Here is a 57671-nt window from a genome sequence, read left to right on the forward strand (position 1 = left end):
ATTGCCATACTAGTGTATTACTTAATTTAAAATATAACTCTATTTAAGTTTTATATTATTTTATTTATATGAAAGCATGGTTGTTTTTATAAGTTAATTATTTAAAATATATGCTTAAGGATTTTATATGACAGTAGAGTCTGTTAATAAAGAAAAGGAATTAAATTCCCGTTTAGGGTTTAAATTTCCTTCTGCCTATACCATTCTATTTATACTTATCGCAATAGTTGCCGTTATGTCCTGGGTAATTCCAGCGGGTAAATATGACAGAGCTATTAGTGAGGAACTTGGAAAGGAAGTACCAGTTTCGGGTACTTATCAGACTGTTCAAAATAACCCTCAGGGAGTTGTGGATGTTTTTTTAGCACCTATCGATGGGTTCTATGACCATAATACCTATGAAGCAGCGGCAATTGATGTGTCCCTGTTTATTCTAGTTATCGGGGGATTTCTTGGCCTCGTAACTAAAACTGGCGCGATTGATAAGGGTATAGAAAGAGTCACTTTCAAACTTAAAGGTCGGGAAGAACTAATGATACCGATCCTCATGGCTTTGTTTGCTGCTGGAGGAACGATATATGGTATGGCGGAAGAGTCTCTACCTTTTTACTCTCTACTTGTACCAGTAATGATGGCTGCACGCTTCGATCCGCTTGTTGCTGCTGCAACCATTTTACTTGGAGCGGGGATCGGAACGTTAGGGTCTACCATTAATCCGTTTGCCACCGTGATAGCATCGAATGCAGCGGGTATCCCATTTACCGATGGCGTATTTTTACGTATTGCGATGTTAGTTCTTGGCTGGATAATCTGTGTAGGCTACGTTATGCGCTACGCTAAAATGGTCCGCTCCGATCAAAGTAAGTCTCTCGTATATGACAAATTTCAAGAAAATAAACACCACTTCTTAGGAAATAACACTCTAGATAATCAAGCTTTTACTACTACACATAAAATGATTCTACTGGTTTTCGCTGCTTCATTTGGCATTATGATTTATGGCGTTTCAGTTGCTGGCTGGTGGATGGCTGAGATATCTGCCATGTTTTTGGCAGCGAGTATTGTCGTTGGCTTGATAGCAAGAGTTAATGAAGACGAGTTCATCGCCAATTTTATTGAAGGCTCGCGAGAACTGCTAGGCGTGGCGTTAATTATTGGTATTGCTCGAGGCATTGTGGTTGTTATGGATAGAGGTATGATCACAGACACTATTTTGTTTTCAGCAGAACAGGCAGTTTCAGGGTTGTCATCCATAACTTTTGTCAACGGTATGTTCTGCCTTGAAGTCCTCCTATCATTTTTGGTGCCATCATCATCTGGTCTAGCTGTTCTGACTATGCCAATTATGGCGCCATTAGCCGACTTTTCTGGGGTTGGCCGCGAACTGGTAGTCACCGCCTATCAGTCAGCATCAGGCTTGGTGAACTTAATCACTCCTACTTCGGCAGTAGTGATGGGAGGGCTAGCGATTGCACGAGTGCCTTATGTGCGTTGGATTAAGTGGGTAGCCCCTTTGATCGGACTGTTGACTTTGCTGATAGTGGTTCTACTAAGTATTGGGTCGATTCTATAGAGACTAATTAAGCGTGGCTTTGTTGCAGAAATCGAATGAACTAAATCAGAATCTTACGATCAGATCAGGGACATTCATTCACTTACTTTAAATTCATGCCGAAGCCTCGCTACAAAACCACTAACTGAAGCAAATATAGTCTATTAAATGATATACGTTTGTATTTCCCATATTGCACTAATTACACGATTGAGCTAAACCGATAATTCGGAAATGCTCTCAAAATTCTTAGCTTAAGATTTAGTACAACTTTCTCTCATCACAAATTGCCTTATTTTTCTGATAATCAGAAGGGGTTGTTATAACAAGCCACCTCATGATTGAAGTGGCTTACGATATTTTTTGTTTTTTGGTTACTGGACGCTATCTACCCATTTATCTGATTTGAACCATTTGCCATGAATACGCTGATAGGTTCCATCACCTTTAATTTGGCGCAGATAATTGTTTAGGAAGTTGAGAAAATCCGGGTCTCCCTGGCGAACAGCCCAACCAAGAGGTTCAAATGTAAAACTTTCGTTGAGATGAACCACTTTATCCTGGTGTTGCGCTTCATACATGGCGTTATAAGGAAAATCATAAACAAAAGCATCAGCCTGACCATTTGCTATTTGTAGTACGGCGTCCGCAGAGGTGTCGTAAAGATCGATTTTTGCTCCTGACAAATACTTTTTAGCCGCTTCCGCACCTGTTGTTCCCATTTGTGTTGAGATGACGTATTGGTCATTGTTCAGGTCACGGAAAGAATGAATTTTATCAGCAAGTTTAGGTGAAAGAAGAATTGTCTGTCCAACTTCTATGTATGGATCGGCGAAACTTACACTTAAATTACGCTCAGGCGTAATTGTCATGCCGCCGATAAAATCGCATTTACCTGTCTTTAGAGCAGGAACAATTCCGTCCCACGCTGTATTAACCGGCACAAATTTAACATTGATAGCACGTGCCATCTGTTTCGCCAGGTCAATATCAAATCCTACATAGTTCCCACTTTTATCCGTCATTTCGAACGGAATATAACCTGATTCAAAACAGAACTTGAGTTCTCCTGAACTTAATATGCCATTCAGTGCCGATTCCGCGGCGGTTGTATTAGCTGACGAAAAGAGGGTGAAAATAGCGATAGAGGAGGTTAACACCCCACGAGCTTGTTGTTTTAACGGCTTTAACTTCATTTTATACATCCACGTATTTTTATTTTTGTGTTTCTCTGCCCAGTCTGACAATGTGAGACATAAAGCTTATGGATGATGAAGAATTTGGGACAATAATCAATACATTATTCTTTATAAGATATACCAGTTTTATCCCTAGCCTGAAATTTCATGTTGACGGAAATTCTATGATACTAATGGCCAAATATTACTATGCATGATTGGCGAAAATTTAATGTTCTTTCGGTAAATTTTCTAAGAATCAGATAGATACTTCGCCCCTGAAACCAATTTTTGTGGATTGCATCATTCACGGGGGAGACCATACCTGCGTATACACCAGAGAGAAATGTCAGGAGCGAAGTGTGTTTATTTAAAGCGGTTATCCAACGTTAGAAAAGATCTGTTTTATTTCAGTCGGCGTTGTACCGCAGCATCCTCCGATAATTCGAGCCCCAAGGGTTTTCCATTGTTGAGCGTAAGATAGATAGCTTGTAGACCCGTTTTTATCATGCTCACACCAAGCCTTGCTATTTGGATCGTAACTATTACCCAGATTCCCGTAGACAACGATTGGCTTATCGGTTTCCGTGCTGATTTTCTCAATAAGTCCACCAACATATTGAGGTGCAGTACAGTTGATACCGACAGCAACAACGCAATCAAATGGTTCTAAAGCACGGATACACTCAGAGACCTTTTGCCCATTAGATATCTGAGATTCATTTTGAGCACTGAATGTAATCCAGCATTTTGCATTGAGGTCTTGAACAATCTCTGCAATGACCATCGCTTCATCTAAACGTGGTATGGTCTCCGCTGCGATGAGATCAACGCCTTGGTTCCAAAGAATCTCGATTCGTTCCTGGTGAAATTGGCGTAGCTCTTCCTTGGATAGATTATAATCACCGCGGTACTCAGAGCCGTCAGCGAGAAACGCACCGTAAGGACCAATAGATGCAGCGGCAATCGGGTAGCGTCTATTTTCTGCTTTTCCTTCTGATTCCCACCATGCGTCTCTTGCTTCTAATAGTAAAGTGGCGGATGTCTTGATCAGATCCACGGCTTCAGCTTTAGTAAGCCCTTTCTTGGTGTAGCCTTCAATTGTGGCTTGATAACTTACCGTGACACCAAAATCGGCTCCGGCCTGAAAATAATCGCGGTGCAATTGCCTGATTAGTTCCGGACTGTCTTTTAGGATTTTTGCAGTCCAAAGATCGTCGTTAAGGTCACAACCCATAGACTCGAGGTGTGTACCTGCAGCACCATCAGTAATAAGTAACGGAGACTCAGTAAGAATTGTATCGAGATCTTGTCTCATTGTATTTCCTTATGTGAATGACTCACAGAGTGTTTTAGCTATTGTTCTATAAGTATTGAACTGCACCATGAGAACTAGACGGTAGTTTTAGCGATTTTTCAATACTCTAAAGTTACTCATAAGCTGTTAAGCAAGTAAAGCATGTAATTACTGTCAGCCCCTTTTTTGCTGACTCATGTAAGCGGAGAAGAGCCCATCAAGTTTCAATTTTTCAATTGTAGACATTACTAATCCGTACTTTGACTTAAATTTTCTAATGTATTCACTTAAAACTATGCCGAGTTTGGATTGGATGAATTGGGCGAGGTAACCAGCTATTATTCTTCTGGCTCAAACCAAGTCGAGCGAAAATCAAACCAACCTAAGTTATTGAGGTGTAAACCCTGAGCGTTTGCTGGGCCTTTCAGGCGCATCCAATGGTGAAATAGTGGCTGCAGCCAACCTGAATGCACTACTTGCCAAATAAGATGCTCAGAACTCATATCACCACGGCGCCATTGATTATGGCAGTGATGCAACAGATCGTTATCTCTGCCATAAATGGATCTTCGCATCAACGGTGAGCCTAGCAGCCAAGCTCCAACATTCCAGGTTTCTGGTTTAGGAAAATTGATGGTACCCAACCAGATATCAATCTTCTCAGCTGCACCTTGTGCCCACTGTTCATAAGGTAACTCAATTAGCTCGAGATCAATATTATTACGTTTAAGTAAGGTGGCCATCGCACTGGCGAGAGCTGGAAACTCAGGGTGATGATCATGATAGGCCAAGCGAAGCTCGAGGTTTGATGCTGTACCTTTGAAAGGGGAAGTGGAATGCATTGGTGCGATCCGGTGGCACCAATTGGGCAGTAAACTGGTCGCGGGTACCCACAAATGACGAATACCGGGACTCAATTCTTGTGCTATGGAGTAAGGATTCAGAATTTGCTGCAACCAAGCCCGGTTTTCAGGCTGTTGCCACTTGTCAGAGTGACTATCGCAGAGTAGGAAATATCCTCCTTGTTCTAAAAACATTTCCTCAAAACGGTCAGAAGGCCCTCCAGTCAGATCAGATGCAACACCTGCGATATATTCTTTGTCACTCAAACTTGAACTCAACCACGTTGCATTTACTTCGCTTGATAGTGATTGCTTTGTCTCTTCGGCGGCTTCATCGGATTTATGGGTTAAATTCGGCCACATCAGGATATCGACCTGATCAAGCAGAGCGCGTAAACCAAAATAACTATCAAATGCTTTAAGACATAAACGGCGCTCATCATTTTGTATCACCTGATAAGGACCGGTACCAATTGGTGTGCTCGCAAAATGCTCTATCTCGTCATGGTCAGTGGGTAGTATAAGTGCAGAGGCTGTTGTCAGTAGTAGAGGAAAGTTTTCATCCTTTGCACTAAGTTCAAATTCCACACAATGCGGTCCGATGATTTTTATCTGCTCAATATGTGAAAAAAGAGCGTGCTTGCGAGCTCGATCAAGAGAGGTGGCAACATCGCCGGAAGTTAACGGACGACCATCGTGAAATTGAACCGCAGGCCTTATATAGAAGCGCCAGATAGATGGGGTAATTTGACGCCAATGATGAGCTAAATCTCCTTCGACTTCACCTATTTCCTCTTTTACACGGGTTAAACCACTGAAGATCTGACGGATAAGGTGGCGCTCAGAACGGCGTAAAGGTGTTCCCGGGTACAAATTGTACATAGTTCGATAGTAAGGAACACGCAGAACCTGGTTGTCTGGGTTAATACTAAAGCCCAGTTTTGAGCGCAATAATGGCGCAACTAAGTGTTTGTTTGTGCCGAGAAGATCAATAGCCTCATTGAAACGACCTTTATCAATCAAAGTTTCGGCCTTTTTACTAAGTAATTGGTGTTTATTGCTTAACAGCGTCAGTGTTGAGCGTTTCCCACGCCCGAATTCCCCTTGCCAATCAATCCATCCGCACTCTTGCATTTGAAGCAAAAGATTTCGCATGTGCCGTTTGGTACAGAAAAGGCAGTCAGAAAGTTCTTGTAATGTTACCGACACACTGCTTTCGCCAAAGTGGTTAAGCAGCTTGAGATATTGTTGTTCGAGTCTGTTGCTAGCCATAAAAGAGGAACTTATTTTATTTGAATTCATCAATTTTTAATCACCTCAATTTAGACCATTCTATTTCCATCAACAAGGCATACCTCACTATGAGCAAGAGAGTATTCCGAGATCTCGAGACATTTTTGCCGTGGTTCTACCTATTCGTGAATAAAGAAATGGAGAGTTTTGATGAACACAAAAATTAATAAAGATACGACGATTTGTATGTCTTTGGCTGCAAGACCTACCAATTTCGGCACGCGATTCCATAACTACCTCTACGATGCGTTGGATCTGAATTACCTCTATAAGGCATTTACCAGTAAAGATCTTGCTGGCGTGATAGCGGGGGTGAGAGCTCTCAATTTTCGCGGTTGCGCTATTTCCATGCCATTTAAGGAGGAAGTCATAGCATTGGTGGATGAGCTCGATCCCTCTGCGGCAGCGATTAATTCCGTTAACACTATCGTGAACACCGATGGCCATCTTAAGGCGTATAACACTGACTACATCGCTATTTCTACGTTACTGACTCAATACGCGATCCCAACGGATTTTTCATTTGCTTTAAAAGGAAGCGGTGGGATGGCGAAGGCGGTGGCATGTGCGTTAAGAGACCTGGGATTCACCAACGGTGTTATTGTAGGGAGAAATGAGGCAAGCGGTAGGGCGCTAGCCGATTTGTGTGGATTCAAATGGCAAACCGATATGAGTGGCATCGAGGCTGATTTACTCATTAATGCAACGCCACTCGGCATGAGTGGAGGCTCAGAGGAGGGCCGCCTGTGCTTTTCTCAGCAAGAAATTGAACATGCGCAAGTACTGTTTGATGTTGTTGCCATCCCGGCTGTTACGCCAGCGGTTGAGTTTGCAAAATCCATAGATAAAACCGTGATCACTGGCAGTGAAGTATTTGCTATTCAAGCCGTTGAGCAGTTTCAGTTATACACCGGAATTAAACCGAGTCAGGCACTTTTTGAACAGGCAGCAGCTTATTCGAGAAGTGAATGTTAAATCGAATAAAACATAAATAAGGTACCCTACATGACACTTAAAATTGTTGCTATTACTGACTGTCCTACGGGCGTAGCTCATACATTTATGGCGCTGAAGCGTTAGAACTATCCGCCAAAAATAGTGGTTATGAACTTAAAGTGGAAACGCGTGGATCGGTTGGCGCAAAAAATACACTTTCTCAGGAGGATATTGATCAAGCTATCGATCACATTGATGGTGCACTTATGAGGTATGGATTTACCTGTATTGACAATATTCAATTGACAGTTTGTATTTTTTTGCAAAATTGACAACATTTTGTGGATATCGGTGCAATCGAGGAAATTGTTGATACAAATGCGGCCTGGATGTCTAGTCTGTTTTATCAGCAAGGATTTGGCTTAACTAAACGCTCAACAGTCGGTGATAAGCAATCGAGCTTGATTGAAGAGTTTTTAATGCTGAGTTTTAATAATGACGTTGTTATCGTTAATGGCGGTTTAGGTCCAACGACTGACGACTTGAGTGCCGCGGCAGCAGCAAAAGCGGCTGATTGTAAGTTGGTGCTGTTTAAGGAATGGCTTGAGCAGCTAGAGAGCATGTATGCTCGACGTGGCAAACCTATGCCAGATAGTAATTTAAAACAAGCCATGCTCCCTGAAACCGCTCAAATACTCGATAACCCAATCGGTACTGCCTGTGGTTTTAAAATGTTGATTAACGATGCGGTTTTCTATTTTACGCCAGGCGTACCCAGCGAATTTAAACTGATGGCAGAAACGCAGATTTTGCCTGATTTGAAGCGCACTTTCCCTGATGTTCAAGGCTCTTCATGTAGTCGCATTTATACATTTGGACTCTCAGAGTCGGGCATCTCAGATAAGTTGGATCCGATAAAGTTACCTGAGGGGTATGAGCTTGGTTATCGCTCTTACTTACCTTTCATTGAAGTGAAACTGTTTGGCTCTAACGATCAGTTTGATCAGCGTTTAAAGTTATTGCAGATAATTAATCAACACCTGGAGGCTAATACAGTCAGCATCGACCAGCCTATGATCGAGCATGTAGGCCAGTTGTTAGTAGAGAAAGCGTTAACGCTATCAGTTTCTGAAAAGAGCAGTGCAGGGTATTTAACCTATTGGCTCAACGGTGATGAAAATGCCGAAAAGCAACTTGGCCACAGCTGGGTTTTATCAGGCAGTAATCAAGCTATCAAAGACGAAGGTGACCCATTAGCCGCAACGTTTGCACTGTCCGGTGCGACTCGTGAAAAATGCCGAACTGATTTGTCGTTAGTTACAGGCGAACTCGATGATGGTCTGTTTTCTGTCGCGCTATCGACGCCTAAAGGGGAATGGGGAGCTGTCTACAAGCTGTCCAGAAAATATCAGCGCGATGATCAAGTAAAAGTCATCAGTACGGCTGCTCTCGATCTACTGCGCCGTTATCTGGAAGGTAAGCCGATGTTTGCCCACTATGCATTTTTAGAAAAAGTGAAAGAGATGCACATTCCATCCAGTGCAATTTAGTGCCGGTTTTTACACGACTTTTGGATAAAAAAGCCAACTCTGTTGGCTTTTTCAATATGCCTATTCTTCACGTTGGGATTTTTGATAACGAGCAAGGAAAAGTCGTGTCGTTTCTTCGACCAGACGTTGCTTCTCTTTTTCCGTTAGTGGTGCTTTGATACGCATCAGCTGAGGCCACAGCGCGCTTCCTTTGATCAAACTATGCAGCTGTTCTTTAGCAAACTCGGCATCAAGATCGATTAGTTTGCCGTCATCACTCGCAGCAAGGATCCAGCGATAAACTGCGGTTTCTTTTTCTGCCAGCTTCTTCAATTCTTCCTGCAACATATCCGGATTACTGAACAGATAGTCAAATGCTACTCGAGCCAAGTCTTGATATTGTGGCGAAGATAGAAATTCCAACTCTTCGGTCAGTAGTGACGCAAGTTGAGTACTCAATGGCTGCTTGCCACTGTATGTGACGTTGCTTTGCATTATCGCTCTTTGCCATAGTTCAGAAAGCAAATGCAGAACCAGCGCTTCCTTACTTTCAAAGTGATTGTAGATCGTGCGCTTTGACACATTGGCTAACGCGGCTAATTTATCCATGCTCGTCGCTTTCACGCCTTCTTCACGAAAAGCTTCAATGGCTGCCTCAACTATCGCTTCCCGTTTTAACTCACTTCGAGTCAGCTTTTTTTCCATCATAAAGATCATTGCTCGTAATTCTTTGATCCAATTTTACACTGCATAGTTTACTTTTCAATCTAGTTAAGTAAACTACACCGTATAGTTTACTTTTGGTGACAAAGAATGAAGTCAGTTACTTTTATCTTCTTAGGAATATTGGTGGTCGGTATGCTAGCGAGCTTAGCTTCTAATAAACAAAAGTTTTACAACAGCGAAATGCGATATTCATCGACTCTGGGCGACACGGTGAAGATCGTTCATGCATTCTTAACAGCAAAACGTGTTGATGCCGTCCCAAAAACACCGCTTCTCAATTATGAAATCAATCCTAACGATCTTCGTCAGCCGAAGAACGACTTCTTATATCGTCTCGGCCATTCAAGCGTGTTAATGCACATCGATAGCACTTGGATCCTTACGGATCCTGTATTCAGTGAACGTGCTTCTCCAATACAGTGGGCTGGACCGAAGCGCTTTCATCCGGCTCCAATCACAGCAAGTTCTTTGCCGTACATCGACATTGTGATTATCAGTCACGATCACTATGACCACCTGGATAAAGCGACGATAAAAGCGATCGATGAAAAAGTTGGTGTGTTTGTTACGCCACTTAAAGTGGGTGACCGATTGCAAAGTTGGGGCATCTCTAGAGAAAAGATCATCCAACTAGATTGGTGGCAATCGTTGTCGCTGAACAACATTGAATTCGTTTCAACGCCTTCTCAGCACTTTTCAGGTCGTGGCTTGTTGGATCGTAATCAAACCCTCTGGTCGAGCTGGGTTATTCTAGGCAGCAAACATCGTATTTTCTTTAGTGGAGACAGCGGGTACTTCTCTGGTTTCAAATCTATCGGCGAGCGTTATGGCCCATTTGATTTCACTCTAATGGAAGCGGGGGCTTACAACTCGCTTTGGAGCGATATTCACATGATGCCGGAAGAAAGCGTGCAGGCACATATCGACCTGCAAGGGAAATTTATGATCCCAATCCATAACGGTACATTCGATTTATCCATGCACCCATGGTACGAGCCTCTTGAACGTATATCCGCAATAACTGCGAATCGTGACGTTCAACTCGTCACTCCTGCTTTCGGTGAACAAGTCGTACTTGATGCGCCATCACTTAAGAATCGTTGGTGGCTGGAGCAATCAGCAAACAGCAACCTCGAAATCGCTCAGTTTTGAACAAATAGTCGATGAAAACTTTAAGGAGAAGATTATGAATAGATGTTTAGTCACAGGCGCAAGTGGTCACGTTGGTAATAACCTTGTCAGGGCTCTCTCTCGACAAGGAGACTACGTGCGTGCAGGCATCCGTAACTTGAAGAAGTCTGATTCATTGCAGGGAATCGATTGTGATGTTGTTTACTGCGATTTATTAGATAAAGCGTCACTGCGAGAAGCGCTTAATGGCATTGATACCCTCTATCAGGTTGCAGCAGTCTTTAAACATTGGGCAGAAGATGAGGAGGCTGAAATTGTAAACCCGAACCTGATCGGAACGAGAAACATACTGGAAGCCGCAAAAGAAGCAGGGGTAAAACGAGTCGTTTATGTAAGCTCCATCGCTTCTTTAGAACAAACACATCGCAACGAAAACGGCGAAATTATTGTTGAAGGATACAATGTTTCTGACCAGGTCAACCCATACTGCCGCGCGAAAACCCTTGCAGAACAAGAGGCATGGAAAGTTTCGGAAGAGTTAGATTTGGATATGGTGACGGTACTACCTTCCACTATTCTAGGCGGGGAATACAAACCGAATACTGAATCGCTCGACGCTTTCTCTGCAATCGTGAATGGTAAAATGCCATTCTTATACGAGTTATACTTAAGCCCTATTGATGTTGATGATGTCGTTAAAGGAATGATTAGCGCAGCAAAAACAGGCGTTCGTGGGCATCGCTATGTTTTAGCCAACACTTCCACCATTTCCACTAAACAAATCATTGATATTGCCCGCGAGATCAACCCGTCTCTCGTTGCTCCGAAGATACTGGATGAAAATGAGATTTACGCACTTGTTGATCAAGCTGAAGCGGAAGCGCTTAACACGAATACTCGGCCTAAGATCATTCGCAGCAATGTGGCACGTACCCTCAAACATAAGTTTGTGTTTGATTTGAACAACTCATTGATGCATCTCGGCCATTCACCTAAAGCGGCAGAGACGGTTGTTAGAGAGACCATGCAATCTTTGTATGTCCGCTGATCAATGTGTAGTCTCACAAAAAACGAACCCCACCTGTATGAGGTGGGGTTCTGAAAACAAACAAAGGTGTTTACTTTGTCTTGTTACGTTCGATGCTACTCAGTTGACGTCAGGCACGCTGTTTTTCTTTCATCGTGTAGTTAACGCCACTGAGTGAAACATTGGACTTCGCTTTACAGATACAAGGCAAGATTTCTTCGCCTTGGGTGTAAGCCATAGCAAAACCAACATACTCAACTTCACCAGACTCTAACGTACAGCGACATGCACCACAGTGGCCGTCACGGCAGTTATATTCTGGTAATAAGCCAGACTGTTCCATTGTCTCCAAAATAGTATTGGAAGGGTTAGATTCAATGCTGATAAGTTTGTTGATTTTGATTGTCGGCATTACAGCTCAAATCCTTCAAAGTCGTCCGCGCTTACTTCGTTGTCAATCTGACCAACAAGGTAAGATGAAATCTCTGCTTCTTGAGGCGCAACTTGAACGTTATCAGAAGACAACCAAGCATTAATCCATGGAATAGGGTTGCTTGTCGCTTCAGGGTACGCAGCTGGTAGACCTACCGCTTGCATACGAATATTGGTGATGTACTCAACGTACTGGCTCAGAATGTCTTTGTTTAGGCCGATCATTGAACCATCTTTGAACAGGTATTCTGCCCACTCTTTCTCTTGCTCTGCCGCTTCTTTGAAGAGATCAAAACATTCTTGTTTTGCTTCTTCTGCGATTTGCATGAACGTGAAATCATCCTGACCGTTACGTAGCAGGTTGATCATGTGCTGAGTACCGTTCAGGTGAAGCGCTTCATCACGTGCGATCAGCTTGATGATTTTCGCGTTACCTTCCATCAGTTCGCGCTCTGCGAAAGCGAAAGAACATGCGAAACTTACGTAGAAACGAATCGCTTCTAGAGCGTTCACAGACATCAGACAGATGTACAGTTTCTTCTTAAGGTCGTACAGACTTACCTTAACTGTTTCACCGTTAAGGACATGCTCACCTTCACCGTAGCGATGGTAGTCATTCGTCGCTTGAATCAAATCGTCGTAGTAGTGTGCGATGTCTTTCGCACGCTTTAGAATGTGTTCATTCTCAACGATGTCATCAAATACCACAGCAGGGTCGTTCACGATGTTACGAATGATGTGCGTGTACGAACGAGAGTGAATCGTTTCAGAGAAAGACCAAGTCTCAATCCATGTTTCTAGCTCAGGCAGAGAAACAAGAGGAAGCAGCGCAACGTTCGGGCTACGGCCTTGGATTGAATCGAGAAGCGTTTGGTACTTCAGGTTAGAAATGAAGATGTGCTTCTCGTGATCTGGCAACTTGTTGTAGTCGATACGGTCGCTAGATACGTCAACTTCTTCTGGACGCCAGAAGAAAGAAAGTTGCTTTTCGATCAGCTTTTCGAAAATTTCGAATTTTTGTTGGTCATAGCGAGCAACGTTTACTGATTGACCCAAGAACATTGGTTCTTTTAGTTGGTCATTTTTTTTCTGGTTAAAAGTACTGTAAGCCATAATGCCTCAATTCCTTTTAAACCTCCCGCGTAGGGGAGGTTTTCGATATTCTGTTACTATTCAGTTACTGCGGATTGCTAGGGTCGTGTAGATTAAATCTTACAACCGCCACCTGCACAATCTTCTTCTTCAGGTTGAACTGCGTCTTTCTGTTCATCCTTAGCGCCATCACGAGTGTTATGGTAGTAAAGCGTCTTCACACCAAACTTGTACGCAGTCAGCAGGTCTTGAAGAAGTTTCTTCATTGGAACCTTACCCGTCTCGTAGCGTGATGGGTCGTAGTTAGTATTCGCAGAGATCGCCTGGTCAACGAATTTCTGCATGATACCGACAAGGTGCAAGTAACCATCGTTAGAACCAATGTTCCAAAGCAGCTCGTAATTGTCTTTTAGCTCAGTAAATTCTGGCACAACTTGCTTCAGGATACCGTCTTTCGACGCTTTTACTGACACAAAACCACGAGGTGGCTCAATGCCGTTTGTTGCGTTCGAAATCTGAGAAGAGGTCTCAGAAGGCATCAGCGCAGTCAGCGTTGAGTTACGTAGACCGTGTTCCATGATTTCTGCACGTAGGCTATCCCAATCGTAGTGAAGCTCTTCGTTACAAATCAGGTCGATATCTTTCTTGTAAGTATCGATTGGCAGCAAGCCTTTCGCGTAGTTTGTTTCGTTGAACGAAGGACACTTACCTTGCTCTTTTGCCAGCGCTACTGAAGCTTTCAATAAGTAGTACTGCATCGCTTCAAATGTACGGTGAGTCAGGCCGTTTGCACTGCCGTCAGAGTATTTCACACCGTTCTTCGCTAGGTAGTAAGCAAAGTTGATCACGCCAACACCCAGAGTACGACGGTTCATTGTCGACTTGTATGCTGCTGGTAGTGGGTAATCTTGGTAGTCCAACAGTGCATCAAGAGCACGAACAACCAGATCAGATAGCTCTTCAAAATCATCCAGAGACTTGATAGCACCTAAGTTGAACGCAGACAGCGTACATAGTGCGATCTCACCTGAATCATCTTCTACGTTAGTCAGTGGTTTGGTTGGAAGTGCGATTTCCAAACACAGGTTAGACTGACGAACTGGCGCTACTTCAGAATCAAATGGGCTGTGAGTGTTACAGTGGTCCACGTTCTGAATGTAGATACGACCTGTAGATGCGCGCTCTTGCATTAGCAAAGTGAACATCTCAATCGCTTTTACGGTTTCCTTCTTAACTGAAGGATCGTTCTCGTACTTAACGTACAGACGCTCGAACTCTTCTTGGTTTTCGAAGAATGCGTCGTATAGACCTGGTACGTCTGAAGGTGAGAATAGCGTGATGTTACCACCTTCAACCAAACGCTGGTACATCAGCTTGTTTAGCTGTACGCCGTAGTCCATGTGACGAACACGGTTTTCTTCAACACCACGGTTGTTCTTAAGCACCAATAGTGAACGTGCTTCACCATGCCACATTGGGTAGAAAACAGTTGCTGCACCGCCACGTACACCGCCCTGTGAACAACATTTCACAGCGGTTTGGAAGTACTTGTAGAAAGGAATACAACCAGTGTGGAATGCTTCACCACCACGGATCTCTGAACCTAGAGCACGGATACGACCTGCGTTGATACCGATACCAGCACGTTGAGAAACGTAACGAACAATAGAGCTTGCTGTTGCGTTGATAGAATCCAGGCTGTCACCACACTCGATCAGTACACATGAGCTAAACTGACGGGTAGGCGTGCGCACACCTGACATAATCGGTGTAGGCAGAGAAATCTTGAATGTTGACGTCGCATCGTAGAAACGTTTGATGTAATCAAGACGTGTTTCTTTCGGATACTTAGCAAACAGACATGCAGCCACAAGAATGTACAAGAACTGGGCACTTTCGTAGATTTGGCCCGATACACGGTTCTGTACAAAGTACTTACCTTCCAGCTGTTTTACTGCAGCGTAAGAGAAGTTCAGGTCGCGCTTGTGGTCAATGTACGAATCCAGTACGTCTAGCTCTGCTTTTGTGTAATCTTCTAGCAGATGTCCGTCGTACTTACCCATATCAACGAGTCTAGCTACGTGATCGTAAAGCTTAGGTGGCTCATATTGGCCATACGCTTTTTTACGTAGATGGAATACAGCTAGACGAGCTGCCAAGTACTGGTAATCCGGTGTCTCTTCTGAGATAAGGTCGGCCGCAGATTTAATGATAGTCTCGTGTATGTCTGACGTTGTAATACCATCATAAAACTGGATGTGAGCTCGTAACTCTACTTGAGAGACAGAAACGTTGTGCAGACCTTCTGCAGCCCAAGTAATAACGCGGTGGATTTTATCCAGATCGATAATTTCTTTACGGCCATCACGCTTGGTGACGGTAAGTTGTTGGTTCATTCTGCTTTATTTCCCTAAGAAAACTGATAAAAGCCGTGTTTTTGTCTATTTATATGCAAAGCTTTCTAGTCTTGCGGTGGCTTTGTGATCAAAGTCTATCTATATATTGTAGCTTAAACACAATATATAGGGGTTAATTTGTTTGCGGGTTACAAGATAGTGCTATTGCTCAGATTGATCAAGGTACATGTTTGGGATGACTTGTGGATAACTACCCAAATGAAAAAAAACAGTAAGTGAACACTAACCGATGAGAAAAGGGCAGACTTGAATAGGTAAAATCACAGTTTTGAGATCGGTTTAGAAATAACCGCTCGGAAAAATATTTTCCTTGATCTTTGGACATTTTTATTTGCGAAAAATAGGTTGGTTAAAATGCTATCTACAGCACAAATCTTATACACAAAAGCGGTAACTTTGTGCTACCGCTTCTGACGATTTTCTTAACTGAATGGTCAACTAGAACAAGGTTTTTTTAACGTTACGGCGTTCAGTATTTTTTAGTATGAACGATGTAGTTTACATCCACATTACGACCAAGTTTATAAGTGTCGTTAAGTGGGTTGTAATGCAAACCTGTGATACCTAAATCAGTCAGATCGGTTTGGTCAATCATCTTCAGCATTTCTGCTGGTTTGATGAACTTCTCATGGTCGTGAGTGCCTTCCGGAACAATCTTGAGTAACTTCTCTGCGCCAACGATGGCAAACAAGTAAGATTTTACGTTGCGGTTCAAGGTTGAAAAGAACACGTGACCACCAGGTTTCACCAGTGCCGCGCAAGAACGGATAACAGAAAGAGGGTCCGGTACGTGTTCAAGCATTTCCATACACGTGACGACATCGTAAGTCGCGGCATTTTCTGCAGCGTGATCTTCGATGGTGCTTTGGATATAGGTTAGCTTTGTGCCCGTTTCCAGAGCATGCAAGCGCGCCACTTCTAGTGGCTCTTTACCCATATCTAGCCCGGTTACGATCGCGCCTTCTTTTGCCATGCTCTCTGCGAGAATGCCACCACCACAACCAACATCGAGTGCGCGTTTGCCAAACAAACCATCTGCTTTTTCGAGTACATAGTTCAAACGAAGTGGGTTAATTTGGTGAAGTGGTTTGAATTCACCCTCTAAATCCCACCAACGAGAAGCCATGTCCTCGAATTTCTTAATTTCACTAGGGTCGACGTTTTGTGCTTTAGTCATAATGGTTGTACTGCATTCAATCTGAGTCCGTTAGAGGGCGTCAGTATACTCTAACGTTTTATCAGTATTAAACTGATTAATCCCCGTTTTGTTCACCAGAATTCTATTTTTGCTTAATATTGAACGAAATATAGTCACTTTTCATAAGGATATCGGATGAGTGTGCAAATTCTCGACATTTGAATCTCAACAAAGCTCACAACCTGATAAAAGGAGAGGGAAAGGGATGCCGAAGTGATGAAATGTGTGTTATATTTTTCGCCTTACACGTATCGTAATTACGATCAGATAATAGAGGGATAATGGCTCCATGAGCGATTTAGCTAAAGAGATCACGCCCGTAAACATTGAAGACGAGCTTAGAGGTTCATATCTAGACTACGCGATGTCAGTAATCGTGGGTCGTGCTCTTCCAGATGTGCGTGATGGTCTAAAACCAGTGCACCGTCGCGTTTTATTCGCGATGAACGTACTAGGCAACGATTGGAACAAACCATATAAAAAATCAGCCCGTGTTGTCGGCGACGTAATCGGTAAATATCACCCTCACGGTGATAGTGCTGTGTACGACACAATCGTACGTATGGCTCAGCCGTTCTCACTTCGTTATATGCTGGTCGATGGCCAAGGTAACTTTGGCTCAATCGATGGCGATTCTGCTGCGGCAATGCGTTATACCGAAGTACGTATGGCAAAAATTGCCCACGAGCTTCTGGCTGACCTAGATAAAGAAACCGTAGACTACGTACCTAACTATGATGGTACTGAGCAGATTCCAGCGGTTCTTCCAACAAAAATTCCAAACCTATTGGTAAACGGTGCCTCTGGTATCGCAGTAGGTATGGCGACCAACATCCCGCCACATAACCTTGGCGAAGTGATCGATGGCTGCCTTGCATACATCAATAATGAAGCCATCACTATTGATGAACTAATGGATTACATCCCTGGTCCAGATTTCCCGACGGCAGCACTTATCAGTGGTCGTAAAGGCATTGTAGACGCGTACAAAACAGGTCGCGGTAAGATCTACATGCGTTCAAAAGCGGACATCGAAACAGAGAAAAACGGTAAAGAAACCATCATCGTTACCGAAATTCCTTACCAAGTGAACAAAGCTCGTTTGATCGAGAAGATTGCTGAACTGGTTAAAGATAAGAAAGTAGAAGGCATCAGTGCGCTACGTGACGAATCTGACAAAGATGGTATGCGTATCGTTATTGAATGTAAGCGTGATGCAGTAGGCGAAGTGGTTCTGAACAACCTTTACGCTCAAACTCAGCTGCAAACGACTTTCGGTATCAACATGGTAGCGCTGAACAACGGTCAGCCACAGCTATTCAACCTGAAAGACATGTTGAAGTGCTTCGTGGATCACCGTCGTGAAGTGGTCACTCGCCGTACTATTTTCGAATTGCGTAAAGCTCGTGAACGTGCCCACATCCTAGAAGGTTTGGCGCTTGCACTAGCAAATATCGATGAAATCATCGACCTAATTCGTAAAGCACCAACGCCAGCAGAAGCGAAAGCAGGCCTTATCGCACGTGGTTGGGATCTTGGCAACGTAGCAGCAATGCTAGAGCGTGCTGGTACTGATGCTGCACGTCCTGAGTGGCTAGAGCCTCAATATGGTATCCGTGACGGTCAGTACTTCCTGACTGAGCAACAAGCGCAAGCAATCCTAGATCTACGTCTACACAAATTGACTGGTCTGGAACACGAAAAGATTCTGGCGGAATACAAAGAGCTTCTCGATGAAATCGCTGAGCTAATGCACATTCTTGCAAGCACTGAGCGTTTGATGGAAGTGATTCGTGAAGAGCTAGAAGCCGTTCGTGACGGTTTTGCTGATGAACGCCGTACTGAAATTACTGCAGCGAGCCATGACATTGACATGGAAGAGCTGATTGCTCGTGAAGACGTAGTAGTCACTCTGTCTCACGGCGGGTACGTTAAGTACCAAGTACTGAGCGACTACGAGTCACAGCGCCGTGGTGGTAAAGGTAAGAGCGCAACTAAGATGAAAGACGAAGACCATATTGAGCGTCTTCTAGTGGCGAATACCCACGACAACATCCTGTGTTTCTCTACGCGTGGTAAAACTTACCGTTTGAAAGTTTACCAATTACCGCTTGCGAGCCGCACTGCTCGTGGTAAGCCTATCGTTAACATTCTTCCTCTGGAAGATGGAGAGCGTATCACGGCTATCCTGCGTGTAGATGAGTTCTCTGAAGATAAGTTCATCTTCATGGCGACAGGTGACGGTACAGTTAAGAAGACGCCACTGAACCAATTTGCCAACGTTCGTTCAAACGGCCTTATCGCTGTTAACCTGCGTGATGATGATTCACTGATTGGTGTTGATATCACCAATGGTGACAGCGACATCATGCTGTTCTCTAAAGCAGGTAAAGTTGTTCGCTTCAGCGAAGATAAAGTACGTGCTATGGGTCGTACTGCTGCTGGTGTTCGCGGTATGAAGTTGGGTGAAGATGACCAAGTTGTGTCTCTGATTGTTCCTTCAAACGAAGGTGACATCCTGACTGTGACCGAAAATGGCTATGGTAAACGTACCGAGCTTGCCGAGTACCCAACTAAGGGTCGTGCAACGCAAGGTGTAGTATCTATCAAAGTTTCTGAACGTAACGGACCTGTGGTTGGTGCGGTACAAGTAGAAGAAGGCGACGAGATGATGATGATCACCGACGCTGGTACTCTAGTTCGTACTCGTGTAGCAGAAGTTAGCCAGGTTGGTCGTAACACTCAAGGTGTCACACTGATCAGAACCGCTGAAGATGAAACAGTAGTAGGCCTGCAACGCATTGATGAAATTGAAGACGCTGATTTACCAGAAGGTGAAGAAGGCGAGTCAACGGAACCAAGTGCAGAGCAACAAGCTCCTGAAGCTCCTGAGTCTCCTGCTGCGGAAGATAGCGAAGATTAATCTTTAATTCTGCACCTCTTCTAACTAAAAGCCGAGTATTTTACTCGGCTTTTTAGTGCCGACCCTAAAATCCACCAAATATATTGTTCTTGTTGGTATTAACACACACGAATATAACGAGTGTCTTTGACTTTAATAAATGAGAGATATAGTTACTGCTTATATTCTGTTGCTACTTATATGTTTCTCATTATCTGAGGTTTTAATATAAATCCTCGTGCGTATTCGAAACCGATTAACTCGGAGCTCGTCTAATGTATAACGGCGTTTGTATAGAGTCGGTGTATATAGTGTTAAAGTTATTGCATATTGCATATTGCATATTGCATGGTCGTCTTTATAGCCAAATAACTTCTAAGTGTTTGGTTCGGTGAGAATGAACCGATCCTCAGGTGTGGTAAGGCCCCATTAAGGCAATTGGAAGCTTCATATATATGGGAGTGGATGAGTTAGAGGGGAATTAGCCTACGTCGAACAACATAATATGTCCGTGATTGATTTCAGCTTTTAATCATTGGCTAGAATAAAGACAAGTCAAATTAGTGTTAGTTGTGTGACTGTAATTCCATAATTTGAAACAATCTGTGAAAATAACAAGCAGAGTGTTATTCTTTCTTAAGATTTCGAAGGCTCCAGCATATATAAAATGAAAACGTTAAGCTGGGTACGTAATAAAAGATCTCAATAGGTAAACGAGTGGATTCAGTTATATCGCAGTTAAGAAAGGACTTTCATGCGCATATTCGCGCTATGCAGGCACTAAGATTGCCACAAGTTACTTCAACTCTCGCCGTTTTGACCGACGAAGAAATTCAAGAACTCGAAACCGTATGGGTAGAGTTTGCTGTCTGGAAGCGTCGTCAAACACATTAATCCTCTTTTTTACACTCGCATCTATCAACCCCGGGCAAAATTTGTCTGGGGTTTTTTATTGTAGTTTGACGGAAATGTTATATTATAACACTTCGTCAACGTGACGGAGGTCATCCATCGTCATGTATCGTTGAGAGGAAAAGATCTAAGATATAGTGATCTATGCATTGAAAAATGTGGTATCAATCCCCATAGTTGAAGAGCATGAGTTCATCCCATGAATGTAATAACGAAAGTGCATCAAGAAATAAATCGAGTGAGTGTAGATATGGCTGAAGTACGTGCCAGAGTAGATTTTAAAGTCGGGGCTAAGAGTAATATTGATGCTGAAATCCTGTCTTTCCGTGGTTTGAAGACGGATAAAGAGCATGTAGCAGTTATCTTTAAACAAGCAGACCAAGTTCAAGAAACGCCACTGGTGCGTATGCATTCTGAGTGTCTGACCGGCGATGTTTTTCACTCCTCTCGTTGTGACTGTGGTGAGCAATTAGAAGAAACGATTCAACGTATGGGAGAATCGGGCGGTATTATTCTGTACTTACGTCAGGAAGGTCGAGGTATTGGCCTGTACAACAAGATTGATGCTTACCGACTACAAAGTCAGGGTATGAACACTTATGAGGCGAATAACCACTTAGGGTTTGATGATGATCTGCGTGACTTCACTGAAGCAGCTCAAATGTTGCAAGCTTTAGGTGTTAGCAAGATCCGCCTTGTGACGAATAATCCTAAAAAAATCCGCGAGCTCGCCGAGTACGGGGTCGAAATTGTTGAAGTTGTAAACACTTCTGCTCACGTCAAAGATGGTAACGAGAATTACCTCAAAGCAAAAGTCTCTCACGGCAAACACAATCTCAAGGTTTAGCCTTAAAAACAGAACTGTTAACAAGTCATGTTAAAAGCCTCACATTGATGAGGCTTTTTTTTCATCTTAAGTTGCAAAAAAATTGTAAATTTGTATTATCTCGTGACTAAAAGTGCAAATAAGAATAATTAGCACTTCGAATACAAAAAACAATTTGCTCAACAAGGATGCTTCTAATGAATGCAAAAACAGTATTAGTTCAAGCTATTGCTGCTTCACTTCTTATTTCCAGTGGTACTGCGGTTGCTGCTCAAGTAACCAAACAAGGCGTTGTCGAACATTATGCAGACGTCGCACATGCTGTATTCGCAGATTCATTAAACACGGCTAAAGCGCTAGACGTGAAAATTGATGAATTCCTCAAAGCTCCTTCAGCGAAAAAGCTAGAAGAGGTTAAACAAGCATGGCTTGATTCTCGCGTACCATATCAACAGTCTGAAGTATTCCGCTTTGGTAACGCGATCGTCGATGATTGGGAAGGTCAACTTAACGCTTGGCCGCTGGATGAAGGCTTAATCGACTACGTCGCTACGGATTACCAATATGAACTTGGTAACGAAGGCGCTGCGGCAAACATCGTGGCTAACAAAAGTCTGACTATTGGTGCTACGACACTAGACGTATCAAAAATCACACCTGAACTGATTGCTGATCTGAATGAAGTTGGTGGTTCTGAGGCGAATGTTGCTTCTGGCTATCACGCGATTGAATTCCTACTTTGGGGACAGGACCTTAACGGAACAAATGCTGGCGCAGGTCAACGTGCTTACACGGACTTTGTTGTCGGCTCTGCTTGTACCAATGGCAACTGTGACCGTCGTGGTGAATACCTGAAAGCGGCAGCTGATCTATTGGTTCAGGATCTTGAATGGATGGAGAAACAGTGGTCTGCGGATGTGAAAGACAATTACCGTCAGGAACTACTGGCAGATTCAGCAGAGAATGGCCTGCGCAAAATGATGTTTGGTATGGGCTCGCTGTCTCTTGGTGAACTGGCTGGTGAGCGCATGAAAGTGGCGTTAGAAGCGAACTCAACAGAAGATGAGCACGATTGTTTCTCTGATAACACGCACAACTCTCATTACTACAATGAGCAGGGTATCTACAACGTATACATGGGGCTTTATAAGCGCCAAGACGGTACGTTACTGACTGGTCCAAGTATTGCTGACCTGGTTGCACAACAAGATGAGCAAGCGGCGAAAGAGATTCAAAAGCAGTTTGATGACACTCGTAGCCAAGTAGGTGAGTTGGTGACTTCTGCCGAGAAGAAAAACCAACACTTCGACCAACTGATTGCTGCTGATAACGTTCAAGGTAACGCGTTAGTGAACGAAACCATCATGTCGCTGGTGGCTCAAACGGGTGCAATTGAACGTGCTGCAAACATCATTGGCATTGAAAGCTTAAGCCCAGATACAGCAGACCACGAGTTCTAATAAAAAATATAATAACCAATCAAGGGCTCATTTTACGGACTGAGCCCTTTGCTGTTTGCGCTCGCTGTTATCAATTCATTTAAGAGCAATGATATGAAGCCATCATCCCTAAATTACTCCCATTTAGCGCTACTTTTTACTGCTGTATTTTCTACGTCTGTAACTGCCTATGAAGTGCGTTCTGGCGGAAAAACCAGTGTTAAAAAAGACGGTGCGAATGCTTATTCCCTTCCTGCGGCAAATTTACCGATGAGTAAACGACTGGACTTTAGTGTCGGGAATAGCTTTTTTAGAAACCCTTGGGTACAAGCGCCAGCGACTACAGAAGCGCGAGATGGACTCGGACCACTATTCAATACCAATGGTTGTCAAAACTGCCATATCAAAGATGGCCGAGGTCATCCACCTGAAGAAGGGGATATCCACGCCGTTTCTATGTTAGTACGTTTGAGCATTCCTGCTGAAACGCCAGAGCAAAAAAAAGCGTTCATCATTGATGGTGGTATTCCAGAGCCAACCTATGGTGGCCAGTTACAAGATTTTGCCCTACAGAACCAAACTCCCGAAGGTAAAATTTCGATTACTTATAGCGATGTTCCGGTGCAATTCAACGATGGCACGACCGTAACGTTAAGAAAACCAACGCTAAAGATTACTGATCTGGGTTATGGAGACATGCACCCGGATACCCAATTTTCTGCGCGTGTTGCGCCACCAATGATAGGTTTGGGGCTGCTGGAAAGCATTCCTGACGACACTCTACTCGCTTGGGCGGACGAAAACGACACTAACAAAGATGGTATTTCTGGGAAGGTAAACAAAGTTTGGGACATCGAAAAAGGCAACTTCGCGCTCGGTCGTTTCGGCTGGAAAGCAGGTCAACCAACATTGATGCAGCAGAATGCAGCCGCCTTTAATGGTGATGTTGGCCTCACAAGTCACTTGTTCCCAAACGAAAACTGTACCTCAAAGCAGACAATATGTAATGAGCTGCCAAATGGCGGTGATCCAGAAGTTAGCCAGAATATTCTCGACTTCGTGGAGTTTTACAGTCAGCACCTAGCCGTGCCAATTCGTCGTAATGTTGAAGACCCGCAAGTGCAACTAGGTCAGAAAATTTTTGCTTCATCAGGTTGTGAAAGCTGCCATAAAACTAACGTTAAAACCGCTAAACGAGCTGGTTTACCTGCGCTTTCAGAACAAGAAATACACCCATATACCGATCTACTGTTACACGATATGGGCGAAGGTTTGGCAGACAACCGACCTGAATATCTGGCGAATGGTCGTGAATGGCGCACCCCACCTCTTTGGGGGCTTGGCTACACCGAAGAAGTTAATGGTCATACCTACTATTTGCACGATGGTCGTGCACGTAACGTTATGGAAGCAGTACTTTGGCACGGTGGCGAAGCAGAAAATTCAAAACAGAGCGTATTGGCGTTAAGCAAGAGCGAGCGTGAAGCGCTGGTGGCTTTCCTGGACTCGTTATAAGGAATCGAATGTGAATAAAAAACTATTAGTGTGTGCCGTTGTTACTGCGCTGAGTCTGACGGGTTGCCAATCGACATTGAGTTCAGCCGATGATCAGGCAGAGAAAACGAGCCATATTTCGCAAAGTGTGTATGAAATCGAGTATCAATCTGCTCATACCTTTTTAGAACAGAGCGCATCATTAGAACGTGCTTTTAATGATTTTTGTGCATCAGGGGATAAAAACCCATCTTCAGTAAAACAACAATGGCATGAAACCATGCGTGCCTGGATGGCTCTGCAAGGTCAGGAGCGCGGGCCTGCGAGTGCGTTGGAGCAAAGCTGGAATGTGCAATTCTGGCCAGACAAAAAGAATACCACCGGACGAAAAATGTCGGCACTGACCAAAGCGGATCAAGTCTGGAGTGCACAACAGATCTCAACGCAGAGCGTGACGGTACAAGGCTTGGGTGCACTTGAGTGGTTACTTTACGATAGTGGCTCGACACTGGAAACAAACAGCAATACCTGTTCCACAGCGGTATCAATTTCTCAAAACCTCAACGCTAAAGCCGGCTTGATTGCGAACGCTTGGGCCGAGAACCCGTGGAAAGCAATGAAAAAGACGGAGTGGGAGTCGGAATATATTTCGCTACTGTCCAACCAGCTTGAATACAGCATGAAAAAATTGAGTCGTCCGATGGCGAAAATTGGTCATCCGAGACCTTACTTTTCTGAGTCTTGGCGTTCAGGCACTTCACTCGCGAATTTGAAAGCCAACGTGCAAAGCATGCAAGCTTTATACTTGGCCAATGGCGATGGCTTAGACGCTCTTTTGCGCGAACAGGGCAAGTTGGAACTCGCCGATCGAGTTTCGCGTCAGTTTGACATGACACTTGAAACCTGGCCTGAGGAGAATAGCTTATTCGAAGCACTACAAACGGTAGATGGTTACCGCATGGTGTTGGCGCAATACAACAAGTTAGAGCAATTGAAGTACCTCATTCACGAAGAGGTAGCAATCGAACTCGGCGTGGTTATAGGATTTAATGCTACCGATGGTGACTGATCAAACAAGACGTACATTGCTCAAAGCCGCTCTATTTGGAGCGGCAGCCCCATTGCTGCCCTTTGGTTGTGCTAGCACGACTCCACGAACGCCAGCGTTAATTGGATGTTCAATCATTGGCCGTGACAAATATGCTGCAGTTGTTGCCGATGAACATGGGATGCCGATTTCCAAATTGCCAATTCCAGAACGTGGTCATGGTGTTGCTATCAACCAACACGGTCATGCGACGGTGTTTGGTCGTCGGCCGGGTACCTTCTTCATGGTGTTTGACTATCGGAATGGGCAAGCGATAAAGCTGCACACAGCAAAAGCAAATCGTCACTTCTATGGTCACGGCGTGTATTCCCACGATGGGAACTATCTGTTTGCGACAGAAGGTGAAAGGGGCACAAGCCGAGGTATTATTGGCGTTTACGATGTGCGCAAGCAGTATCAAAAGATGGATGAGCTGTCAGGCTTTGGTATCGGACCACATGAAGTCATCATGATGCCCGATGGTGCATTAGCGATCGGTGTTGGCGGTGTGCATACTAATGGAAGAGAGCCTCTAAACCTCGATTCCATGACCCCAAGTCTGAGCTACCTGTCTCAAGATGGTGAGTTGCTCGATCAAGTTTCTCTGCCCGATCACAAGCTGAGCATTCGTCATCTTGCGCATGATGGCTCAGAGACAGTGCTATGCGGCCAGCAATATCGGGGTGAGCCAGATGAATACCCGGCTCTTATCGCGATGCACACTCGAGGTGAAAAAATGCTGGAGCTTGAGGCTGAACCTGAAGAATGGGCGCGTTTCAATCATTACGTTGCCAGCATTGCGGCGACTGATGAGTGGATATTAGCCACTTCTCCTCCGGGAAGCTGCTATGGCATTTGGTCCAAAGCGACGGGCAAGTTGGTTGAGTTGAACGCGTTACCCGATGCATCGGGTGTTGTGATCTACGGGGATGAGTTCCGCATTAGCTCTGGTGCAGGCAAAGTTGTGGAGCAACAGCCAATAGAATTTAAGAATACATTTTCAACAGGTATACAGTGGGACAATCATTGGTCTAGGGTTGTGTAAAAAACAACCTTATTGATAGTTTTATGTGAAACTTATCGGAAAAAATATTGTCCCGTTCTTATTTTTAAAGCAGCAACCTGTGAGATATTTGCCATACTTTCTAATAAGGCAAGTAGGTAAGGGTTGTATCAGTGTTTGCTAGGGTTCTAATAATGACGGCACTTTTAGTGCCGTTTTGCAGCTTTTCTACCGCAGTTTCTCTTGACGATACTTCACAAGTGGAGCAAGAGGGAGCGGTTAAGCAGCTCTCAATTGAAAAAATGATCCACTATCCATCTGTGGTGGAGCAATTGTACCAGAGCACAAACTACCGTTTGAACTGGCAGAATGAAAGTGACGTTGAACAGTTCATCTTTCAGCTGAATGTTGTCGCGCTTGCAGACGTCACTAAAGAGTTTGATAACCAGCTGCATAGAATCAACCAGATCAAATGGCAAGGTGACAACCTCGACTTTGATTTGGTGATGACAGATTCATTGCTGATGTATTTAAGTTACCTGGAGCAGTTGCCTCACGAAGGGGTTAACTGGCTATTTGCCAATAAAACGCAAGTTGATCTTCCTCCGCCGAGTATCGATACATTATCGGTTCTTAGCAATGAGCTGACTGTTGGTAAGCTGGGTCAGTTTTTGTCCAGTTTGCGTTCTCCGCTGCAAATGGATCGAGATTTCAACTCGGCTTTTTCAGCCTTATCTGAGCACGCGCAATACCAATACCCTTTATACGAGCAACAAGGCTTGCTTCGTATTGGCGATCCAATAACCAATAAAGCCTCTTTGGCAGAGCGCCTTGCGATAGTGGGCGTGGATGTCAGCTATGTTGACCCAAATTCGGCGCGATATGATGAGAACCTTGAACTGGCTGTAAAAGAATTTCAGCGTATTCATGGTTTGAAGCAGGACGGCGTTATCGGGCCAAATACGATCCGTTGGATTAACTTTTCTCCTAAGCAGAGGCTGCATTTGCTTGCTTTAAATGCTGAGCGCTCAAGAATATGGGCGAAAGAGAGAGATAATGTCGTATTCGTCAATGTGCCAGGGTATCAAGTTACATACTGGCATGATGGACAGCCACTGTTTGAGTCGAAAGTCGTGGTTGGTAAGAGTTCAAGAAAGACGCCGATAATGACGGTCAATATGGATTCGGTTATTTTGAATCCAACATGGAATGTGCCATGGAAGATCATGGTCAAAGACATCATTCCTAAAGTAAAAAGCAACCCAATGTATTTGATTCACAATAACATTCAAATCATTCGATCTTGGACTTCACGAGAGATCATCGATCCTACCACTATCAATTGGGCGACGGTTAATCCTCGAACTTTCCCATACCGAATGCGTCAGGCATCGGGTTCACAAAATGCGTTGGGCTTGTATAAGTTCAACATGCCAAACCCGCAGGCCATTTATTTACACGATACGCCAAGTAAAAACTTGTTTGAGCAAGATCGTCGCGCATTCAGTTCTGGTTGTGTTCGCGTGGAAAATGCCGATCAATTAGCTGAACTGCTTTTCAAAACGCAGGGGCTGGAAGAGCGTTTCGCGAAAAAACGCGAAAGTGCCCGTCGTTCTAATACGTCGGTTCCTTTAGGCGAGCGTATTGCGGTTCACATCATCTACCAAACTGCGTGGTTAGAAGAAGGTACGCTGTATTACCGTGATGATATTTATTCTTACGATAATCAAGGGTAGCGGCATACAAAACTTTAAGTAAATTTACATTGCAGAAAATTTACTTGTCGTTCAACCAGTAATCCATCCAAAATAGTCGATTAGGACATTCCAGACTGATTTGTGCGTTTGACGAAATGCACCAGTTTGGTTAATGTCCGCCTTTCGTGTAGTTTTTGAGCAGTATTTCTATATGGTAAGTCGTAATTTTTCCCGTCGTGATTTTCTTAAAATGACCGCTGGTGGTGTTGTATTGGCGTCTGCAATGCCAACTCTCTCATGGGCTTCATTGCCTGATGAACCTCGCGTACTAGCGATGAATAACCTGAATACTGGTGAGCAATTAGAAACGTGCTACTTTGATGGAAGTGGCTACGTAAAAAGTGAGCTTGAAAGGTTAGATGAGTTCTGTCGCGATCACAGACGTAATGAAACCTTCCCTATGGATCGACGTTTGTTTGATCAGATCAGCCAAATCCAAAAGCTTATTGGTACGGAGTCAGAAGTCATTGTGATCTCTGGGTATCGTTCACCAAAGACGAACTCTTCATTGCGTAACAACTCTTCTGGTGTGGCAAAGAAAAGCCTTCACATGGAAGGTAAAGCCATCGACTTTCGTTTAGACGGCGTAAAGTTGTCTACTGTACGTGACGCCGCTTTAAGTCTGAAAGCTGGTGGTGTTGGCTACTACCCGGGCAGTAACTTCGTTCATATTGACACTGGTGCGGTTCGCTCCTGGTAGGTGAGGTTGCAAGTCACCTTGAAAGTCTTGACGCGCAAGGTCTTCACAAGTCTTGAAGTCATTTAGGCTTAGTGTCATAGTTGCGGAAGTCTTAATAAAATTTATGTGGTGATAGGTTATCCATGGCTCTTAAATACCAAATTGTCCCGGTGACAGCTTTTTCTCAAAACTGTTCTATTGTCTGGTGTGATGAAACGATGAAAGGCATCGTGGTTGACCCGGGCGGTGATGAGAAGCAGCTTGCTGTGTTAATCAAAGAGTTAGGCGTTGATGTTGTTCAATTGGTATTGACGCATGGACATTTGGACCACGTTGGTGGCACTCAGCCATTATCGGATTTGCTTGGTGGAAAGGAAATTATTGGGCCTCATAAAGCGGACAATTTCTGGTTACAAGGCTTAGAAGGGCAGAGCAAAATGTTTGGCTTCCCGCTAACTGAAGCATTTGAACCTGATCAATGGCTTGATGAGGGTGACACTGTCACATTTGGTAACCAAGTGCTGAAGGTGATCCACACTCCGGGTCATACACCAGGTCACGTTGTGCTTTACAGTGAAGAAGCTCGCGTAGCATTTGTTGGTGATGTCCTGTTTAACGGCAGTATCGGTCGTACAGACTTCCCTCAAGGTGATTTCAATACCTTGATCTCGTCGATCAAAGAGAAGCTTTGGCCACTGGGTAACGATGTGACCTTCATTCCAGGCCACGGCCCACAATCTACCTTTGGTCATGAACGTAAAACCAACCCATTTGTTGCCGATGAGATGCCGCTTTACTAGCGAGTTCTGACTCGGAAAATATCGGGTAATTGAATGATTTATTCGGGAAGAACAAAGTTATTTTGTCTCGAGTAAGTCTGGCTCGGCGGCAGCTAAATACCGCCGAGTTAACCCGACAAAATCTTCGGCTTCTCTATCCAAATCACTGGCTGAGATAAACACGTCGTAGCCATAAAAATCTCGCTGATATTTCATTCTGTTTGCAAGCATCGCAAGCAAGCCATCGTATTGCTTTCCCTGACTACTCAGATACGGTCTTGGATCGAGCACCATATCTTCGAACTTTTCTTCACATTGATTTTGTCTTGCTCCTAAATACAGAAGCGCACGTTGGCTCAGGAGGATTTCTGTCGCAATGCGAGGGCAAATCGCATCCAAGTAAGGAGAGTAGTGCTTTAAACGTACGCCAATCCAGGGCAGTGGTTGGTACCATCCGTCTTGTTGATAGCTACAAATACCTATCGATTCAATATTGCACCAGCGAACAACCCAACCACCCTTAAAAAGGTGTTGTTGAAAGTGGGTTGCGGTTAGCGTAAATGAGACTTGGCTTTTTTTAATCATCATAACTGCAAAGCCGACAATAACCGCCATTAATACCACAGACAATATCGCTTGCTTCCATCCAGGTGATATCAACACAAGAAACAAAGTTATTAAAGCGACAACCAACAAGGTTATTCGGGTAAGAATAGAACCAGGTTTAAAATGTGAATTTGTGAGATGTAGCGTTTCCATGCATTTAACCTCATAGAGTCAACAAAATACCCAAATGCTGTCCCGTTAATCACGATCTAATTTAACTGTGCTTCTAGGCTATTTGCGGTGCGATTACGTCATTTGTTTGGTGTGAAACAAAATGCATTTTATGGATAAAAAACCTCTGTTTTTATACCCAGTATTCAATAAAACAGTTCACAAATTACCTGTATAAATTCTAGACGCTCTGCGTTTTGAGCGCATTTTTCATCGCGTTTCGGCGCTAAAACCTACAAATTGCTTGTGAATTTTGGTATAAAACGCGCTTCAAATTTTCATCCCTGCTGATATGCAGTGAACTGGAGACATATTCAATGAGACTTGCTCATAAGCGTAAAGTGCAAATGAAATTGCAAAAGCGCATTAAAGCGACAGTAGCAAACATTGCTGCAGTACAAAAAGCAGCGAAGCCTGTTGCTGAGAAAGCAGCACCTTCTGTTAATGAGAAAGCTGTTGCCGAGAAAGTAGTAGCTGAGAAGAAAGTAGCTGTAGCGAAAACAGTAGAAGTTGCGCTAACTCCAAAACAGCAACAAGTGCTAGATATTGTTGTCGCAAATGCGGACGGTATTAACCCTAAAGGCATCGGCCTTGCTGCAGGTCAAGAAGACACTAAAGCGGCATCATGGGCAACTGGCGCTCTGAAGAAGCTTCTTGAAGAAAACCTGGTTCAAAAAGAGCAATTGGCAGGTAACAAAGTTATCTACAAAGCGATTTAGTTTTTAAATCCTCAATCTTATTAAGATAAAGCTCTCTAATACCTCGGCTATTGTCGGGGTATTTTTTCGAGCGACCTAACGTCCCATCACTCCGTGTTTCTGCTCCTTCTTTGGCAAGTCTAGCGACGTCAAAATGGCAAATGTCACAATTCTTTAAATACTTTGTAAATTTTTTGGAAAGTGACTACTTACGTGGTTTTATATTTTCGATATTTTTTAATTTCTCCTTAACTAACTGTTTTGTTTAGGTATGAAATTTTAATTGGGTTAATCTCCTACGTATAAATACGTACTACCAATGGCTAATGTATGAGTAGTAGGCAGTAAAAATTGCGTGTTCCTGCCCATTTCAGAATCAACGTTATTAATACATCTTTAGCATCAAGTTACGCCCTGTAACTCAAATGATGCTGCGCTATTTTAAGAGTCAACTTTAGACAAGCACATTGTTCGTTACTTGGTGTAATACAAATCCTTGTGAAATGGATGATAACAATAACCTTGGTGACAAAGGACGTGAACGATGAGTTTGATCCAAAAATCTCTTAAAAGAGTGCTGAAAACTACAGCTGTGGTTGCTGCGATGGCCTTCGCTGCAACTTCTGCTAATGCTGCGGAAAAAGTCTACCGCCTGAAACTTGCAGAAACATGGGGACCTAACTTTCCTATCTTCGGCGATACCACGAAAAATATGGCTAAAATGGCAGAAGAAATGTCAAACGGCCGTCTGCAAATTCGTATTGACTCAGCAAACAAGCACAAAGCACCTTTTGGCGTGTTTGACATGGTGAAATCAGGTCAATACGACATGGGCCATTCGGCGTCTTACTACTGGAAAGGCAAAGTGCCAAACACACTTTACTTTTCTTCTATGCCTTTCGGTATGTTACCTACAGAGCAGTACGCTTGGTTCTACTATGGCGGTGGCATGGAGTTAATGGACAAAGTGTACGCTCCTCATAACCTGATGTCGTTCCCTGGTGGTAACACAGATACTCAAATGGGTGGTTGGTTTCAAAAAGAAATTAAAACACTGGATGACCTTCAAGGTCTGAAAATGCGTATCCCTGGTTTTGCTGGAGAAATTTTGGCTGAACTGGGCGCTAAGCCAACCAATATCGCACCGGGTGAACTGTACACGTCTCTTGAGCGTCGCACCATTGATGCACTTGAGTGGGTTGGTCCTTCGCTAGACCTTCGCATGGGCTTCCACAAAATTGCGCCTTACTACTACACAGGTTGGCATGAGCCAGCGACAGAGCTTCAGTTCCTGGTCAACAAGCGTACTTGGGAAAAACTACCTGATGATCTGAAAGCGATCTTAAAAGTGGCAATGAAAACTGCAGCTTACGATATGTACACGCAGTCTAAACACGAAAGTGGTAAAAACTGGGCGACGATCAAGTCAGAGTACCCGAACGTAGAAGTGAAGGACTTCCCGCCAGAAGTCATGGCAGCAATGAAAGAAGCGAATGATCGCCTTCTGAAGAAACACGCGGAAGAAGATGCCTTGGCGAAAGAGATTCAAGAGTCTCAAGCTGCTTACATGGAGCAAGTTCGTCAATGGACTGATATCTCACAACGTGCTTATCTAAACAGCCAAGCTGACTAATACGTCAGTATGCTGCCCAAGCCAATTGGTTTGGGCAGCGAGTGAAGCCCAAGAAAAAACTCATAATAAAATGCTCCGCGACTTAGCGGAGCTCAACCATACGTTCCACGGAGTCAGGAATGAGAAGCCTTATTTATATTGAGCGGATGTTTAACCGCTTCAGTGATTTTTTGGGGTGGTTGTCCAGCATCCTCTTCATCTTACTGCTACTAAATGTGGTATACGACGTTGTTATGCGATACGTGTTCAACGATGTTTCTATCGCCTTTCAGGAAATGGAATGGCACCTTTTTGCCTCAGTATTTTTGCTGGGTGTACCATACGCCATCAAAGCTGGTGGTCATGTTCGAGTCGACATTTTCTACGAGCGTTTATCTTATAAAGCGCAATCCATTATCGACATAATAGGCACGTTATTTTTCCTGCTTCCTTTTTGCTTATTGGTCGCCTGGTTCGGTATCGACTTTGCTAAAGAAAGTTACGCACTAGGGGAGACTTCTGGAGACCCAGGTGGTTTGCCTTATCGTTGGATCATTAAGGCAATGATCCCATTATCATTCTTTTTTATGGCAGTGAGTGGGATTGGTTTGTTGCTGCACTCTATCAATAAAATTGTTAACCCTCATCTTATCTATGCCGGTAATAACGGTAAGTCGTAAAAGGAAGTTATTATGATCGGTATAGTCATGTTTTTTGTAGCCTTATTTGCGCTACTTCTGGGTTTCCCCGTTGCGTTTACCTTCGGTGGTATCGCACTTATTTTTGGTGTTTGGGCAGAAGGCATTGAAATGTTTGCCTTTATGCCATATCGAATTCAATCGATTATGCAAAACACGGTACTAATGGCTGTGCCGTTATTTGTGTTCATGGGGCTGGTTTTACAGAAAACCAAGCTTGCAGAACAGCTACTAGAGTCAATGGGGCGTCTGTTCGGTGGCGTTCGTGGTGGTATCGCGATTTCTACTGTACTAGTAGGGGCGTTACTTGCTGCATCTACCGGTGTTGTTGGCGCTTCTGTTGTGGCAATGGGGCTTATTTCCCTGCCTGTGATGCTCAAGTACAACTATGACAAAGGTCTGGCGTGCGGCACCATCTGTGCTTCAGGTACGCTGGGGCAAATTATCCCTCCATCGATTGTTTTGATCCTACTAGGGGACGTATTAGGTGTACCTGTTGGTGATCTTTTCCAAGCAGCGGTATGGCCGGGAATAACACTGGTTGTGGCGTATGTGATCTACATTCTGGTGTACGCCAAGTTGAACCCGCAAGCCGCTCAGCCTATCGAGCGTGATGAGTCTGTCAGCCGAAAAGAAGAAGTCATTAGCGCGCTCAAAGCGGTTCTGCCACCACTGGCTTTAATCATCGTGGTATTAGGTTCTATTTTCGCAGGTGTTGCCACGCCGACAGAATCGGCGGCATTGGGTGGTGCTGGTGCGATCGTACTTGCTGTGTTGTACAAGCAGTTCAGCTGGTCGATGGTTTATGATGCTTCAAAAGAGACGGTAAAAGTCACCGCGATGGTATTTGCGATATTGCTTGGTGCGACCGCATTCTCCATGGCATTTACGTACACTGGTGGTGATTACTTAGTCGAAGAGTGGATGTTGAGTATTCCAGGTGAAAAATGGGGCTTCCTCATCATCACCATGCTTGTCATTTTGATTCTGGGCTTCTTCATCGACTTCGTCGAAATCTGTTTCATCATCGTTCCAATCCTCGCCCCAGTTGCAGAGATGCTAGGCATTAATATGACGTGGTTTGCGATTCTGGTAGCGATGAACCTACAAACCTCTTTCCTAACGCCACCATTTGGTTTCAGTTTGTTCTACTTGAAAGGGGTGGCGCCAGCAGGGGTAACAACGCGTGATATTTATAAGGGCGTGATGCCGTTTATCGCTATTCAGATAGCCGTGCTTGCATCGCTTCTATTCTTCCCTGGCTTTTACGGAATGGGCTAAAAGGAGATTTTGTGACCTGAGAGTTTCCACCTTTTGAAACAAGTTGTTAAGCTGCTTATGCGTTGACGCTTGGAGCAGCGTTTCATGGAGGGAAGGGATGCCTCTCAAAGCAAAGTTAATTCTGCTGACACTGATACCTGTGGTATTGGTGTCAGCCAGTATCAGTTGGATTTCTATCTACCAAGCCAAGACCCTTGGTCAGCGAGAAGTGGAGCTTTTCCACCAAAACCTCATTCAGTCAAAAGAAGCGGCGCTAAAGGATACCGTCGATGTTGCTTTTGACGCCATCATTCACATCTATAACGACACAACGATTGAAGAAGATGTTGCCAAAGCTCGTGTAAAGGCAATTTTAAACCACTTAACCTATGGGTCTGATGGGTACTTTTTCGCTTACGATAAACATGGCACTAACCTTGTCCATCCAGCACAACCTGATTTAGTCGGGGAGAACCTGCTTGGCCTGCAAGATGAGAACGGTGATCGGCTCATTGAGGCACTGTTATATCAAGCACAAACAGGTGGTGGTTTTCACCAATACTTATGGCAAAAGCCGTCGACAGGTGAGGTTGTTCCTAAGCTCAGTTATGCGGGTTGGTTAGAGAAGTGGGAGTGGATGGTCGGAACCGGGCTGTACATAGAGGATGTCAGCCAGGAAGTGGCCAGCATGCGCGCGGCAGTGAATAAAAATATCGAAACGACCTTCTTTTCGGTCGTTGTGATTCTGGTCGTTACGGTTGCCGTGATCATCGTATTAACCCTTGCTATTAACTTGCACGAACATCGCCTTGCAGATAAAAACCTGAAAGAACTGGCGTATAAAACCGTGATGTTTCAGGAAGATGAGAAAAAACATTTGGCGCGCGAGCTTCATGATGGCATCAATCAGCTGTTGGTCTCTAGCAAATGCCATTTAGATCTGATGAGTCATCGTTTGGAAGACGAAAAACTCAAGCAGCACTTGGATAAATCTCAGCGCTCATTGGTTACCGCCATCAATGAAGTCCGGCATATTTCCCACCAGTTGAGGCCAAGTGCGCTGGATGATATTGGTTTGGAAGCGGCGCTTACCACTTTACTACAGGATTTTCACTCTCACTCTGGGATTGATATTGATAGCCATTTTGATACCCAGCAGCAAAAATTGACGTCGGAAGTCGCCACTACCTTATATCGCGTTGCTCAGGAATCATTGAATAACATCGAAAAGCACGCGAAAGCGAAAAAAGTGACGGTGATTTTGCAAAAAATGGGCAATATGCTGCAATTACTGATACGTGACGACGGCATTGGATTTGTCGTCAACCAAGCGGTCCATCGTCAAGGGATTGGGTTGCGAAACATGCAGGAGCGTGTTGAGTTTATTGGTGGTGAATTTGAACTAATGAGTGAACTTGGTCTGGGGACCGAAATAACCGTGCTGCTAAATTTGGATGAAGGTGTTTATGGATAAACCGATTAGTGTGTTGATTGTCGATGATCATCAGGTGGTGTTAGATGGTTTTATGGCACGGTTGGAGCTGGAGCCGGATATTGAAGTCATCGGTACCGCCAGTAACGGCTTGGAAGCAATAGAAGTAGCCAAGCATCTTCATCCAAACGTGATCCTTATGGATATCAGTATGCCCATAATGAACGGCATTGAGGCAACGGGAATCATTAAAGAGGAAGTGCCTGAGAGCCGAATTCTGATGTTAACCATGCATGACAACCGTGAGTACATCATGAAAGTGATGCAAGCGGGGGCAGTCGGTTACATGTTGAAAGAGATTTCAGCAGAGAAAATGGTTCAGGCGATCAAAACAGTTAACCAGGGTTCAACCTATTTTTGTGAGTCCGTCACCCAGACGTTGTTCACGCAAGATGTTACCCCAATCAATCAAAGGCCTAACCCACTGAGTCGCAGAGAAGAAGCGGTGCTCAAATTAGTTGCGCAGGGGAATAGCAGCAAAAAAATCGCTACATTACTGAGTATCAGTTATAGAACAGTTGAAACACATCGTCATAATATTAAGCACAAGCTAGATCTGCATTCGACCGCCGAGTTGGCCAAATATGCATTTGAGACAGGACTTACCAAATAACACAGTGCCCGCGTCAGGCGAGCACTGACGGGAGTGATTACTCAGCTTTAGGAACGGTACCAGTAATGCTGCCAATTTCAAGCATTGGGGCAACGTCAATATCTTCTGCATTCATCATGGTCGAAATACGCTGTACTGAAGAAAGTAGCAGTGTTTGTTCCCATTCTTCCAGCTTCTGGAATCGATTAATGAAATGCTCTTGTAGCGGCGTCGGTGCTTGCTTTAATACTTCTTGTCCCTGTTCTGTCAGTACAGCGTGCACTTTGCGCTTATCTTCAACGCTACGGCGACGTTCTACAAACTGATTACGCTCTAATCGATCGAGAATGGTGGTCGCTGTGGCTTGACTCATATTGGTATGGCTAGACAATTGTTTGATAGTGACATTATCTAACTCGTTGATAGCACGCATTAAAATTAGCTGAGGTGCAGTCAGACCAGACTCTTTACTCAGCTTTTTAGAGTGTAAATCAATAGCGCGGATGATCTGACGAATCGAGACCAATACTTCTTCGTACTTTTCCAATTTATTCATCCAGTCTGTAGGAACATTTAACGAGGCGACACTAACTCAAATGCTTTGTTATTTAAAGAGCTGTGTAAAAAAATTCCGTCGTTTCTCTTCCGGCACTTCTTTGATGATTCCAATTTCCATTTACAGCATGGTGGAAGTGAATCACTACGCTCTAAAATTATTATAGCAAAAATTGTTTGTGGTCTAATTATCAATGCAATGTGTTGCATTTATTTGGTCAGAAATCTCTGATTGAAAGGTAATAAATGTGGATTTTTTATGGAAAATCTAGACAAAAACACCTCAAATGTTAGGATCTTGACCCTTCACGGAATTTAAAACGTATCGTGTTCGAATGATTTTATTGTTTGGTGCGTAAAGATTACAAGAATTAGAGAGGAACGATGACAAAGGGTATAGATAAGTACAGTATCGATAGTACCGACTATACGGTAGGTCAGGATAACGTTCAAAAATGGGGGTTTGATGTACATAACCCTGTTTTTGGGATTAGTGCGGGTTTAATTGCACTGTTTCTTGTGGCTGCATTGGTTTTAGATGCACACACTGCTAAGACGGTACTTGATGGAATCAAATGGCAAATCATAGGTTCATTTGATTGGCTATTCATTATTTCAGGTAACATTTTCGTTATATTCTGCCTGGTACTGATAGTATCCCCGATGGGGAAAATCCGCCTCGGCGGTAAAGACGCAGTTTCCGATTACTCGTTCCTATCGTGGTTAGCTATGTTGTTTGCTGCAGGTATGGGTATTGGTCTTATGTTCTGGAGTGTGGCAGAACCCGTTGCTTACTTCACAGGTTGGTATGAAACACCATTAGGTGTGGAAGCAAACACCCCTGAAGCAGCGCGATTGGCATTGGGTGCAACGATGTTCCACTGGGGTCTTCACCCATGGGCCATTTACGGTGTTGTTGCGCTTTCCTTAGCTTTCTTCGCTTACAACAAAGGGCTTCCATTGTCGATGCGCTCGATCTTTTACCCACTATTGGGTGACCGTGCGTGGGGCTGGGCTGGCCACATTGTTGATATTTTAGCGGTACTGGCAACACTATTTGGTCTGGCGACATCGCTGGGTCTGGGCGCACAACAAGCCGCAAGTGGTATTCACCATGTGTTTGGTATCGAGGCTGGTATCGGGTTGCAGGTGATTGTCATCACTGTGGTGACATTACTTGCAGTGGTATCGGTTGTTCGCGGTATTGATGGCGGGGTGAAAGTCATCAGTAACATCAACATGATTGTTGCTTTCTTACTGCTTATCCTTGTTGGTTTAATTGGCTGGGCGGCTAGCCTTGGCTCTATTCCAACGACATTGATGGCATATGTAGAAAACATCATTCCACTGAGTAACCCGTTTGGCCGTACTGACGAAGCGTGGTTCCAAGGCTGGACTGTATTCTACTGGGCTTGGTGGATTTCTTGGTCACCATTCGTCGGTATGTTTATCGCGCGTGTTTCCCGTGGCCGTACAGTACGAGAGTTCATTACAGCGGTTCTGCTTGTTCCAACCGCAGTAACGGTGGTTTGGATGTCTGTATTTGGTGGTCTGGCTATCGAGCAGGTGGTTGATAAAGTGGGCGATCTAGGGGCGAATGGTCTGACTGACGTGTCACTGGCCATGTTCCAAATGTTTGATTCACTGCCATTTGGTAACATCCTGTCGTTTATTGCTATCGTTCTGGTTTTGGTGTTCTTTATTACCTCTTCAGATTCAGGCTCATTGGTTATCGACAGCATCACGGCAGGTGGTAAAGTTGACGCACCAGTGCCACAGCGAATTTTCTGGGCATTGATGGAAGGTGCCATTGCGGTTGCACTGCTGTGGATTGGTGGTTCGGAAGCTGTTCAGGCTCTGCAAGCCGGTGCCATCTCTACGGCGTTGCCATTCACTATCATCTTGCTTGCGATGTGTGTGAGCTTATTGATGGGTATGAGAACCGAGCGTCAATAGTCGGAACAAAATACTACGTTTAAAAAAGCCAGCTTAGCTGGCTTTTTTTGTGTTGTTTTTCTGACGAAAGACAAAAGAATGACACTGTTAAAGTTTATATCTTACAATAAGTTAGCAATGTAATTGATTGTTTTGAAACTTGGTGATTAGTGCCAAGAAAGTGTGTAATATTCACGCTCCTAGGTTGTCCTCCCAAATAATATAAAAATATGAAATTTTCACTAAAACAAAAACTTATCGGCGCGAGTCTTTCGGCCGTGGTTATTATGGCTGCTGCACTGACTTGGTTGTCGGCTGGTCAACTGTTTGATCAGACTTCTGCTGGTGTTTATTCCAGAGCACAAAGCTTGAGTGCCGTTGCATCGGAAGGGATTTCTGACTGGATTACCATCCGTAAAGAAATCGCCACCGCATTTAATGATTACTCGACCGAACAGGACGTTGTGCCGTTCTTACAGCAAGCACGCAAAGCTGGCGGCTTTGATGATATCTTCCTTGGTACGCCAAAAGGAGAGATGTACCGTTCTCATCCTGAGCGAAACCGTGCTGATTATGATCCGCGAACTCGCCCTTGGTATAAAGATGCCAATGTCGCGGGTAAGCAGATCATCACTGAGGCTTATCAAGACGCGATCACCAATGCGCTTTTGGTTACTATCGCTGAGCCGGTTATGAAAAATGGTCAGTTTATCGGGGTAGTCGGGGCCGATGTTCTTATCGATCAGCTTATCAGTGATGTGATCAACTTAGACGCTGGTAAAAATGCTAACGCGATGTTGATTGACATGAACCAAGGGACGTTTCTCGCTCATCCGGATAAAAGTTTGACGTTAAAGCCAATCAGCAGCTTATCGACAGACTTTTCACGACAGGCGATCGAGCGCGCTGCTGACGAAGGTAAAATTGAAAGCACGATCATCAGAGGCGTAGAAAAACTCTATTACTTCCACAAAGTGGCGGGAACGCATTGGATGTTCGCCATTGAGATGGACCGCGCGACGGAAGAAGCGGGCAATGCAGTACTGTTGCGTGACTTGCTGATCACTGCTGTGATGATCACAATCGCGGTGATTGTTGCGGTTTCTTGGCTAGTTGGCTTCTTGTTCCGCGACCTAAACCGAGTATCTCATGCACTGGAAGAAATTGCTTCTGGTGAAGGTGATTTGACTCAGCGTCTGGAACCACGTAGCGACGATGAAGTTGGTAAACTGGCAGAAAACTTTAACCGCTTTGTTGGCAACATGCATACCATGGTGACCACACTTAGCCATGTCTCTTCATCACTGTCTGAACAGGCTCGTACCACGGCCCAGCAAGCAGAGGAACGTAGTCAGCGCATTTCTTATCAGCAAGATGAAATCAACATGGTGGCGACTGCGGTTAATGAAATGGCGGCCGCTACGCAAGAAATTGCGGGTAACGCAGAAAGCACGGCTAGCCACTCAGAAGAGGCGGTAGGCGCTTGCGCTCACGGTTCTAGCCAAGTTTCACAGACGCAATCTTCAATCCAGAATCTGGCCAAAGAAGTGCAGGTTGCGACCGATGTTATTCAGGATTTGGAAGCGCACGGTAATAGCATCAATACGATTCTATCGACCATTCAAGACATCGCAGAACAAACAAACTTGCTGGCACTTAATGCGGCTATTGAAGCGGCACGAGCAGGTGAGCAAGGACGTGGCTTTGCAGTGGTTGCTGATGAAGTTCGAGTGTTGAGCCAACGTACACATGCTTCAACCAAAGAAATTCAAGAAACCATCGAGATGCTGCAGGGTACGACCAAGAAAGCGGTTGGTATCATGGGTGACAGCCGTCTTCTGGCTGATACCAGCGTTGATGATGCGAACTCAGCAGCAGCGAGTCTGACTCAAATTCATAGCGCAGTTGAGCAAATCAACGACATGGCAACACAGATCGCTTCTGCTGCTGAAGAACAAGCGTCGGTAACGACAGAGATTACTCGTAACACTGAAGGCATTCGTGATGTTTCTAACGAGCTTTCAGCAGAAGCACATCAAGCTGCGGAACAAGCCGCTTACTTGTCTGAGCTATCACATGAGCTTGAGCAGGAAATCAAACGCTTTAAGCTGTAATTTCGAAATATCTCGAGCGCGTTAAATTAAAAAGGAGCCATTGGCTCCTTTTTGTTTTTCTGGCTGTAGGCTAAAGCCAGAATTCGCTGATTGGTTGACTCTCATCGTAATGGTGCGCGATTTGTGCCTGAAGTAGTTCAGCAGTAGCAATCGCATCAGTCAGAGCGTGATGAGGAGTATAGTCCGGCAAACCATAACGGCGTCGTGATTGAGCTAATCGCAACGATTCTGGCTTTTTGCCTTTTAACGACTCCCACAGACTTCCCGGTCGCTTTTTCTGAATGTCTTCCTCTATCTGGAAAGTATCCAATACCGGGAATTCAATGCCTTCATTGATGCGATCTCGCAGTGCTTTATCGAGAAATTCACGCTCTATGCGACGATAATGCACCACCACGATCTTACCGCTTAAACAGGGCAACAGTTCATTGAGAATATCCCCCAAATCAGGCGCATCAATCAGCTCACTATGGGTAATACCGTGAATGATGACAGAGTCTTCATCCAGCTTTTGTTTCGGTCTTACTTTCCAATGACGAGCATTACGCAAAAAGATACGCTTCAGGTTAAAAGGGACCAGCCCAATCGTAATGATGTCGTTCTTATCAGGATCTAAGCCCGTAGTTTCTAAATCCAGTGCGACAAACTCAACGTCTGAAATTGGCGTATCTGGCGATGGCAATTCAGTGCCGTAAAAGGCAATTAGATTTTCATCCGTCGCCATCTCGACTTTTTGCCTAAACTTCGTGTGCCATTGGATAGTCGGCTTTTGAAAGAGCTTTTTTAACATGTTAAGCCTCACTTAAAGCTCTTGTTTGCTTGATAGCGAAACTTAAGGAAGTTTTGGCCATTACTCAGAATTTGGAAGGCATCCTTAAGGTTTCGGCGCTCAAAGTCCGACAGATTCTCCGGTTCAATATTGTTGTCAGGCTCAATGCCCATTTCAACATCGTACGCTTGGTGGCGAATTCGTACCATGGAGATGAACTCTAACGCATCTTTTAAATCTTGAGCGCGACCTTTTGGCAGAATACCGGCGTCAATAATGTCATCCAGGCGTTCAAATGAGTTCTGTGTGCGAGAGCCAACAGCCAACGCATGAACCCTGATCAAATCGACCAGCGGGGCTGTACCACGACGCTTGAGGTTGATGGAGTTTTTATGCTGCCCATCTTTTTCCACCACAAAGCTCTTAAAGAAGCCGAGTGGAGGCGTGCGGTTAAGTGCGTTACGTGCAAGACAAGCCAGGAAGCGATTGTTTTTACGGGCACGACGAACGATAAAGCTGGTTAACTGCTCTGCCCATTTTAGTCGTCCGTACACGCCGTCCAAATCAAAGAAGATGGATGCGTTGAGCAAGGCTTTCGGGTTTGGATCGTCGATCCAGTCGGCGAAACACTCTTCCCATTGTGAACGTGTCATTCTCCACATTGGGTTGGTTGCCATGATATCGCCTGTACAATATTTGTAGCCACAGGCATCTAAACCATCGCTGACAAACTGCGCTAACTCTTCAAAATATTTACCATGCTTCGACTCCTGATAGCTCTCGTCGAGAATGATAGCATTGTCTTGATCGGTAACCAGAAGCTGCTCATCACGCCCCATTGAGCCAAGCGCGAGAAAACAGTAAGGGACAGGTGGTGGACCTAACTTTTCTTCGGCCATTTCCAGTAAGCGCTGTTTGAAGCTACGACCGATTACGGACATGGCACTGCCGACCATGTGAGAATTGGCGTCCTCGTTCACTAAACGAACAAAACTGCTTTTGACTTCTTCAGCGACGGCGGCCAGCTCTTCGATGGTGTGCTGGTGGAAAATACTGCTTACAAGTAGCAATGAGTTTTGTGATTCGTAACGAACAATATCCGTTGTTTCAATGATACCGATTGGCTGTTGATCTTTCACAACAGGGAGGTGATGCACGTTATAACGCAGCATTTTCAGCATGGCTTCATAGATGTAAGCGTTATGATCGAGTGAGATAACTTCGGTAGTCATTACCGTTGCAACATCTTCATGTGGGGATAAACCCTCGGCCAGTACACGCGCGCACAAATCTCGGTCGGTGACAATACCTAATACCGGAGATTGTGGGTCGTCTTCGTCTCGCACAAAGTCCGGGTCAATAATAAGCAGAGACGAGACGTTATCTTCTGCCATAATTTTTGCTGCTTCCTGAATCGACTGGCCACGCTCGATCGTCGGAGTGTCACGCGTTAGCAACGTTTTCACTTTGGAAGTCGTGAGGTCATTGGCTTCTTTATTTTCAGAGATCGCCATACGCAGGCGCGCGCTGTTTTCTACTTCGACAAAGTCAGCAAATGAGTCGTAGTTATCGTACATTTCCTGGAAAACGTCGCCAGGGATACAGTAGATCAGGGCATCATCGATCGCTTTTACAGGAAAACGAACTTTATTATTGGTAAGCAGGCCCATCTGACCAAAAAGGTCGCCTTCATCCAGTCTGCTATAAAGTTCACCTTTACGTCGGTAAACCTCAACGACGCCACTTCTCACGACGAAGAGCTCTTGAACTTCATCTCCAAAATGGATAATCGGAGTATCTTCTCGATAATACGAAATTTCGACACTTTCGGTGACTTTGCTTAGCGCTTCTTCTGGGAGTTCGTTAAAAGGGGGATACTTGGCGAGAAAGTTATAAATCTCGAGAAGTTCTGCATCCATAAGGTTGCCTTTTGATTTTCAAGTAATAAAGTAATCTTAACTTAGTTTTAAAACAGAGTCTTACTCGTTCGTCGTTTTGAGCACTTAATCATAAGATTCCGACGTGTAACACGACAATAGTAATGTCATTCGGCTAATATCGTGGATGTCGAATGAGTAAAATCGGGTTACGAAAGCATCTATTGATTCTCATGAAAGGAAATCGAATGTTGAGAAGTTTATTACTTGTGCCACTTTGTGTTTTTTCTGCACTTAGCGGTGCTTCAGAGGCGGAACAAGCGGACAAATTTGGTTATGAACATATTTATCTAAACGTTGGTGCAGGGACAACCAACGAAGAATGGTTAGAAAATGCGAATGTTACGACGATTGATTTGGGTGGTAACTATTTAGTCACGGACAACTGGCTGTTTAATGCAGACTATTCCGCACAGTTTTTTCATCCAGACACTTACACGCTGCGCATCGATCGTTTAACGGTTGGTGGTGGTTACCGATATGGCATAACCCAACAACTCGACCTTTACGGTGTTTATCGTTTAGGTGCAATTAAGGCAAAAGCAACGGATGACGATACGGATAAAACACTGGTATCCGAATCGGAATTCCTACACGCTGCAGTATTTGGCGCTAACTATTTGCTGAGTGAAACGCTGATTGTTAACGCAGAGATCGAAGCCAATCGCAGTGATATTGTTGACGAAAACAAATATAAAATAGGCTTCAACTATCAGTGGCATGACGTCATTGGTACGGGTCTTTATTACCAATACCGAGATACGGACTACTCCGGAGCACCCTCTGATTACATCAATGAGGTGGGTTTAAGCCTCAGGTTCGTTTACTAGATTAACGTCTTAATCGAATACAAAAAAGGTCAGCAAGTGCTGACCTTTTCTTATCTTATCGCTGCAGATTAAAGAACTGCTGCAATGCCTTTACATAGTGGGCCCATGTTTGACTTAGTCATACCAGCCACACTGATTCGGCCAGAGCCGACAATGTAAATAGCGAATTCTTCTTTCAGACGGTTCACTTGCTCTTTAGATAGACCAGAGAACGAGAACATGCCGTTTTGGCGTTCGATAAAGCTAAAGTCTGCATCTACACCTTCTTCTTTCAGTGTCGCTACAAACAACTCACGCATCTCTTGGATACGATCGCGCATTTCTGCTACTTCTGCTTCCCATTCAGCACGAAGGTCAGCATCGTTTAGAATATGCGTAACAACAGCGCTACCGTGAGCTGGTGGGTTAGAGTAGATAGAACGGATGATTGCTTTAACTTGTGAGAATGCTGTTGTTGCCACTTCTTCTGACTCAGCAACAAGAGTGAAGGCACCTACACGCTCGTTGTAAAGACCGAAGTTTTTAGAGAACGAGCTAGCAACTAGGATTTCTTTGTTGTACTTAGCAAAAGTACGTAGACCCGCTGCATCTTCCTCAACACCTTTCGCGAAACCTTGGTATGCGAAGTCGAATAGAGGAAGCAATTTCTTCTCTGCAACTAGCTTAGCTAGTGTTTCCCACTCTTCTGCTGTTGGATCGATACCAGTAGGGTTGTGGCAGCAGCCGTGTAGAAGAACGATGTCGCCTTCAGAAGCAGCTTGAAGATCGTTAAGCATTGCATCGAAGTCTTTGTCTTTTGTTTCTGCGTTGTAGTAGCTGTATTGAGCAGTTTCGATGCCAGCCGCAGTGAACACACCATTGTGGTTTGCCCAAGTAGGGTTGCTGATCCAGATTTTAACGTCGCCTAGCTGACGTTTGATGAATTCACCAGCAACACGCAGTGCACCTGTACCACCTGGCGCTTGAGCTGTTTTTGCACGTTTGTCTGCAACCACTTCAGCGCTCTCGCCGAATAGCAGTTTTTGTACTGCTAGAGCGTATTCTGCAGTCCCTTCGATGGTTAGGTAAGATTTAGTTTTCTCAGTCTCAATTAGAGCTGCTTCAGCTTTCTTTACCGTAGCAAGAACAGGGGTTTCACCTTGTTCGTTTTTGTAAATACCTACGCCAAGGTTGATTTTTTCTGCGCGAGTATCTTTTTTAAATTCTTCAGTAAGACCAAGAATAGGGTCGGCCGGAGCGGCTACTACTTTTTCAAACATAATCTTCATCCATGTTAATCGAAGGGTGTGCCCGTATTTATACCTTTCAGCATTACTTGTTACAACACCTTCTGATAAGAAAACCTAAAAAAGATGCTATTAGAAATCGAATTCAAAGATAAACCAGACTTTTGGCATGCTAACAGTGCTAAGAAGGGGAGTTAGAAGCAAGCTTTATCGAGAATTGATGCTGTTTTGTACATCGAATGCAATCGTTTACTTCGAAAGTGTCTATGTGCAAAATTGTTACGGAAAAGTTACATGGTTCTGCTTAACTGATGGCATAGAAAGCCTAGGTAAACTCTTTACAAAACAAGAACGCAAAACTAACACCAGAGAATCAGATAGAGATGTTTTTGGGCTCAATTTCTTGTTCTTCTTTTTTAATGGCTTTTTGAGGTTAATGTCGGGTTTGACTGGATTGGACGAGAAACCAGATTAGACGTTGTTTTTTCTATGTCAGGATGTCTTTATTTGATTCAAAATTACGTCAACTAGAGGTCATTAGGTGAAATATTGGCAAACTTAACAGAGCATAGCTGGTTAACGAAAACACTTTCGTTGTTCTGACTCGGAGGTGTGCATCATCAATGACTCAATACAACCAACATATTTAAGATAGCACTGATAGCCAGTGAGCCGACCCGATAGTCGGCCCATGATGATGCACCGAATTTTACCGATGTGCGCGTCTAGTCGTCTTGTTTTTCTTCTTTGCTAGCGCTTTCCTCGTTGAGGTGTTTTACAATCGCCTCTTTAGCATGTTCTTCCGTTGCTGTTTCACCTGGTGGCACAACGAGATCCGCCATTTTGTGTACACCCATTGCATCTTCGGCAATATGTAACCAGTCTGGGTGCCAATAATAAGGATCGGACGCACCAGGGTGGTCCCAGCTATGGACACCTTTATGCGCTCCTCGGTATGAGAGATCATCCATGGTAAATACTTTCATAACTTCCTCCAAAAACGTCATTTCTTTGAAAGTATGGAACATAATTCTACACTTCGGATCGCGAATTCATCTTACTAAGATTGATTAATTACCTTGCAAGAACGATAAGTCAGCTATCAGAATGTCGGCGCGAAGTATGCTAAGGTGCACCCGAAGTCAAAGTGAGAGAATGATGAATCGATACCGTCAATTAGCTGAGCTGTTTAAAACTCAGATTCAGCAGAATACATGGAGAGCAGGGGAGAAGCTGCCATCTGTGCGTGTGACCAGCCGTAATCATTCAGTGAGTGCGGGGACGGTATTACAGGCTTACCAGTTACTGGAAGCTCAGGGCTGGGTAAGTGCTAAACCTCAATCCGGCTATTATGTCACGGCCGAATTAGAGCGTTTTGAGGCAAGCAATGACATCGTGCCTGCTTATCGCTCTAGCTTTAATGATGAGCTGTACGATTACCTTAAACATCAAGGATTGCCCGATGCAGTGCGTTTGGGCTCCGCGTTTCCCGACGCCACGTTATTTCCTTTCGAAGCTTTAAACCGCAACCTTGCCAGCTCTGGCCGTAAAATGGGACCAGAAAGTTTGCTTGATAACATGCCTCCGGGGAGTGAGTCATTACGTCGTTTGATCGCGCAGCGGTACATACAGCAAGGCATATCGATTACGCACGAAGATATTGTGATCACCTCTGGCGCGCTCGAGGCGTTGAATCTGAGCTTGCAAGCGGTTACTCAGCCCGGAGATACCGTTGTTGTCGAGTCACCGGCTTTTTATGGTGCGCTTCAAGCGATAGAACGTCTTGGGCTGAAGGCAATCGAGGTTTGTGTAGACAGCCAAAAGGGGCACGATCTCGAACAGCTTGAAGCAATATTTGCAAAACATGCTGTTCGCGCTTGTTGGCTGATGGTTAATTTTCAAAACCCGACGGGTGCACTGCTGTCAGATGAACAAAAGGAACGGATTGTCCGGATGGCGGAACAACACGATGTCTACTTAATTGAAGATGATGTCTATTCCGAGCTTTATTTCACGGCGAATAAACCGACGTCTCTTAAAAGTTTTGATACGCAAGGGCGAGTGCTTCACTGCTCCTCACTCTCTAAGAGTCTCTGTCCGGGGTATCGGCTAGGATGGGTTGTGAACCATCGCTTTAACGAACCGATTCAAAAGCTACAACTTATCTCTACTTTGTCGGGGAGTGCACCGATTCAGCAAGGTATCGCCCATTATCTGCAAAATGACAGCTACGACAATCACTTGAGAAAGCTGCGAAAAATAATGCAACAGCGCCAAAGTTTGTTCATCGAACTTATACAACGTTACTTGCCCCAAAACCTGACTTATAACGTACCTGAAGGTGGTTACTTTGTATGGGTTAAGTTGCCAAGTGAGACGGACAGCAAGTCGATTTATCAAGCTTTGTTGCAACAACAGATAACTGTGGCATATGGGAAGTTGTTTTCAAGCGATACCAAGTTTAAAAACTACCTGCGACTTAATACTTCCATGCCTGTCGATGGATCATTAGAAAATGCCATCAAAAAAATAGGCGAGTTGCTGACAACTGTTTAGGCATTTATCACATTAACTGTATCAGTTCATCTTACTCTGAGTGTGGTTTAATCAACGTAATAACAACCTCTTACCTCGGAGTGATGATGAAAAAGCAGTTGGTGAAACATGAATTAACACTGATCATTGTGGCGATATTTAGTGCTTTCTTACTGGTGTTTGGACACCTTATTTTGGCCAAGTCATTTGCACATTATGCGTGGGTTGAATACACCGCTGCGGTCATTCCGTTCGTTATCTTTGGTTTGTGTTTTGTCGGTGTGAGGTATGCGGTGAAAGCCGATCAAGAGGAAAGTAATACTTAATTTGGTGAGTGCCAGATAAAACAAAAGACCTCCACTTGGGAGGTCTTTTTAATTCTGTTTCACTAAAAGTGATTAGAAGTTCGCAGAACGTGGTGTACGTGGGAATGGGATCACGTCACGAACGTTGCCCATGCCAGTTACGTAAGAAACCAGACGCTCGAAGCCTAGACCAAAGCCTGCGTGTGGCACTGTGCCGTAACGACGTAGGTCGCGGTACCAGCTCATATGCTCTGGGTCGATACCCATTTCACGCATACGTGAATCTAGAATGTCCAGACGCTCTTCACGTTGAGAACCACCGATGATTTCACCGATGCCTGGTGCTAGAACGTCCATCGCTGCTACTGTCTTGCCATCGTCGTTCATACGCATGTAGAACGCTTTGATGTCTTTCGGGTAGTTCTTCACGATTACAGGCGCTTTGAAGTGCTCTTCCGCTAGGAAACGCTCGTGCTCAGAAGACATGTCGATACCCCATTCAACTGGGAATTCAAACTCACGACCAGAATCCAGAAGGATTTGGATTGCGTCTGTGTAGTCTACTTGTGCGAAGTCAGAAGAAACGAATTGCTCCAGACGAGTGATCGCTTCTTTGTCGATGCGTTGTGCGAAGAACTCAAGGTCATCACGACGCTCTTCAAGTACTGCTTTAAATACGTACTTCAGCATGTCTTCAGCAAGTTTTGCTACGTCGTCTAGCTCTGCAAACGCAACTTCAGGCTCAACCATCCAGAATTCTGCCAAGTGGCGGCTTGTGTTTGAGTTTTCAGCACGGAAAGTAGGGCCGAAAGTGTAAACTTTGCTGATTGCACAAGCGTAAGCTTCCGCGTTTAGCTGACCAGAAACTGTCAGGAACGTCTCTTTACCGAAGAAGTCTTCGTTGTAATCTACTTTGCCAGCGTCTGTGCGAGGTAGGTTTTCCATGTCTAGCGTAGAAACGCGGAACATTTCACCCGCACCTTCTGCGTCAGAAGCGGTGATTAGTGGAGCAGATACCCAGAAGTAACCTTGCTCGTGGTAGAAACGGTGAATAGCTTGAGACAGGCAGTTACGTACACGAGCTACCGCGCCGATCACGTTTGTGCGTGGACGAAGGTGCGCTACTTCACGTAGGTACTCGATCGAGTGACGAGTTTTTGCCATTGGGTAAGTTTCAGCATCTTCAACCCAACCAACAACTTTAACGTCAGTTGCTGCCAGCTCGAAGTCCTGACCTTTCGCAGGAGACTCAACAATCTTACCAGTTACTTCAACAGAACAGCCTGTAGTCAGCTTTAATACTTCGTCGTCGTAATTATTAAGATTATTAGGGACCACGGCCTGAATCGGGTCGAAACAAGAGCCGTCATAAATGGCAAGGAAAGAGATTCCAGCTTTGGAATCACGACGTGAACGGATCCAGCCACGAACAGTCACTTCACTGTCTACTGCTAGCTGACCTTTCAAAACGTCTGATACAGGCGCGTAAGTCATGTTTTCAATATTCTCCATAGAGGTAAAAATTCAACGCAACGCTCTTTAAAGTCCTTGTTCCATAATCTTTTTGTTTAAAAAACAAGCAAAGCGCTGGGTTGGGTAGAATTTTACAGATTCAACGAGACATATTACCTGTCAATTCGTCAGCTTCAACCTTTATATTCATTTTGAAGGTCAGAAAAAGATGATTTCATCTTAGTTTTACCCCTGATGAAAGCGAGAATAGCGAAAAACGTCCAGACAGAAATGCAAGTAGACACTGATATTCCGTTTATGGGTGGGTCGAAACTACGTTTTTAAACACATGCCGCGTTAATCACACTGTTTTCTTTGTGTATTCATAACGTGATTATTATGTAATCAAATAACTGGCGAATGGCAAAACTCGACGCTCGGATATCATTCACTTAAATAAAAATACTGATTTATGACTCAATAATGGACTAATGCTTGTCTCTTGGCAGTGATTTCCTTAGTATATCGCGTCTTTTTTAAAGCCTGAGAATCAAGATGAAAACAGAATTGTACAAAGAGTTCATGTTCGAAGCGGCACACCACTTGCCACATGTACCCGAAGGTCATAAGTGTGGTCGTTTGCACGGACACTCTTTCCTTGTTCGTCTTTATGTAGAAGGTGAGGTAGACCCACATACGGGTTGGGTTGTGGATTTTGCAGAAATCAAAGCCGCTTTCAAACCAATTTACGATCGTTTAGACCATTACTACTTAAACGATATTGAAGGCCTGGAAAACCCAACCAGCGAAGTGCTCGCAAAATGGATTTGGCAGCAACTGAAACCAAGCCTTCCGCTGCTAAGCAAAGTAGAGATCAAAGAAACTTGCACAGCAGGTTGTATCTACAAAGGCGAGTAATCGCAACAAGCGTCATTTACAAAGGCAAGCTTATCGGCTTGCCTTTGTTATATCTGGACGATGAAAACTAAGCTAAGCGCAGATACAAAAAAGCCCGAGCAGATGGCTCGGGCTTGGTGTTCAGAAGGAAGGATTAGCAGATAACTTTTATTGCCAGACCACCTTGAGAAGTTTCGCGGTATTTCGCGTTCATGTCTTTACCTGTCTCTAGCATGGTTTCGATAACCTTATCCAGAGATACGGTAGGAGCTGAAGAACGACGCAAAGCCATACGAGTCGAGTTGATCGCTTTTACAGCCGCAATACCATTACGCTCGATACATGGAACCTGTACCTGACCAGCGACAGGGTCACATGTCAGACCCAGGTTGTGCTCCATTGCGATTTCTGCTGCCATACAAACCTGCTCTGGGCTACCACCCATCAGCTCTGCAAGGCCAGCTGCTGCCATTGAACACGCCACGCCAACTTCGCCCTGACAGCCAACTTCTGCGCCAGAGATAGATGCATTACGCTTGTAAAGACCACCGATTGCACCAGAAGCTGCAAAGTAACGGATGTAGTCTTTCTCTGATACGGTTTGAATGAACTTGTCATAGTAAGCCAGTACCGCAGGGATAATGCCACACGCACCGTTCGTTGGTGCTGTTACAACACGACCACCTGCTGCGTTTTCTTCGTTTACAGCAAACGCAAACATGTTTACCCAGTCAACCACAGACATAGGATCGTTGGTTGTCTTTTCAGAAGTAAGCAGTTGTTGGCGAAGCGCTGCAGCACGGCGAGGCACACGAAGTGGACCAGGCAGAATGCCTTCTTCGTTCATACCGCGATCCATACATTCGCGCATGGTACGCCAGATGTTCGCGAAGTAGGTACGGGTCTCTTCATCAGAATGAAGCGCTTGTTCATTTTTCATGGTTAGCGCACTGATAGAAAGGCCACTTTCACGGCACTGATTTACCAGTTCTTCTGCTGTTGTAAATGGGAAAGGAACTTTAATCGGGTTCTCTTCCTCTTTACCGAAGTTTTCTTCATCAACGATAAAACCACCACCGATAGAGTAGTAGGTCTTTGAGTATGCTTTTTCGTCATCAATCCAAGCGTGGATTTGCATACCATTTTCGTGAAGTTCCAAATTCGTTTTGTGGAAGTTCATTCCACCTTCGCGCGGAAACGATACTGTATGACAGTGCATGCCAACAGGAAGACGTTCAGTTTCTTCTACGCGAGCAATAAAGCCCGGAATAGAATCGATATCTACTTTCTCAGGGGAGTTGCCTGCAAGACCCATGATAATAGCAATATCTGTGTGGTGACCTTTCCCTGTCAGTGATAGCGATCCATAAACGTCAACGGTGATTTTAGTGATGTCGCGTAATTTTCCCATTGCGCGAAGATCATCAATAAACTCTTTACCCGCTTTCATTGGGCCTACAGTGTGTGAGCTTGAAGGTCCAACACCGATTTTATAGATATCAAATACACTAATCATATCGATTACCTCAGAAGAAAGCCTCCCAAGGGGATTTGGGAGGCTTAATTTTTTATCGTTATATTTTTCGATTAATCAAGCTGGTATTTCAGCTGAGATTAAAGAGCGCCGTAGATTACAGAACTAATCGCTGCAAGACCACAGATAGCTGTGAAAATTTGCACAGGTGCTGAAGTTTTGTACTTCGCCATTGCTGGAACTTTGTGCATAGCGAAAACAGGCATCAGGAATAGGATTGCCGCAATCATTGGCGCACCCATCGTTTCAATCATACCTAGAATGCTTGGGTTAACGATAGCAACCACCCAAGTAGTCAGTACGATGAAGATTAGAGACGCTTTTTCAATCTTGCTTACTTGAGTGTTAGAGCGAGACTTGATTAGGCCAACAAGACCTTCGTGAGCACCCAGGAAGTGACCGAAGTAGCTAGAAGTGATTGCTGCAAACGCAACCAGTGGACCTAAGTAAGAGATCAGTGGAGACTCATGAACGTTCGCTAAGTAAGAAAGAACAGAGATGTTTTGTGCTTGTGCTGTAGCCAACTGCTCTGGAGACAGAGAAAGAACCACAGAGAACACGAAGAACATAACAAAGCCCATTAGCATCATTGCTGCGCCGCCAGTGATAGCGTCAGTTTTCTTCACTGCATTTTCACCGTAAACACGACGTTGCTCTTTAGAGAACTGAGAAATGATAGGGCTGTGGTTGAATGAGAACACGATGATTGGAATTGCCAGCCAAACGATTGAAGGCATTTCACCCCAGTTTGGTGAAACTTCCATCATTGAAGTATTCCACTCAGGAATCAGGTAGAAAGACAGTGCTAGTAGAATGAATACCAGTGGGTAAACCATTGCTGATGTTGCTTTCAGCATGAGCTCTTTACCAAATACCACACCTGTAGTCATTGCTGCAATCAGAGCACCAGACAGTAGCCAGCGAGGAATAGATTCCATGCCCATTTGGTTAACCAGGAATGAGTCAACCGTGTTAGTGATGCCGACACCGTAGATAAGTACGATAGGGTAAATAGCGAAGAAGTAAGCGAAAGTAATAAGGTTTGCGCCAGTTTTACCGAAGTGCTCTTCTACTGTGTCAGTGATGTCTGCTTCTGGATTCTTAGCTGAAAGAACAAAGCGAGCCAGAGATTTGTGTGCGAACCAAGTCATTGGTGCTGCGATTAGGGCTAGGATTACTAATGGCCAAAAACCACCAGCACCCGCTTTAATCGGAAGGAATAATACACCTGCACCTACGGCTGTACCGAACAGCGACAGACACCAGGTGAAGTCTTTGTAAGAAAACTTACTAGACGATTGTGCGGTAGAAACCGCAGAATTGATTGAATTCATTTTATGTTTACTCATTTTGGGAACAGGAAATAAGTTGGGTGCAATTTTGCAAGATTTTGCATTGGGAAAATTAGATCTAAGTCATGTATTGCTCGGGCTTATTGAATAATATGTCAAAAACCTGTTTTTTATCACGAAAATGATGTGCTACTAGTGATTAATGCTAATGTGTGGAATTAGAAAATCTAATTGATAGTCTTATTTGTACATATTTTTATCAGCGCAAACGCTTGCGGTGAAAACGACAAATTAAACTAATGTAAATGAGAGGTTACGAATAGGTTTTTTGAAGTGAAATGTTGGATGGAAGTGCCCCTAAGTAGCCTCATGCTTGTTCGGAAATTATACATATTTGTAAATCACCGTTACTTAGAGATGATGTGCCTTTGCATTGACTCAATAATTTGAGCAGTCATGCCCCAAATGAAGTGCTGGCGGTAAGGAATAGCAAATACACGGTGGCTAGTTTGTTTAAGATTAAATTTGCTGCTGTAGAGTTTGCTCGGGTTCAAAATATGGTTTGCAGGAACTTCGAATACATACTCAACTTCATTGGGGTCAATGTGCGTTTTGTAGTTTGGCGATACAAAAGCTAAAAATGGAGTGACATTAAAGCGGCTAATGGTAGGAAGTTTGGGTAATTGGCCAAAGACATGTATGTCGTTATTTGCGATACCAATTTCTTCTTTTGTCTCACGAAGCGCGGTATTCACTAAGTGAATGTCTTCAGGTTCAAATTTACCGCCGGGAAAGCTGATTTGTCCCGGATGATGGCGCAAGTGTTCAGCCCGTTTGGTTAAAATCACCTGTAATCCTTCCGGGCGTTCGACAAATCCAATCAATACCGCAGCATCACGCAGTGGCTTGTCTTTTAAAAAGCTTAATCGAGCGAGTGATTCTTTGTGATACCCAGTAGGCAACTGCAGTTGAAAGTTTTGCAGTAGCTTCGTTTTGTTGATGACCAAATGGCGTCCTTTTATCTACTATCTATTGATAATTATAGAGGAGCAGCATCCTCTCTCAATGTGTTATCAAGATTATAACGATGGTGAACCGGAGTAAATCAGACGTTAGGGTAAGAAAGCTAATGTAAAAACGCCTCCAGTTGAGGAGGCGTTGAGATATGGTTTGAAGAATATCACTGGCGTTACTTCAATGCTGGTAAAATTTTCGACAGCTTATCCAGCGTCTCCTGATACTCGGCCGCGCATTCACTGTCTGCCACGACGCCACCGCCAGCCCAAGCATACAAGTTGCCTTTTTCTGCAACCAATGTGCGAATGGTAATGCTGGTGTCCATGCGACCATGGCGAGATATGTAACCAATACTGCCGCAGTAAGCGCTACGTCGATGAGGTTCTAGCTCTTCAATGATTTGCATCGCACGCACTTTGGGTGCACCAGTGATTGAACCGCCAGGGAAGCAAGCTCGCAACAAATCCGCAGGCGAATACTGTTCATCCAAATCTGCACGAATCGTGCTTACCAAATGGTGCACCGCCGGGAAGCTTTCTATATCGAATAATTTTGGCACATGAACACTGCCAGGTGAGGCAACGCGGCCAATATCATTTCGTAACAGATCGACAATCATTAAGTTTTCAGCCTGATCTTTTTCTGCGGTCTGCAAATCATAGGCGTTCGCCTTGTCTTGCTCTGCATCCAGACTGCGTGGGCGTGTCCCTTTGATCGGTTTGGTTTCGATGACTCTCTTTTTTAGCTCCAGAAAACGTTCTGGTGAGATGCTTAAAATCGAAGACTCAGGCATACGAATAAATGCAGAAAAAGGTGCTTGGTTGGCGGATTCGAGCTTCAGGTAAGCCTGCCATTCACTGCCAGTGTATGGTGCGTTAAAGCGTTGCGCTAAGTTGATTTGATAACAGTCACCGCTTAGCAGGTACTCTTGCACGTTATTGAAGCGAGTACCGTAAGATTGCTCGGTCATGTTCGATTGCCAAGCGCCAGTCAAACTAAATTCTTCATCTTGTACGGCGGTTTGTTTATCGAGCCAATCCCACGCTTGAGCAATATTTTGCCCAACGATACAGGCTTTGCTTAGTTTATGATCGACAACGATCGCCCATTGATAAAGGCCAACCGCCATATCCGCTGTTTGCAAATCCTTTTCCGCAAGCTCTGGCATAGCTTCTACACGGCGACCTAAATCATAGCTGAAGTAGCCGAGCGCACCGCCTACGAAAGGCAGATCCCACTCTGAACCGAGCTCAACACTCGGTAGCCATTGCTGTTGCAACTTGTCGAGTAGAGAAAATGGGTCGTCACCCGACACATAATCATCAGATGGTGTCTTGATGCGTGTGTTATCGGCAATGGTTTCCAACGTTGCTACCGGATTTGCAACAAGCACATCGAAACGGCTGTCGATGTGAGTTTCGGACGCAGAACGCAGCAACATCGCCCAAGGCTGATGCTGAATATGCGAAAAAAGGTGAAGTGCTAAGTCTGGTGCGTAATCCAACGCTTTAAAATCAATGAATTGATTATCCATGTTGTTCATTTGTGTAATTTGTGACAAAGAGATCGTTCACTGCATGGCATGTCATGGGCAGCAAGAGTATCATATTCCACCGTATAGCCAAACTTCCTCTATACAAAGGGTTCTGAGGAGGTTTTACTATACAAGAAGGCGACTTCAGTAACTCGTGTGTCGAGATCAGCCATCCGACAACTGTTTATAAAATGTGTTTATAAAAATGAAGCTCAAAAGAGCAACTTGCTCAACAAACACGATTGAAGCCAAGCCAGTAATGGAAGCATAACTATAACGAGGCATGTAATGACGGTAATTCGCAAGCAGGATGTCATCAGCAGTGTTGCTGATGCGCTACAGTACATTTCTTACTACCACCCGCTAGACTTTGTTCAAGCCCTTGAAAAAGCCTACCACCGCGAAGAGAGCCAAGCCGCGAAAGACGCGATTGCGCAGATCTTAATTAACTCCCGTATGTCGGCAGAAGGCCACCGCCCAATCTGTCAGGACACCGGTATCGTAACGTGTTTTGTCAACATCGGCATGGGCGTTCAGTGGGACTCGACGGACATGACGGTTCAGCAAATGGTAGATGAAGGCGTTCGACAGGCCTACACGAATCCAGATAACCCATTGCGTGCATCGGTTCTGATGGATCCTGCTGGTAAACGTATTAACACTAAAGACAACACGCCAGCGGTAGTACACATCAACATGGTACCGGGCGATAAAGTTGAAATTCAGATCGCGGCTAAGGGCGGCGGCAGTGAAAACAAAACCAAGATGGTGATGCTAAACCCATCTGACGATATTGCCGAGTGGGTAGAAAAAACACTGCCAACGATGGGCGCTGGTTGGTGTCCACCGGGCATGCTTGGCATTGGTATCGGCGGTACGGCTGAAAAAGCAGCGGTACTGGCAAAAGAATCGCTAATGGAGCATATCGATATTCAAGAGCTTATCGACCGTGGCCCACAAAACGCAGAAGAAGAGCTTCGTCTTGATATCTTCAATCGCGTAAACAAACTTGGTATCGGTGCGCAAGGTCTTGGCGGCCTGACTACCGTAGTTGACGTTAAGATCAAAACAGCGCCAACGCA

Annotated in this window: 47 protein-coding genes and 1 pseudogene (1 of these 48 only partly in view); 29 read left to right on the forward strand and 19 right to left on the reverse strand. The window is 44.4% G+C overall.

Annotated features, from left to right (window positions below; genetic code table 11):
- Positions 1 to 127: 127 nt before the first annotated feature.
- The gene (locus V1U08_RS17825; protein WP_330471146.1) at positions 128 to 1573 is read left to right on the forward strand and encodes a YfcC family protein; all 1446 of its coding nucleotides are present in this window, start codon (positions 128 to 130) and stop codon (positions 1571 to 1573) included.
- A 353-nt stretch (positions 1574 to 1926) separates the two neighbouring features.
- Here V1U08_RS17825 and V1U08_RS17830 read toward each other — a convergent pair whose 3' ends face one another.
- The 3 genes from V1U08_RS17830 to V1U08_RS17840 form a co-directional block, all read right to left on the reverse strand.
- Positions 1927 to 2748 carry a transporter substrate-binding domain-containing protein gene (locus tag V1U08_RS17830; protein WP_330471147.1) on the reverse strand — a complete coding sequence of 274 codons (822 nt, stop codon included), beginning with the start codon at positions 2746 to 2748 and terminating at the stop codon, positions 1927 to 1929.
- 361 nt (positions 2749 to 3109) lie between these two features.
- On the reverse strand, positions 3110 to 4048 hold the full coding sequence (mmuM, locus tag V1U08_RS17835; RefSeq protein ID WP_330471148.1) for a homocysteine S-methyltransferase: 939 nt from the start codon (positions 4046 to 4048) through the stop codon (positions 3110 to 3112).
- A 317-nt stretch (positions 4049 to 4365) separates the two neighbouring features.
- Positions 4366 to 6141, reverse strand: coding sequence for an SgrR family transcriptional regulator (locus V1U08_RS17840; RefSeq protein ID WP_330471149.1), 1776 nt, complete (start codon positions 6139 to 6141; stop codon positions 4366 to 4368).
- A 171-nt stretch (positions 6142 to 6312) separates the two neighbouring features.
- Here V1U08_RS17840 and V1U08_RS17845 point away from each other — a divergent pair, with 171 nt between their 5' ends.
- From V1U08_RS17845 to V1U08_RS17855, 3 genes and pseudogenes are all read left to right on the forward strand, one after another.
- Entirely contained in the window at positions 6313 to 7137 is an 825-nt protein-coding gene (locus V1U08_RS17845; protein WP_330471150.1) for a shikimate 5-dehydrogenase, read from the forward strand.
- A 24-nt stretch (positions 7138 to 7161) separates the two neighbouring features.
- Positions 7162 to 7340: pseudogene (locus tag V1U08_RS17850) on the forward strand (PTS fructose transporter subunit IIB); the annotation flags it as partial.
- Between the two features lie 99 nt (positions 7341 to 7439).
- The gene (locus V1U08_RS17855; RefSeq protein WP_330471151.1) at positions 7440 to 8648 is read left to right on the forward strand and encodes a molybdopterin-binding protein; all 1209 of its coding nucleotides are present in this window, start codon (positions 7440 to 7442) and stop codon (positions 8646 to 8648) included.
- Between the two features lie 60 nt (positions 8649 to 8708).
- Here the strand turns inward: V1U08_RS17855 and V1U08_RS17860 are convergent, their stop codons facing one another.
- Entirely contained in the window at positions 8709 to 9335 is a 627-nt protein-coding gene (locus V1U08_RS17860) for a TetR/AcrR family transcriptional regulator (RefSeq protein WP_330471152.1), read from the reverse strand.
- 105 nt (positions 9336 to 9440) lie between these two features.
- Here V1U08_RS17860 and V1U08_RS17865 point away from each other — a divergent pair, with 105 nt between their 5' ends.
- Both V1U08_RS17865 and V1U08_RS17870 read left to right on the forward strand, forming a co-directional pair.
- Positions 9441 to 10505 (forward strand): MBL fold metallo-hydrolase, encoded by a 1065-nt coding sequence (locus V1U08_RS17865; RefSeq protein ID WP_330471153.1) that lies wholly within the window; start codon positions 9441 to 9443, stop codon positions 10503 to 10505.
- Between the two features lie 34 nt (positions 10506 to 10539).
- Entirely contained in the window at positions 10540 to 11532 is a 993-nt protein-coding gene (locus tag V1U08_RS17870) for an NAD-dependent epimerase/dehydratase family protein (RefSeq protein WP_065299876.1), read from the forward strand.
- Positions 11533 to 11641: 109 nt separating this feature from the next.
- Here V1U08_RS17870 and V1U08_RS17875 read toward each other — a convergent pair whose 3' ends face one another.
- The 4 genes from V1U08_RS17875 to ubiG form a co-directional block, all read right to left on the reverse strand.
- Complete coding sequence (locus tag V1U08_RS17875) at positions 11642 to 11923, reverse strand: 2Fe-2S iron-sulfur cluster-binding protein (RefSeq protein ID WP_014232384.1); 282 nt, start codon at positions 11921 to 11923, stop codon at positions 11642 to 11644.
- On the reverse strand, positions 11923 to 13056 hold the full coding sequence (gene nrdB / locus V1U08_RS17880) for a class Ia ribonucleoside-diphosphate reductase subunit beta (RefSeq protein WP_014232383.1): 1134 nt from the start codon (positions 13054 to 13056) through the stop codon (positions 11923 to 11925). The genes V1U08_RS17875 and nrdB overlap by 1 nt, the downstream gene beginning before the upstream one ends.
- A 92-nt stretch (positions 13057 to 13148) precedes the next feature.
- The gene (gene nrdA / locus V1U08_RS17885; RefSeq protein ID WP_065297023.1) at positions 13149 to 15431 is read right to left on the reverse strand and encodes a class 1a ribonucleoside-diphosphate reductase subunit alpha; all 2283 of its coding nucleotides are present in this window, start codon (positions 15429 to 15431) and stop codon (positions 13149 to 13151) included.
- Between the two features lie 490 nt (positions 15432 to 15921).
- Positions 15922 to 16629 (reverse strand): bifunctional 2-polyprenyl-6-hydroxyphenol methylase/3-demethylubiquinol 3-O-methyltransferase UbiG, encoded by a 708-nt coding sequence (gene ubiG, locus V1U08_RS17890; RefSeq protein ID WP_020335550.1) that lies wholly within the window; start codon positions 16627 to 16629, stop codon positions 15922 to 15924.
- Positions 16630 to 16939: 310 nt separating this feature from the next.
- Here ubiG and gyrA point away from each other — a divergent pair, with 310 nt between their 5' ends.
- The 10 genes from gyrA (at position 16940) to V1U08_RS17940 (ending at position 29549) form a co-directional block, all read left to right on the forward strand.
- On the forward strand, positions 16940 to 19573 hold the full coding sequence (gene gyrA, locus V1U08_RS17895) for a DNA topoisomerase (ATP-hydrolyzing) subunit A (RefSeq protein WP_014232380.1): 2634 nt from the start codon (positions 16940 to 16942) through the stop codon (positions 19571 to 19573).
- Between the two features lie 696 nt (positions 19574 to 20269).
- Positions 20270 to 20446 (forward strand): hypothetical protein, encoded by a 177-nt coding sequence (locus tag V1U08_RS17900; protein WP_024372911.1) that lies wholly within the window; start codon positions 20270 to 20272, stop codon positions 20444 to 20446.
- 217 nt (positions 20447 to 20663) lie between these two features.
- On the forward strand, positions 20664 to 21311 hold the full coding sequence (locus tag V1U08_RS17905) for a GTP cyclohydrolase II (RefSeq protein ID WP_014232379.1): 648 nt from the start codon (positions 20664 to 20666) through the stop codon (positions 21309 to 21311).
- Positions 21312 to 21487: 176 nt separating this feature from the next.
- Complete coding sequence (locus tag V1U08_RS17910) at positions 21488 to 22750, forward strand: imelysin family protein (protein ID WP_014232378.1); 1263 nt, start codon at positions 21488 to 21490, stop codon at positions 22748 to 22750.
- A 93-nt stretch (positions 22751 to 22843) separates the two neighbouring features.
- A complete protein-coding gene (locus V1U08_RS17915) occupies positions 22844 to 24244 on the forward strand; it encodes a di-heme oxidoreductase family protein (protein ID WP_330471154.1) in 1401 nt (466 codons plus the stop codon).
- 10 nt (positions 24245 to 24254) lie between these two features.
- Entirely contained in the window at positions 24255 to 25292 is a 1038-nt protein-coding gene (locus V1U08_RS17920) for an imelysin family protein (protein WP_330471155.1), read from the forward strand.
- Positions 25273 to 26355 carry a DUF1513 domain-containing protein gene (locus V1U08_RS17925; protein ID WP_065299872.1) on the forward strand — a complete coding sequence of 361 codons (1083 nt, stop codon included), beginning with the start codon at positions 25273 to 25275 and terminating at the stop codon, positions 26353 to 26355. The genes V1U08_RS17920 and V1U08_RS17925 overlap by 20 nt, the downstream gene beginning before the upstream one ends.
- A gap of 152 nt (positions 26356 to 26507) precedes the next feature.
- Positions 26508 to 28049 (forward strand): L,D-transpeptidase family protein, encoded by a 1542-nt coding sequence (locus V1U08_RS17930; RefSeq protein WP_065302580.1) that lies wholly within the window; start codon positions 26508 to 26510, stop codon positions 28047 to 28049.
- 172 nt (positions 28050 to 28221) lie between these two features.
- Positions 28222 to 28770, forward strand: coding sequence for a DUF882 domain-containing protein (locus V1U08_RS17935; RefSeq protein ID WP_014232373.1), 549 nt, complete (start codon positions 28222 to 28224; stop codon positions 28768 to 28770).
- A 122-nt stretch (positions 28771 to 28892) separates the two neighbouring features.
- Entirely contained in the window at positions 28893 to 29549 is a 657-nt protein-coding gene (locus V1U08_RS17940) for an MBL fold metallo-hydrolase (RefSeq protein WP_330471156.1), read from the forward strand.
- Between the two features lie 57 nt (positions 29550 to 29606).
- On the opposite strand, the gene V1U08_RS17945 is transcribed toward V1U08_RS17940, so the two are convergent.
- Positions 29607 to 30287 carry a DUF2982 domain-containing protein gene (locus V1U08_RS17945; RefSeq protein WP_014232371.1) on the reverse strand — a complete coding sequence of 227 codons (681 nt, stop codon included), beginning with the start codon at positions 30285 to 30287 and terminating at the stop codon, positions 29607 to 29609.
- A 335-nt stretch (positions 30288 to 30622) separates the two neighbouring features.
- Between V1U08_RS17945 and V1U08_RS17950 the strand changes: the two genes are divergently transcribed.
- The 6 genes from V1U08_RS17950 (at position 30623) to V1U08_RS17975 (ending at position 36678) form a co-directional block, all read left to right on the forward strand.
- Entirely contained in the window at positions 30623 to 31024 is a 402-nt protein-coding gene (locus V1U08_RS17950; protein WP_330471157.1) for a MarR family transcriptional regulator, read from the forward strand.
- Between the two features lie 523 nt (positions 31025 to 31547).
- Positions 31548 to 32636, forward strand: coding sequence for a TRAP transporter substrate-binding protein (locus V1U08_RS17955; RefSeq protein WP_020335537.1), 1089 nt, complete (start codon positions 31548 to 31550; stop codon positions 32634 to 32636).
- 119 nt (positions 32637 to 32755) lie between these two features.
- Positions 32756 to 33295, forward strand: coding sequence for a TRAP transporter small permease subunit (locus tag V1U08_RS17960; RefSeq protein WP_014232368.1), 540 nt, complete (start codon positions 32756 to 32758; stop codon positions 33293 to 33295).
- Positions 33296 to 33307: 12 nt separating this feature from the next.
- Complete coding sequence (locus V1U08_RS17965; protein WP_014232367.1) at positions 33308 to 34594, forward strand: TRAP transporter large permease; 1287 nt, start codon at positions 33308 to 33310, stop codon at positions 34592 to 34594.
- Between the two features lie 97 nt (positions 34595 to 34691).
- The gene (locus V1U08_RS17970) at positions 34692 to 36047 is read left to right on the forward strand and encodes a cache domain-containing protein (RefSeq protein ID WP_118118833.1); all 1356 of its coding nucleotides are present in this window, start codon (positions 34692 to 34694) and stop codon (positions 36045 to 36047) included.
- Complete coding sequence (locus tag V1U08_RS17975) at positions 36040 to 36678, forward strand: response regulator transcription factor (RefSeq protein ID WP_330471158.1); 639 nt, start codon at positions 36040 to 36042, stop codon at positions 36676 to 36678. Before V1U08_RS17970 ends, V1U08_RS17975 begins: the two co-directional genes overlap by 8 nt.
- 37 nt (positions 36679 to 36715) lie before the next feature.
- On the opposite strand, the gene cosR is transcribed toward V1U08_RS17975, so the two are convergent.
- Complete coding sequence (cosR, locus tag V1U08_RS17980) at positions 36716 to 37204, reverse strand: MarR family transcriptional regulator CosR (RefSeq protein WP_014232364.1); 489 nt, start codon at positions 37202 to 37204, stop codon at positions 36716 to 36718.
- Positions 37205 to 37596: 392 nt separating this feature from the next.
- On the opposite strand from cosR, the gene V1U08_RS17985 reads away from it, so the two are divergent.
- Complete coding sequence (locus V1U08_RS17985) at positions 37597 to 39168, forward strand: BCCT family transporter (protein ID WP_020335534.1); 1572 nt, start codon at positions 37597 to 37599, stop codon at positions 39166 to 39168.
- Between the two features lie 209 nt (positions 39169 to 39377).
- Positions 39378 to 41261 (forward strand): methyl-accepting chemotaxis protein, encoded by a 1884-nt coding sequence (locus tag V1U08_RS17990; protein WP_020335533.1) that lies wholly within the window; start codon positions 39378 to 39380, stop codon positions 41259 to 41261.
- 70 nt (positions 41262 to 41331) lie between these two features.
- Here the strand turns inward: V1U08_RS17990 and V1U08_RS17995 are convergent, their stop codons facing one another.
- Positions 41332 to 42051 (reverse strand): 3'-5' exonuclease, encoded by a 720-nt coding sequence (locus tag V1U08_RS17995; protein WP_330471159.1) that lies wholly within the window; start codon positions 42049 to 42051, stop codon positions 41332 to 41334.
- 8 nt (positions 42052 to 42059) lie between these two features.
- A complete protein-coding gene (locus tag V1U08_RS18000; RefSeq protein WP_020335529.1) occupies positions 42060 to 43949 on the reverse strand; it encodes a DUF294 nucleotidyltransferase-like domain-containing protein in 1890 nt (629 codons plus the stop codon).
- Between the two features lie 206 nt (positions 43950 to 44155).
- On the opposite strand from V1U08_RS18000, the gene V1U08_RS18005 reads away from it, so the two are divergent.
- On the forward strand, positions 44156 to 44797 hold the full coding sequence (locus tag V1U08_RS18005; protein WP_014232359.1) for an outer membrane beta-barrel protein: 642 nt from the start codon (positions 44156 to 44158) through the stop codon (positions 44795 to 44797).
- Positions 44798 to 44865: 68 nt separating this feature from the next.
- Here V1U08_RS18005 and V1U08_RS18010 read toward each other — a convergent pair whose 3' ends face one another.
- Positions 44866 to 46056: an amino acid aminotransferase gene (locus V1U08_RS18010; protein ID WP_014232358.1), complete on the reverse strand. Its 1191-nt coding sequence runs from the start codon at positions 46054 to 46056 to the stop codon at positions 44866 to 44868.
- Positions 46057 to 46748: 692 nt separating this feature from the next.
- The gene (locus V1U08_RS18015) at positions 46749 to 47009 is read right to left on the reverse strand and encodes a hypothetical protein (protein ID WP_330471160.1); all 261 of its coding nucleotides are present in this window, start codon (positions 47007 to 47009) and stop codon (positions 46749 to 46751) included.
- Positions 47010 to 47181: 172 nt separating this feature from the next.
- Between V1U08_RS18015 and V1U08_RS18020 the strand changes: the two genes are divergently transcribed.
- Together V1U08_RS18020 and V1U08_RS18025 are read left to right on the forward strand one after the other, a co-directional pair.
- Positions 47182 to 48579 carry an aminotransferase-like domain-containing protein gene (locus tag V1U08_RS18020; RefSeq protein WP_330471213.1) on the forward strand — a complete coding sequence of 466 codons (1398 nt, stop codon included), beginning with the start codon at positions 47182 to 47184 and terminating at the stop codon, positions 48577 to 48579.
- An 86-nt stretch (positions 48580 to 48665) separates the two neighbouring features.
- Complete coding sequence (locus V1U08_RS18025) at positions 48666 to 48884, forward strand: hypothetical protein (protein WP_176291850.1); 219 nt, start codon at positions 48666 to 48668, stop codon at positions 48882 to 48884.
- Between the two features lie 72 nt (positions 48885 to 48956).
- Here V1U08_RS18025 and asnS read toward each other — a convergent pair whose 3' ends face one another.
- A complete protein-coding gene (gene asnS, locus V1U08_RS18030) occupies positions 48957 to 50357 on the reverse strand; it encodes an asparagine--tRNA ligase (RefSeq protein WP_014232354.1) in 1401 nt (466 codons plus the stop codon).
- A 513-nt stretch (positions 50358 to 50870) separates the two neighbouring features.
- Here asnS and queD point away from each other — a divergent pair.
- Positions 50871 to 51233 carry a 6-carboxytetrahydropterin synthase QueD gene (queD, locus tag V1U08_RS18035; RefSeq protein WP_014232353.1) on the forward strand — a complete coding sequence of 121 codons (363 nt, stop codon included), beginning with the start codon at positions 50871 to 50873 and terminating at the stop codon, positions 51231 to 51233.
- Positions 51234 to 51366: 133 nt separating this feature from the next.
- Here the strand turns inward: queD and V1U08_RS18040 are convergent, their stop codons facing one another.
- From V1U08_RS18040 to pabB, 4 genes are all read right to left on the reverse strand, one after another.
- A complete protein-coding gene (locus tag V1U08_RS18040) occupies positions 51367 to 52728 on the reverse strand; it encodes an L-serine ammonia-lyase (RefSeq protein ID WP_014232352.1) in 1362 nt (453 codons plus the stop codon).
- A 98-nt stretch (positions 52729 to 52826) separates the two neighbouring features.
- The gene (locus tag V1U08_RS18045) at positions 52827 to 54080 is read right to left on the reverse strand and encodes an aromatic amino acid transport family protein (RefSeq protein WP_014232351.1); all 1254 of its coding nucleotides are present in this window, start codon (positions 54078 to 54080) and stop codon (positions 52827 to 52829) included.
- A gap of 365 nt (positions 54081 to 54445) precedes the next feature.
- Positions 54446 to 55045 carry a CoA pyrophosphatase gene (locus V1U08_RS18050; RefSeq protein WP_330471161.1) on the reverse strand — a complete coding sequence of 200 codons (600 nt, stop codon included), beginning with the start codon at positions 55043 to 55045 and terminating at the stop codon, positions 54446 to 54448.
- Positions 55046 to 55227: 182 nt separating this feature from the next.
- Positions 55228 to 56589 (reverse strand): aminodeoxychorismate synthase component I, encoded by a 1362-nt coding sequence (pabB, locus tag V1U08_RS18055; RefSeq protein WP_330471162.1) that lies wholly within the window; start codon positions 56587 to 56589, stop codon positions 55228 to 55230.
- A gap of 288 nt (positions 56590 to 56877) precedes the next feature.
- Between pabB and V1U08_RS18060 the strand changes: the two genes are divergently transcribed.
- Positions 56878 to 57671, forward strand: the 5' portion of a protein-coding gene (locus tag V1U08_RS18060; RefSeq protein WP_014232348.1) for a fumarate hydratase. The gene runs 724 nt beyond the window's last position; only the first 794 of its 1518 coding nucleotides appear in the window; its start codon is at positions 56878 to 56880; the stop codon falls past the right edge of the window.

It is taken from the genome of Vibrio sp. YYF0003, from assembly GCF_036350715.1.
GTDB classification, from domain to species: Bacteria; Pseudomonadota; Gammaproteobacteria; order Enterobacterales; family Vibrionaceae; genus Vibrio; species Vibrio natriegens.

Bases quoted from the DNA above. Each gene is read 5' to 3' on its own strand.
- V1U08_RS17825 (WP_330471146.1), top strand. From the start codon at position 128: ATGACAGTAGAGTCTGTTAATAAAGAAAAGGAATTAAATTCCCGTTTA.
- V1U08_RS17830 (WP_330471147.1), bottom strand. From the start codon at position 2,748: ATGAAGTTAAAGCCGTTAAAACAACAAGCTCGTGGGGTGTTAACCTCC.
- mmuM (WP_330471148.1), bottom strand. From the start codon at position 4,048: ATGAGACAAGATCTCGATACAATTCTTACTGAGTCTCCGTTACTTATT.
- V1U08_RS17840 (WP_330471149.1), bottom strand. From the start codon at position 6,141: ATGGCTAGCAACAGACTCGAACAACAATATCTCAAGCTGCTTAACCAC.
- V1U08_RS17845 (WP_330471150.1), top strand. From the start codon at position 6,313: ATGAACACAAAAATTAATAAAGATACGACGATTTGTATGTCTTTGGCT.
- V1U08_RS17860 (WP_330471152.1), bottom strand. From the start codon at position 9,335: ATGATGGAAAAAAAGCTGACTCGAAGTGAGTTAAAACGGGAAGCGATA.
- V1U08_RS17865 (WP_330471153.1), top strand. From the start codon at position 9,441: ATGAAGTCAGTTACTTTTATCTTCTTAGGAATATTGGTGGTCGGTATG.
- V1U08_RS17870 (WP_065299876.1), top strand. From the start codon at position 10,540: ATGAATAGATGTTTAGTCACAGGCGCAAGTGGTCACGTTGGTAATAAC.
- V1U08_RS17875 (WP_014232384.1), bottom strand. From the start codon at position 11,923: ATGCCGACAATCAAAATCAACAAACTTATCAGCATTGAATCTAACCCT.
- nrdB (WP_014232383.1), bottom strand. From the start codon at position 13,056: ATGGCTTACAGTACTTTTAACCAGAAAAAAAATGACCAACTAAAAGAA.
- nrdA (WP_065297023.1), bottom strand. From the start codon at position 15,431: ATGAACCAACAACTTACCGTCACCAAGCGTGATGGCCGTAAAGAAATT.
- ubiG (WP_020335550.1), bottom strand. From the start codon at position 16,629: ATGACTAAAGCACAAAACGTCGACCCTAGTGAAATTAAGAAATTCGAG.
- gyrA (WP_014232380.1), top strand. From the start codon at position 16,940: ATGAGCGATTTAGCTAAAGAGATCACGCCCGTAAACATTGAAGACGAG.
- V1U08_RS17905 (WP_014232379.1), top strand. From the start codon at position 20,664: ATGAATGTAATAACGAAAGTGCATCAAGAAATAAATCGAGTGAGTGTA.
- V1U08_RS17910 (WP_014232378.1), top strand. From the start codon at position 21,488: ATGAATGCAAAAACAGTATTAGTTCAAGCTATTGCTGCTTCACTTCTT.
- V1U08_RS17915 (WP_330471154.1), top strand. From the start codon at position 22,844: ATGAAGCCATCATCCCTAAATTACTCCCATTTAGCGCTACTTTTTACT.
- V1U08_RS17925 (WP_065299872.1), top strand. From the start codon at position 25,273: ATGCTACCGATGGTGACTGATCAAACAAGACGTACATTGCTCAAAGCC.
- V1U08_RS17930 (WP_065302580.1), top strand. From the start codon at position 26,508: ATGACGGCACTTTTAGTGCCGTTTTGCAGCTTTTCTACCGCAGTTTCT.
- V1U08_RS17935 (WP_014232373.1), top strand. From the start codon at position 28,222: ATGGTAAGTCGTAATTTTTCCCGTCGTGATTTTCTTAAAATGACCGCT.
- V1U08_RS17940 (WP_330471156.1), top strand. From the start codon at position 28,893: ATGGCTCTTAAATACCAAATTGTCCCGGTGACAGCTTTTTCTCAAAAC.
- V1U08_RS17945 (WP_014232371.1), bottom strand. From the start codon at position 30,287: ATGGAAACGCTACATCTCACAAATTCACATTTTAAACCTGGTTCTATT.
- V1U08_RS17950 (WP_330471157.1), top strand. From the start codon at position 30,623: ATGAGACTTGCTCATAAGCGTAAAGTGCAAATGAAATTGCAAAAGCGC.
- V1U08_RS17955 (WP_020335537.1), top strand. From the start codon at position 31,548: ATGAGTTTGATCCAAAAATCTCTTAAAAGAGTGCTGAAAACTACAGCT.
- V1U08_RS17960 (WP_014232368.1), top strand. From the start codon at position 32,756: ATGAGAAGCCTTATTTATATTGAGCGGATGTTTAACCGCTTCAGTGAT.
- V1U08_RS17965 (WP_014232367.1), top strand. From the start codon at position 33,308: ATGATCGGTATAGTCATGTTTTTTGTAGCCTTATTTGCGCTACTTCTG.
- V1U08_RS17970 (WP_118118833.1), top strand. From the start codon at position 34,692: ATGCCTCTCAAAGCAAAGTTAATTCTGCTGACACTGATACCTGTGGTA.
- V1U08_RS17975 (WP_330471158.1), top strand. From the start codon at position 36,040: ATGGATAAACCGATTAGTGTGTTGATTGTCGATGATCATCAGGTGGTG.
- V1U08_RS17985 (WP_020335534.1), top strand. From the start codon at position 37,597: ATGACAAAGGGTATAGATAAGTACAGTATCGATAGTACCGACTATACG.
- V1U08_RS17990 (WP_020335533.1), top strand. From the start codon at position 39,378: ATGAAATTTTCACTAAAACAAAAACTTATCGGCGCGAGTCTTTCGGCC.
- V1U08_RS17995 (WP_330471159.1), bottom strand. From the start codon at position 42,051: ATGTTAAAAAAGCTCTTTCAAAAGCCGACTATCCAATGGCACACGAAG.
- V1U08_RS18000 (WP_020335529.1), bottom strand. From the start codon at position 43,949: ATGGATGCAGAACTTCTCGAGATTTATAACTTTCTCGCCAAGTATCCC.
- V1U08_RS18005 (WP_014232359.1), top strand. From the start codon at position 44,156: ATGTTGAGAAGTTTATTACTTGTGCCACTTTGTGTTTTTTCTGCACTT.
- V1U08_RS18010 (WP_014232358.1), bottom strand. From the start codon at position 46,056: ATGTTTGAAAAAGTAGTAGCCGCTCCGGCCGACCCTATTCTTGGTCTT.
- V1U08_RS18015 (WP_330471160.1), bottom strand. From the start codon at position 47,009: ATGAAAGTATTTACCATGGATGATCTCTCATACCGAGGAGCGCATAAA.
- V1U08_RS18020 (WP_330471213.1), top strand. From the start codon at position 47,182: ATGAATCGATACCGTCAATTAGCTGAGCTGTTTAAAACTCAGATTCAG.
- V1U08_RS18025 (WP_176291850.1), top strand. From the start codon at position 48,666: ATGAAAAAGCAGTTGGTGAAACATGAATTAACACTGATCATTGTGGCG.
- asnS (WP_014232354.1), bottom strand. From the start codon at position 50,357: ATGACTTACGCGCCTGTATCAGACGTTTTGAAAGGTCAGCTAGCAGTA.
- queD (WP_014232353.1), top strand. From the start codon at position 50,871: ATGAAAACAGAATTGTACAAAGAGTTCATGTTCGAAGCGGCACACCAC.
- V1U08_RS18040 (WP_014232352.1), bottom strand. From the start codon at position 52,728: ATGATTAGTGTATTTGATATCTATAAAATCGGTGTTGGACCTTCAAGC.
- V1U08_RS18045 (WP_014232351.1), bottom strand. From the start codon at position 54,080: ATGAATTCAATCAATTCTGCGGTTTCTACCGCACAATCGTCTAGTAAG.
- pabB (WP_330471162.1), bottom strand. From the start codon at position 56,589: ATGGATAATCAATTCATTGATTTTAAAGCGTTGGATTACGCACCAGAC.